The sequence below is a fragment of the Legionella adelaidensis genome (genome assembly GCF_900637865.1).
In the GTDB taxonomy this organism is placed as follows: Bacteria; Pseudomonadota; Gammaproteobacteria; order Legionellales; family Legionellaceae; genus Legionella_A; species Legionella_A adelaidensis.
In genome coordinates, this window is sequence record NZ_LR134428.1 from 115,344 (window position 1) to 164,396 (window position 49,053).

Here is a 49,053-nt window from a genome sequence, read left to right on the forward strand (position 1 = left end):
ACCTTCCCCAGCAGCCCCCATGCCATATCCTTTAATAGTTTTAGCAAGAATAACCGTGGGGCTTCCTTTATGTTCTACTGCCTGAGCATAGGCCGCATATACTTTTTGAGCGTCGTGGCCCCCGCGATTCAAACGCCAAATTTCATCATCTGACAAATGTTCTACCATTTTCTTCAACTCGGGATATTGGCCAAAGAAATTTTCGCGCACATACGCGCCATCATTTGCCTTGTAACTTTGGTAATCCCCATCCACGCACTCTTCCATTCGCTTTTGCAAAATTCCATCTTTGTCCAGTGCAAAAAGAGGATCCCATCTACCGCCCCAAACCACTTTAATAACATTCCAGCCCGCACCGCGGAAAACCCCTTCCAATTCCTGGATAATTTTACTATTCCCACGAACCGGTCCATCTAAACGTTGTAAATTACAATTTATTACAAAGATTAAATTATCTAGTTTTTCACGGGCAGCAATGGATAAAGCACCGAGAGATTCTGGCTCGTCCGTTTCACCATCTCCCAAGAATGCCCAAACTTTTCGCCCTTCTGCCTTTATCAATCCACGATTTTCTAAATACTTTAAGAATCGCGCTTGATAAATAGCTTGCAAAGGACCCAGGCCCATAGAAACGGTGGGAAATTGCCAAAAATCACCCATTAGCCACGGGTGCGGGTAGGAAGACAATCCATTCACTTCAACTTCTTGCCTAAATTTATCCAATTGCTGTTCGCTAAGCCGTCCTTCCAGAAATGCTCTTGCATAAATACCAGGGGAAGAATGTCCTTGAATATACAGTAAATCTCCACCGGTTACTTTATCAGGCCCTTTAAAATAATGATTAAAGCCTACTTCATAAAGTGTTGAGGAAGAAGCATACGTCGCAATATGTCCCCCCAGTTCTGGAGCATATTTTCCTGCTCTTAATACCATTGCTACTGCGTTCCAACGTAACAACGCATTAATTCGTTTAACTACTCCCTCATCAGGAGGTATTTGTTTTTCTTCATGTGGTTTAATGGTATTGCGATAAGGAGTAACGGAAGAGCTTGATAATTTCACCCCGTCTTGTTCTGCTTTTTTAATTAACTCTTTAATGATGTAAGCGGCTCTTTCATTGCCTTCTTCATGTAATACTGCTTCTAAAGATTCCAACCACTCTTGGGTTTCGATTGGATCTAAATCTTTCATACTCTCATTAACCATTCATTTTCCTCTGTCTTCTGGGACTAACAACAGGTTGGGGGAACTTGTAAACGTTTATGAATAACCCCTTCGCATGATTGTTCACAAACACGACGATCTGCCTTGCAATTACAGGTTGGCTTGCGGCATTTTAGTGGATCACGGTAGGAATTCAACTGTCGAACTAAAAATCCGCCTTGTACAAGCTCTTCATGTACATACTGTTTGTAACTATTTGCCGTGGCTTTTGAGGAGCACGCTGAACAATTAGAACAACTATCGCGACAATTATTTATACAAGCATCAAATTTTTTTAAACAGACTAATTTACATGCAACCTGATAATGAACGACCTCGACTGAACGATGACAGCTGGCTAACAGTAAAAATAAAAAACACCACAATAGTCGATTTAAAAAATACATAATGTACTCGCTGTGTTAAGTCCGTTTATATTGACCTTTGGTCTAAAACAGTTAGTAAAGGTACTTCTCTAAGAATAGATTCCCGCCTACGTGGAACGACAGCTCGTTAAAAAAGTAACACCCTCAGGCCCTTCCAAACATTAATTCTTTGTATTAAGTTACAACCAAGCTACCAGGGTAAAAATTGCCAAAAAAACTAGCAATACAATCGCCGCATGCTCAACTAACGTTTCTGCCTCTGGCATATAAACTTGCTCTTGTTCGTCAAACCCAACTGCATGAAGGCCACAAACACTTAATATAGTCTCATTATTGTGAGGTGGTGTAAAAAATAAGCGAGTAAAATGTTGAAAACCCACCTGGAAATTACCCACGAGCAAATAGAGCAGGGCTGTAAACTTCGCCGGTACCCAATCTAAAATATGGGTTAACGTATCCGCTGGCCCTTTTACAGCTTCTTGTGTTCTACTCAAGCTAATCAGGCGATAAGCTAAGACCCCCAGGGGCCCTAAAACAATATACCAAAAAATAACTGCAAATAATTGTCCATTTACTTCAGCAAAATAATTGCCCAACTCTTTTTCGCTAGCATTATCTTTTAGGTTTTCTGGGTAGAAAGGATTTTTCGGTCCTAAACAATAATAAAAAATAACCACGTTCAGTAAAAGGTAAATGATACCGAATACCATACTGGATGTGAGGAAAAGCACAAAAGCGACACTAATCAATATAGGTAGAAGAATGAACGTCAAAAGGAGCCATCTATAGGGGGTTGTAATGGGTTCGGAAATACTTTTTTGAACTGACTTTGCATAAGATGTAAACCAGTTAAATCGATTATGAACGCTGGTATGCGCTAAAAATCTTTCACTTATCAAGCAAATTACAATTACCAAAAGTTTCATTTAAAAACTCCTAATCTTTTCTCATCTTTTCGGTTAAAGACATAGGGGTAGGATATTTCAATACCACTAAGTAAGAAGACACAATAAAAGTTAATATAGTTGTCGCCTGTATAAGATTGGATGTTACATCACTAATCATTTTAGTACTCAAAGCAATGCTGGCTACCAATAAAGAAAACTCACTCGCTTGACCCAAGCGAAACCCCACCTCTTTGGCGATAGATTTCTTTTCGCCTGCTTGCTTTAATAACAAGTAAAACCCTAGTGGTTTTAGTACAAGCATCAAGATAGCTAATAAAAATGACGGAATAACTGTTTGAGCAAATGAACCAAAATTAAACGTTGCTCCTACAGAAAAGAAAAACATTACTAAAAAGAAATCCCGTAAGGGTTTTAAACTTTCAGCAATAAATAAAGAAATAGGGCTGGCCGCCAAAGCTACGCCTGCAACAAAGGCGCCAATATCTTCTGACAAACCCACTTTTTGCGCAATGATGGACATTCCCAAACACCAGCCAATAGAAAGTAAAAATACATATTCTTGTGTTCTATCAAAGCGAGCCAACAATTTAACTAATACATATTTTTCAAATGCAAACGCAAACAGAATCAAGATTGGTAACGCCACACCCACCAGAATAAAATCATCCCAAGTGAGCCCACTTCCATCTTGTGCTCCGTTCAACATAATTAAAACAATGATTGCTATTAAATCTTGCATCAGTAAGACGCTGATCATTACCTCACCAGTATGTTGATGATGGAGGATAGTAGTAGGTAATAATTTAAGTCCGATAATGGTACTTGAAAACATCATGGCAGCACCCAGAACCATTGAGTCAGTTACTGGCAATCCAAACCATCGGCCAATCCCATAGGCAATCAAGGCAAAAATAATGGAACTAAAAATGGCAATCCAGGTAACCTTCTTTAACATATGAATAAGATTTTGCGGCTGCAAATGGAGGCCTAATAAAAACAAAAGGAAAACAATTCCCATATCCCCTACTTGTTGAACTGCCCCTAAGTCAGGAACCAAATGAAGGCCCCAGGGACCAAGAACAGCACCCAAAAGGATGTAAGCAACTAATAAAGATTGACGGGTGTACAGCACAACAGTGGATAAAACCGCAGCTCCCCCGAATATTAGAAAAATTGTGTAATAAACCGCCCCATCATGCATGGCTTAAGCCCCAAATAGATATTGCCCACTAACAACTTAAAATTGCTGTTTTTACAACCAAACGGACTGAAAAATGTACTAATTATTCCGCAACCTTTAAAGGCGCACCCAGTATACCCTAATACCATAGAAGAAATAATAATTACACTAATTTCTTCCCATGGAATAAAAATTTTATGTAGAGAGGTGAAGTTCCAACGAACAAATCTGCAAATGCCTGATGACGGTACCAACAGACGTTTAACAATGCAAAATTTAATTACTCAAAACAGCTATAATTAAAATAATTTCAGGGAAAGGAAATAGATGCTTAAAAAATTACAGCAAGCCTTAAATAACGTTTTATTAGGAAAAGAAGAAGTTGTTCGTTTGGCAATCAGTTGTTTATTGGCTGATGGACATTTACTTCTTGAAGATATTCCTGGTATGGGGAAAACTACGTTAAGTCAGGCACTAGCGCATTTTACCGGCATGAATTATCGCCGTATTCAATTTACCAGCGATTTGCTCCCAAGCGATTTAATAGGTGTTTCTGTGTTTGATACGCACCAGCAACGCTTTCAATTTCATGAAGGGCCTATATTTTCGCAATTAATCCTCGCAGACGAGATTAACCGAGCCCCTCCAAAAACTCAAAGTGCTTTACTGGAAGCTATGGAGGAGCGTCAAGTTACTACAGATAATGGCACGCGCTCATTACCTGATCCTTTTTTTGTTATTGCCACGCAAAACCCTGCTCATCAAACCGGTACTTATCTATTACCTGAATCGCAACTCGATAGATTTTTAATGCGTCTAGCCATCGGTTATCCGCCGGCTGAATATGAGAGAAAACTACTAATAGAGCAAGAACAAAGGGAGCGTATTCCTCTTTTACCACCGGTCATTAATACAGAGAAACTACTTCTCTGGCAAAAAGAAACCCTGCAAATCATTATCTCCGAGCCCATTCTTGATTATGTACAAGGCCTATTAAATGCTAGCCGCATACATGGCTGGTTTGAACATGGATTAAGTCCAAGAGCAGGTCGCTTTCTCATTAAAGCAGCCCAAGCGTATGCAAAGATAGGGGAGCGAGATTTCGTAAGACCCGATGACATTCAATCAGTGCTCCCTTCTGTAGTCGATCATCGCTTGATTATTACCCAATCCGAAGGCGAAATTTTACCTTCCAATATTTTGCTCAACCATGTGGAGATACCGGTGTGAGATTGATTTGGAAAAAAATAAGGCAAAAGATGGAAAAAATTGGAAGTAATAATCTACCACAACAAGTAACTAGTCATACTCTGGGTCTTAAAAATATTTATATTCTACCTTCTGCTTTTGGATGGGTGTTTGCTTTTGTAGTCTTAACCATTAGTACCGGCGCAATTAATTATCAACTTAATCCTGCATTTTTTCTTTTCTTTTTATTAATTGTATTTGGTTCTATCGCTTTATGGGAAACACATTATAATTTAAATGGCTTAACCATCCACTGTTTACCAATCCTGGATACTGAAGTAGGCCAACCCGCCAAAATTACTTTGTTACTCAAAAGTGACTTACCCAAACGGTTTGCAATCTATTTTAAATTTGAAGGTGAGGAAGAAGTAAAAATCGAAATTGCGTATCCCAATGGTATTGTTATTGTACCTATAGAAACAAAAAAAAGAGGCAAATTTCATTTACCCCCTTTGAAAATTTATAGCTATTATCCCATTGGCATTTTCAAAGTATGGACATATAGCCGTTTTTCAAATGAGTACTATGTTTATCCAAAACCTCTTAACCCAGGATTTTGGCCAAACCCTTTTATACCTACCCAACAAGCCTCAGCAGACACCGAACAAACAGGAGAAGACGAGCTATATGATTTAAAACTCGTGGGAAATCCCTGGACTCAACCGGGTCGGATTGCCTGGAAAATTTCAGCCCGAGGGCAAGGTTGGTTTTTAAAAACAATGAGTAGTCCTACAGGTGAGAACTGGATTTTTCGCTTACAAGATTTACCAAAAGATAATGGGGAACGTAATTTACAATATATTGCATTTTGGCTTCTGGAGGCGGAAGGACGTGGGCATATTTACGGATTAGAATTAAAAGGGGAACGCACTGAAATAACGCGGGGCGAACAACATTTGAAAAATTGCTTACGCAAATTGGCGAGCTACTAATGCAGGTTGAATATAAACAGCAGATTACCTTCCCAACGATGCGTCATGCTCTCATAGTGATGGCTTTTTGTACTTTACCGCATTTAACAACAGCGCCCTGGTGGTTTCTCATTTTAGCTATTGTAGCTATAAGTTATCGGCTGCTCGCCAGTTACTATCATTCACGTGTTTTACCTTTGTGGTTTCGTGCTTTTGTAATTGTATCTGTATTGATACTGTTGCGTATTCACTATGATTCATTTGTATCCCCTGGCTTTTTTATGGGTACGTTAGTCACTTTCTTTTGGTTAAAGTTAATTGAGGCTCATAGTATTCGGGATTTACGTGTCGTCATCTTAGTAAGCTTTTATGTGATTTTTACCTCTTTAATTTCTAACACCGAATTATGGGTTTTACCGTATATGATTTTAGCCACTATAGGAATAATGTCATTGCTTGTGCGTTTAGAAGTACAACAAGTAATTCACTGGAAACAAATGAGTATTCGCAGTTTTAAACTTCTCCTTATAGCGCTTCCTCTTACTGTTCTAATGTTTTTTGTTTTTCCTCGTATTAGCGAACCGCTATGGCGAATAAATGTTCCCTCTACTGGTACTACCGGTTTTGGGGAATCTATGCACCCGGGTTCAATAGTCACTCTCTTTAAAGATGATACAACAGCCATGCGTGTCACCTTTAAGGGAAAACCAAAAATAGAGGACTATTGGCACGGGTTAGTACTTAATAATTATGATGGCGTTAATTGGACTGCTGAAGCCGGCACAGAAAATTTTATTACTTTACCTCTTCTACCAAACAAAGAGTCTGGTGACTATGAAGTGATATTGGAAGCACATCAAAAAATATGGTTATTTTACAGTGGCTTTCCCTCCGCTGGATGGCCTAAGTTACATTTCACCCCTTCATTAGGGTTGATAAGGTACGACGGTAAACCGATTAATCAACGTTTTGCCTACGGCCTGTCAACTAGAAAACCGTTTTATAGACCATTAAATCCGGTGGCCAGGTTTCAGAATCTGCAATTACCGGCCAATGCAAATCCACTTCTACAGCAATGGTCTAAAGAAACTATGAATAACGCCAAGGGAGATATTAATTTATTTATTAAAAATATACAGGAATATATACAAAAGGAACCTTTCTGGTACCGCTTGGAATCTATGCCCATTGGCAATGACAACGCGCAACTGGACCGATTTTGGTTTACAACCCGTGAGGGCTATTGTGAGCATTATGCCGCCGCAGTAACTTTTATCTTCAGAGCTGCAGGTATACCTGCAAGAGTAGTCTTAGGCTACTTTGGGGGAGAATGGAACCCTTTTGCCAAGTACCTCAATATAAAACAGAAAGACGCCCATGCTTGGTTAGAATACTGGCAAAATGGAGAGGGTTGGAAAAGACTGGATCCTACTACTTTTATACTACCCTCCCGAATAGACGAAACAATTCGCAATATTAATGCCCATGATAAACAGCTTTATACTAATTGGTCTGAATATAGACTCCATCTTCCCTGGTTGGAACAGGCCCGTTTATCGATTGATTCTGTAAAATATTTTTGGGAACGGTGGCTACTTTTTTATAACCAGGAACGTCAAATAAAACTTTTCCAAAGCTTTGGATTAGGATCTTGGCGATTCGGGGAATTATTACGCACCTGGATTTTATTATTATTTATTATTCTCCTTTGCGGTGGTATTTGGTACCAATATAAACAAAAGAAAGCAATCGATCCGCTCATTCGGGAATATCGAAAGTTGCAAAGAGAATTACGTCGTTTACAAATTCCCACAACTCCTCCCTCCTCTCTTTTGCAACAATGGAGAAGAATAAGCCAAAAATACCCAAAAATGGCTACTATAGTGCATTCTTACATTAAGGAGTATGAATTCCTGCGATTACGAATACAGGTAAATAAAATGCAAAAGAAAAAAGAAACTATCTTGTTATTTAAAAAATTACGCTATCAATTAAAAAAAATTCGAAACACCCAAGTGGTTTTTGATTAAAATAAATGCTGCAATCTCCTACCTGATTTTTGTCCCCATCTTAATTTATTCTGCAACCGCGAAGGCAATGCAAATTCTACTCTTGCAACTTATTTTTTATACTCATACATCAAAACTACCTGTAAGCCAGCTTCTGTTAATGACAAATAATTATAATAAGGATCAGCCGTTGTACGTTCCAGCCATTCGTTGGCTATACAAATATCGGCTAACTTTTCTAAATGCTCAAACGTTACATTCGAACCATAAAGATTCTTAGCCCGGGTTAAAAAGTCTTCATCAATACTTAAAAAAACATTCTCTCTTTTTTCACCCAGCGCGAGCATACTAGCGTAGAAAATTTCCAATAGATTGATTTCGTTCATTCCGTTTTTTTCCATCTAAGTTAATTAATGGCATTGTTTTCTCTAAATCGCTGTAAAGCATAATTCGATCGCAAAACAGCGCCGTTGAGTGCCTGACTAACCCCTTTAATATCTGCAAAAATCGCCTCTAAAGCTTCACTATTAATCACACGAATTTGATTTTGAATACCCAAACTGGCATCTTTTGGATAATTTAACTCGTTTTGGGCCAAAAGTAATGAAGGTTTAGAATGAGTAAGGCAAGCTTGATAACTATTTTTTATCCCCAGAGGAATATACCCTGTTTGTTGATGCCATTTTATTTGCGTATCTGGTTTTGCAAGAAAAGCAATAAATTGCGCAATTCCTTGGTATTTTTTTGCAGAGAGTCCATTAGTTACCCACAAGGCTGCTCCGCCAATGACATTCGCATACCGTTCTTTAGAACTTTCCAAGTCCAATGGCAAAGGAGCCATCCCAATATTAAAAGGAACCATTTCGGTTAAACTATTATAGGCCCCGGAAGATTGGCTAAATAAAGGGCATCTCCCACTTGTAAAAAGGGAAGTGGCTTCATCTGTTCTTCCACTATATTCAAAATAATGGAGTTTCTGCCATTGTTTAAGTCTTTGAAAATGACGAACCATCATGGCATTGTTATATATAGCTTCATGGCTTTCTTTATCAAGCATTGGCATTCCATGAATGGCCGAAAAAGACTCCATCAAAACCCATGCAGGATAAGCAGATGTATATGCGCAAGGGTAACCTGCCTCGCGTAATTTTGCCGCTAATGTCTCTAATTCTTGCCATGTTTTAGGAAACGTTTTTTCGTTATAGCCTACTTTCTTTAATGCCTCCTTGTTATAAAAAACAACTGGAATAGAAATATTTAAAGGCATCGCCATTAATTTGCCATTATCACTATAAAATGCACGCACCACTGGAAAAAAGTCATTTAACGATAAAGGAAGGTTATGTTCTTTCATCAAGTCTTCCACCGGCTTGATTATTCCTTTAGGCGCCAACATGGTTGGCGTTCCTACTTCAAATATTTGAATAATATCAGGGGCCTTTCGGGCACGAAAAGCTGCAGCATAGCTAGTTAATGATTCTAAATATTCCCCTTTATAGAAAGGCTTAATCTTATATTTAGGTTGCGAGGCGTTAAAGCTGTTAACCAACGTTTGCATTTCTTGACCCAATTGACCAGCCATCGAATGCCAAAAAATAATTTCTGTTTTTTCTGTAGTAGAAACTGTTTCTTGTACATAAGCGTTTTTGGAATAAGAAAAAAAAATAATTATAAGGAGTAAAAAACGTTTCATGAAAGTAAATCAGGGTAATCACTAAAAATTGCGTCAACGCCCCATTTAAATAATTTATTGGCCTGGCGCCGACTATTAACGGTATAAGCACATAATTTATAACCTTGTTCTTTGATGGCCTGCACCCTTTTTTTATTCAACGCATTTTTATTAAAATGGACCGAAAAACAGTCAAGATCCTTTGCCAGTTTTAGCCAATTCTCATTCCATTCATCAAACAACAACCCTAAAGGAATTTCGGGAGATATGCTTCGACATAGCTTTAATGCCTCTAAATCAAAACTGGAGACTAAAGGAAAGGTTTTTTGTGCGGGCCAAAAACGATTTAAATGGCTAAGTATCGTAGTAGTAGTTTGCTCCGTTGTGCCAGGGTAAGGCTTTATTTCAATATTTGCATTCACTCCTTTATCTACTAACCAATGCAAGGTTTCCACAAAATCTGGTATTTTGGTACCTGTAAAACGTTTAGAATACCATCGACCGGCATCTAGGTTGCGTAAATACTCCCCTGTAACTAAACCAACTTCCCCCTTTCCATTGGTTGTTCTTTTTAATTTTTCGTCATGAAAAATAAAAGGCAAGCCATCTGCAGAAAGCATTACATCAAACTCAATACAACGGGCTCCCATTTCTACTGCTTTTTCAAAGGCCACTATAGTGTTTTCCGGGGCGTAAGCAGATGCTCCCCTGTGTGCAATAATTCGAGGCAATTCCATTTTAAGAGTTACCTGGAATTGCACGATTAGAAGCAGCTTGGGCAATTGCAGTTAATGTCATTTCATTGCTTACCGCTAAAGGGGGTGCAGCATCGGCTGCCAATGCCATAGTATTGACCATTTCACGCGCTTGGTAAGTTTTGGGTTGCGGCGTAACAGGCCCATTTCCATCGACAAAGATTAAATTATTTAGACTGTAGTTTTGGCTGGTATATACTTTATTCATTTTATTAATTTCTTCTTGTACTTGCTGGTATAATTTCTCGCGTAACTGAGCACGTACTTGCTGCATTTCTTCCAAGCTCGGCTTAAAATCGATGGAAGCGATCTCATAAGTGGCCCCCGGTTTGCTTACATTTTTTGCTTGCTGATAAATATCTGTTAGCGCACCTTGGTCAAGCCTTGCTTGTGCTTGCACATAGAGCTTCTCTAAACCAGAGGTATCTTGGGAGCGATCAAATTGCACCAAGTGCCAATCTCCTTTGGCAATACCGTTGAGTTTATCCATTATTTCGCCACGTGCTTTTACTAAATCTGCATTATTTAAAGTAGCATTGATGGTGATAGTTAAAAGCGCACTGCGCGTAGTGACCCATTGCTTCGCTGATATTTGGAAACCAATGGTATCGAGCGGTGCTTGTGGTGGAAAATCAATAGCGTATGCAGTTGAAACGGTTAAAAAAGCAAAAATCCCTGCTAACTTTTTCATTAATATTCTCCCACTTAAAATTTCCGCTTACTTACGTGCGTAACTCGGTTTTTGTTAAATTTTCTGTAAAGAAAGCACAAAGTATAAATCGAGAAGCTATATTAGTATATTAAATACTCTCGCCAACTGATTTAAAATGCTCTATAACATTACTTTTATTTTTTATTTTGGAGTGGGCTCATAATGTCTATTGATACCCTAAAAACACCTGATTTGGGAACGACGTTACAAGGTGATTTTTTAGATTATGCTTTGTCGCACAGTTTTGGGGACATTCATTGCCGTGTAGATGAAAAAACGGGCATGAAAGCAATTATCGCTATTCATAATACCAAGTTAGGCCCGGCACTTGGCGGATGCCGATTTATTTATTATCCAGATACCGCGGCTGCTTTATATGATGTTATGCGCTTGGCGCGTGGAATGAGTTATAAAGCAGCTTTAGCCAATTTACCTTTGGGGGGCGGCAAAGCAGTAATTATTCAACCAGCCCAACCTTATGATCGCGAAGGCTATTTACGTAGTTTTGGAAAGTTTGTTAATGATTTGGGTGGCCGTTATATCACCGCTTTAGATAGTGGCACCCAACTAGCGGATATGGATATCATTGGCGAACATACCCCTTATATAGCTAGCCTGTCACGCTACGATGGCGACCCATCTCCTTATACAGCAAAAGGGGTTTTAAGAGGTATTGAGGCTGCCGTTGCGTTTAAGTTAGGTAAAGATAGCTTAAAAGGGCTTCATATCGCTATTCAAGGATTAGGGCACGTAGGTTATCCGCTGGCGCGCTCCCTACATGAGCTGGGAGCTACTTTATCAGTAGCTGATGTTGACCCTACTCGCACAGACCTTGCCGCTAACGAATTCGGCGCAAATGTTTATTCTACCGAAGATATACATAAAGTCCCCTGTGATATTTTTTCTCCTTGTGCTCTAGGCGCTGTTATTAACGATCAGAGTATTAATCACCTGCAAACCACTATTATTGCAGGCGCTGCCAATAATCAGTTAGCCCATACCTATCATGGTCAACGTTTGCATGACAAGGGAATACTTTATGCAACTGATTATGTTATTAATGCAGGCGGGCTCATGTTTGCAGCAAGTAAATATTTGCATATCCATGAAGATGACTTAAATGATCAAATTACGGGAATTGGAAAAACGCTCTCGGAAATATTTGCACGTTCACAACGTGAAAATAAACCACCCAGTGAAATTGCCGACGCGATAGCTAAAGAAAAATTATCATGAGTATAAAACATTTAAATTTGAATCCAGAACTTTATGAATACATGTTAGATGTCTCCCTGCATGAACACCCTATATTGGCAGAACTACGAGAAGAGACGGCAAAATTACCTTTGGCAAATATGCAAATTTCTTCTTTTCAGGCGCAATTTATGCAGTTATTGCTACGTATTTTGCAAGCAAAGAGGGTTTTGGAGTTAGGAACTTTTACCGGATATAGCGCATTAGCAATGGCTTTAATGCTTCCGGAAGATGGGAAAGTGATTACTTGTGATATTAGTGAGCAGTGGACAAAGCTCGCTCCTTCTTATTGGAAAAAAGCGAAACAAGATAAAAAAATTGATTTGCGTTTAGCTCCCGCACTGGAAACGTTAGAAAAGCTAATTTCTCAAGGTGAAGAAAAAAGCTTTGATTTTATTTTTATCGATGCGGATAAAACAAATTATATTCCCTATTATGAATATGCCCTAAAGCTGATAAAACCCCACGGTTTAATTGCTATTGATAATGTATTCTGGGATGGGAAAGTAATTGATCCTGCTGAAACTGGTGGACAAACTCGAGAAATCCGCAAACTAAATGAGTTAATTAAAAATGACTCACGGGTATTTTCCAGCTTATTACCCATTGCCGATGGATTATTTCTAGTGCAGCCAATAAATTAGTTTCATCATAGTATTTTACAAGGAGTAGCTTATGAATAACGAAAATCCCTGTGGCTTGGATGGCTTTGCTTTTTTGGAGTTTTCTGCCCCTGACGCAGAAATGCTGCATAAACAGTTTAAACAGATGGGATTTCATCCGGCAAAAAAACATTCTACTCTGGATATTACTCTCTATACGCAAGATACCATTCAGTTCATTGTTAATGCTGAAGCACACTCACAAGCAGCTCAGCACGCACAAATCCATGGTCCAGGAGCTTGTGCGATGGGTTTTAAAGTCCATAATGCGCAGAAAGCCTTTGAGCACGCCATTGCCCATGGAGCAAAAGCATTTCACGAAGATGGCCCTCTTGATCATAAACTTCCCGCCATAGAAGCCATAGGGGGAAGCGTTATTTATTTTGTTGATGATACACACCAGGCTTTCGGCCATGACTGGAATCAATCGAAAGATGCTTCCTCGAAGTCTTCAGGATTAACCGCCATTGATCACCTTACCCACAATGTATATCGTGGCAACATGGATAAATGGGCCAAATTTTATGAGTCTATTTTTAATTTTAAAGAAATTCGTTTTTTTAATATTGTTGGCAAAATGACAGGTTTAATCAGCCGCGCTTTAGCAAGTCCGTGTGGAAAAATTAAAATTCCTCTCAATGAGTCTAAGGATGATCAATCACAAATTGAAGAATTTCTTCATGAATATAAAGGTGAAGGAATTCAGCATGTCGCTTTAAACACGGAAAATATTTATCAAACAGTTGATAGTTTAAGAGATAATGAGGTGAAATTTTTAGATGTTCCGGACACTTATTATGAAATGATTAATAATCGTATTCCCTGGCATCAAGAACCCGTAAATAAACTACAAGAACGACGCATTTTAATAGATGGGGAAAAAGATCCCGATAGTGGTCTTCTTTTACAAATTTTTACAGAAAATCTATTCGGTCCGGTATTCTTTGAAATTATTCAACGTAAAGGAAATCAAGGATTTGGTGAGGGTAATTTTCAAGCTTTATTTGAAGCAATTGAAAGAGATCAAGTTAAACGCGGCACTTTACAGGCAATGTAAGGATAATTATGAAATTAGCAACGTTAAAAAATCCCAATTCGCGCGACGGAAAACTTTGCGTAGTTAATCGCGCTTTAACACATGCAGTAGATGCCTCTCACATTGCCCCAAATTTACAGTGTGCTCTTGATAATTGGGGCGATGTAGAAGATGCCTTATTGCACATTTATCATCAGTTAAATGAAGGTATGGCACACAACAGTTTCCCTTTTAATAGTTTGCAAACGGCATCGCCCCTTCCCCGGGCCTACCAATGGGCAGATGGAAGCTCTTATGTAAACCATGTTGAACTGGTAAGAAAAGCTCGCGGTCAAGAATTGCCTGCTAATTTTTGGACCGATCCATTAATGTATCAAGGCGGCTCTGATGGATTTATAGGACCTAACGACCCCATCTTGGTAAGAGAGGAAAACTATGGAGTAGATTTCGAAGCAGAAGTTGCCATTATAACCAACGATGTACCTATGGGTATAACTCCAGAAGAGGCCGGCAAACATATTAAATTATTCATGTTGGTGAATGACGTATCTCTACGTAATCTAATTCCTGAGGAACTGGCTAAAGGATTCGGATTTTTCCAATCCAAACCTGCCAGTAGCTTTTCTCCCGTAGCGGTTACCCCTGATGAATTACTTCCCCATTGGGACGGAGAAAGAGTACATTTACCCTTATATAGCTATTTAAATGGCGAGTTATTTGGTAAACCTAATGCTGGTAAAGACATGACCTTCTCCTTTCCTGAGCTAATTGCCCATGCTGCAAAAACGAGAAATTTATGTTCAGGAACGATTATTGGTTCAGGGACTGTTTCTAATGAGGATCGCAGCAATGGATCATCGTGTATTGCTGAAAAAAGAATGTTAGAAATTTTAAAAGACGGGAAAGCAACGACTTCTTTTATGCTATTTGGCGACACCATTCGCATAGAAATGAAAAATGAAAAAGGGGAAAATATTTTTGGCTCAATTGATCAAGAGCTCAAACAAGCCTCTCTTCCTGTAGTACAAAAAACGGCCAAGGAACAACGTGAAACTTTATGATTATTTTCGCTCTTCAGCGAGTTATAGGGTAAGAATTGCATTAAATTGGAAGAATATCAGCTATGAGACACTCTCTATCCATTTAATCAACCATGGGGGCGAACAGCATGCTCCTGATTATATGCAATTAAACCCTCAAGGCTTGGTCCCTACTCTGGACGAAAACGGGCACATTTTAAGTCAATCATTAGCCATTATTGAGTACCTGGAAGAAATATCCCCTACTCCCCCTCTATTGCCGCAAAATCCTTTGGCTAAAGCCCAAGTGCGAAGCCTTTCTTTAATAATTGCCAGTGATATTCATCCTTTAAACAATCTTCGTGTTTTGAACTATTTACGTGAAAAATTTAATGCCAACGAGGAGCAGACAAGAGAGTGGTACCATCATTGGTTAAGATTGGGCTTTGATGCTTTGGAATCCCGCTTGCAAGCGTTACCACGTAAAAATCCCGTTTGTTATGGCAATGACATTAGTCTCGCAGACATTTGTCTAGTTCCTCAGGTTTATAATGCGAAAAGATTTGAATTTCCTTTAGAGAATTACCCGCTAATCAGAGAAATAAATGCCTACTGCGAAAGCTTACCAGCTTTTGTAGAAGCTTCTCCTGAGGCACAGGAAAAGCACGTAGAATTAATAAAGTAGTTGGCCAGCAGGCGCGGCCTAGGGGACTGACTCATTTGCCTCCTGACCCAAGCTAAAGCTCTTGCCTTAACCCCACTGCAATGTTCTCTTTATTTTTCGCACTACCAACAGCCGACCCCGGGTGGGTCTCTCTCATCGCCAAAGAGATAAGCAGGCTAACCAGAAAGCACACCGGCATAATAAAGAGCGCTTTTTGATAGCTTTCTACATTGTATACTGGTACCCCTGCAACTAAATGCCATTGGTCGCTACGGTGCAGAATAACTCCTACCAAAGGCTGAAATATCGCGCCCCCTAAAAGAACAGATAAATTATTAAAACCTGATGCAGTACCAACCAGATGCGTAGGATTATTATCTTTAACCACAGCAAAACTAACAGTTTGCCCACCAGCTCCCAAACCAAGAATGAAAAGAACCCCATACATCCAAGCGAGAGGTACATTAGGGACATATAGTAAGACAACGGTCGCCGTCAAGCCAAATACTGCACTAATGCCTAATGCTAAACGGCGGCTATAAAAGCGATCGCTAAACCACCCCAGTAGAGGACTACCAATTCCAATCCCTAGCCAAATCATACTACATAAGCCGGAGGCCATAACCACGCTCACCTGGTATTTTTCTTCTAAATAAGGCACGCCCCATAATGCCGCAAAAACAGCGATAGGCGTCCAAATACAAAAAGCATAGGCTCCTGTTGTCCAGGTGTAACGTTGACGACAAACCTCCATTAAACGATGCCATTCGTCACGAAATTTACGTGTAGGGATGGCTTGGGTAGGCTGATGTGGAAAATCGCGTATAATTAGCCATAAGAGCAAAGCCAACACGACGCCGACCGCAGCCAAAATAAAACTTGCATTACGCCAACCCACATGGTTAATTAAAGCCGCCAACGGCACTTCCCCAAACATTGCGCCAACCGAACTCATTAATTGGGCAATACCAGCAAGAATGGCGAAATGGTGGGGCGGAAACCAACGTGAAAGAAGAACTAATACCCCAATAAAAGAAAAAGCACTACCAATCCCAATTAAAAAGCGACCAATAGAGGCCGTAAAGATGCTATCCGTTGAAGCAAAAAAGAAAGAACCGAAGGCACAAAGTAACAAAGCGGCGGTCATAAGCTTCCTTGGCCCGTACCGATCGAATAATAAACCTGCCGGCAACTGCATTGGGGCATAAGCATAAAAATAAAAAGCCGATATCACCCCAAAACCTTCCGCAGTAACTTGAAACGTTTGCATCATGGGATCTGCCATTACACTAGGCGCGACCTGCAAAATAAATTCGTATAAATAAAAAGAAGCGGCCAGGAAAAAAATAATGTAAGCGCTTACCATACTATGCTGTTGTGGCGGAAGATGATACGTGTTCAAGTTGATACCAAGGTTTATCAAAAATACACATTACACAGAAGAGAATTTAGTTTGTCAATGAGAAATTCTTTCACTTACACAAGTTAAAATGGAATGCCGTTTATTTGAACAAATAAATCCCACTGTGTTAAAATTTAGAATTATAAAATATTTTAAAAATAATGGTAAAAATTTCTTCTTCCCCCTGGTGGAGATTTGCATCTCCTGCATCTTGCATTCGTCAAAAATTATTAGCGAATGAACTAACAGCAGCAGATCTGGAGAGTATTGCTCCCGAAGGCCCTTTTTGCGGAAGAAATGCAATTTTAACCCTGGCTTGTTTCCATGAATTAGAATTATTAGAAATACTGCTGGATAAAGGACTTGTTACTCAGTCTCAGTTGGCTCTCAGAGATCCTCGCCCCGAAAATGCAATAAATACTATTTGGTTACTAGCGAATCAAAATGCAATTGCCTTGTTAAAAAAGATAAAAAATGCAGGACTCCTCACTGCCGAGCAATTGAAAGCGGTATTTAAGGGAAAAAGTCGCTCTTGGAATGTATTATCCCTTTTAGGGCATTATAAACACTTTGATTTTATCAATGAATTATTAGACGAAAATTTCATTACCGCAGAATTGGTTGCTTTCGATTTAGTTTGGCTATTGGCTAAGTTTGCTCAAGAAGAGCTCTTAAGAAAATTTTTAGATAATGACTTTATTCCTAGAGAATACGTAGGGGCACATCCATCCAAGGGTGAAGATACTGGTAAAACGCTACTTTGGTTTTTATGCGAGCATGGGTTCATGGCCTTATTTAACCGTTTGATTTCTTCTGGATTGGTAACTAGCTCCAGTTTAGAGGTAAGGGTAAAGCAAGGTCCCGATGAAGGTGCCAATGTAGTTTTAGGATTAGCTAGGTACAGAGAAATTGAATCTTTGACACTACTTGAACAGAAAGGCCTTCTAACTTCCACACAATTAACTGCCTGCTATCAAAACGGTCCAGAAGCAGGTGCTAACGTTATTCTTTATTTATTCTATTCAGAACAATTTGACTTTATACAGACTTTATTAAAAAAAAGATTATTTACACAAGAAATCTTGGCCCAAGCAGCTGAAGGTGGCACCGATTGCAGCGTAAATATTGTTTGGCTTGGCATTTCTCTACATTTTTACGATGTTTTTTTAGAGTTAATTTTACAGGGTTTAATAAATTCTTCGCATTTATCTGTTTCTCCCACTCAGGGAGACCAGATCGGAGTTAATAGTCTTATGTTACTGGCCCAAAATGGTTGTTGGGATTTAATAGAAATTTTACATAAACAAAGACTGCTTACAACGGAGCATTTTAATGGACACTATGGAGCCGAAGATGTTGAACACAAAGGAATGAATGTCGTATTTCTTCTAATTCTCAATAAACAACTTACCTTACTGGAAGCGTTTCTTGGGGATGACCTTTTACTGCCTGAACACTTCGGCCAATTAGTAGAAAATGGGGAGTTTGCCGGAACAAATGCCGCATGGATGCTTGCTTTTTTTGGGGAGTTTGTACTACTCCATAGATTGATTAAAAAGAGGCTTATTCTCGCCGAGCATCTTCTAGCTAGCCCAACAGTTGAAACAACACGATTTTTTGACATATTAAGCAATCGACAAAAACTACTTTGTGGTTTTAAATTACGGTCCGCAAAAATTCCTAAACCCATGAATAATCCAATAAGGGAATTTGCAGGTAAAAACGTTTTGTGGCTAACCGAGAGCACTGGAGGAGCGGGTTTGGTTTCTTCTTTAATAGGACAATCTTTAATAACTCCTGCGCATTTATGGCCAGCCAGTGCAGACTTAACATTAACAGCCCCGCTGATGCTTTTTGCGAACAATCAACGTTTTACGCTCATCGACAAATTGTTAGAATCAGGCGTTCTAAATGCGGATTTATTAAACTACTCTTATACTTCGGGCCCCGACGCAGGAAAAAATCTGGTATGGTTAATTATTTTTCACAAACAATTTGATTTATTAAAAAAAGTTTTAACGCGCAACTTGTTACGATGCGATCAGCTCGCAGCTTGCAGTAATACAGGTGGTTACACAGGTAAAAACTGTGTTTGGTTATTAATTTTTTTCAAACAATTCGACCTGGTTTCCGATCTTTTAGCAGCCGATCTTCTGTCCGAGGAGTTATTACATGCGAAAGCACGTCAGGGACAATATACTGGCCGCTCTGCACTCGATCTATTAACTATTTTCCATCAAGACAATTTAATTTTGCAATGCAGAAACGTTGAGTTAATCGACGAAGAAACATATCAATCACTACTTCGCAAAAAAAGGACGAGCACAAATACTGCAATAGAAGCAGTGCAAAATAAGGAAACCTCCTCTTTCGGGTTTAGGATATTTGATGCAACAGGCCCCCATGAGGAAAAGGCTCCCGATACTGCTCATAAATCGCGGGTTTTATCTACCAAATATTAATAAAGAGGCTTTAAAGTAAAGCTTTATCAGAATTCATTTTTAATAAACAGCCCCTAACATGCCAATGGTTTCGGCGCCAGTAATAGAACGTAGATCTACAGCTTCCTGATTCAAAGTTTTGTCAGCGAGCCAGGCAAACATCATTGCTTCCAAGTAATCGGGATTGACTCCATAAGTGGCCGTAGTTTCTATTAACAATTCAGGAAAATTTTCTCGCATGCTCGCTACTAATTTTTGATTATGAGCCCCCCCTCCACACAGCAATAACTTATTAGTCGTTATTGGATAGGCCCTTATCGTTTGGATAATGCTGTCTACAGTTAATGCTAACAAGGTTGCTTGTACATCCCCTTCTTTATAAGTTGTTATATTAAATGCTTTCAACCATTCAAGGGAAAAGTATTCTTTACCAACGCTTTTAGGAGGATCCATATTGAAGTAAGGATCGGTTTTGAAAGCCTCTAACAGTTCAGGTAACACCACTCCCGAGGAAGCCCATTGGCCATCTTTATCAAATGGTTTGTTTCTGCATTGATTAATCCAGGCATCAAGCAAGCAATTTCCTGGGCCTATATCAAAGCCTTGTACCGTTTCATTATGTAAAAAAGTTATATTAGAAATTCCACCAATATTTACTACAGCAATTAATTCGCTTTTTTTAGCAAACAAAGCTTGATGGTATAAGGGGGCAAAAGGTGCTCCTTGTCCTTTACGAACCATATCACGGGTACGAAAGTCAGCTACCACCTTTAATTTAGTTAATTCTGCTATAGTATGTGGACAACCTAATTGAATAGTATAGGGAATTGCTGCACTCGTATCATGGGTAATTGTTTGCCCATGGCTCCCTATCGCTTTTATTACTGATTTATCTACATTTGAAGCTTGCATAAGATCTTCCACTGCCGCAGCAAACTCTATTCCTATTTTTCGATGAAGCTGAGCAATGAATGCGAGTGTGCCTTCCTGTTTATTGCATAACTGTTGCAATTGGACAAGCGTTGAAGGTGAATACGGACGTGTTATTCCTGCTATCAGCTGGTGCGTTTCTACATCAACCAAGGCAGCATCAATTCCATCCATGCTAGTTCCAGACATTAACCCAATATATAACTTCATTTTTTAAAATTCCATTAAGGAAAATAAAACCCTGTTTGGAGCTTACTCTGCAGGCAAGGTCTTAAAGCAACGATAAAAATTTTCGGTGGTTTGCGCAGCAACCGCTTCGTACGTTTCATTTCTTAATTCAGCAAGGCTTTGAGCAACATATTTGACTAAAGCAGGATGATTTTGTTTGCCACGGAAAGGTACCGGTGCCAAATAGGGACAATCTGTTTCAATCAGCATACGATCAGCTGGTACCTTCTTAGCTACTTCTTGTAGTTGCGTAGCATTCTTAAAAGTAACAATTCCTGAAAAAGAAATATAAAAATTAAGATCCAAAGCACGTTTTGCAACTTCCCAGTTTTCGGCAAAACAATGCATGACACCGCCCACATCATAAGCTTTTTCGCTTTCCATTAGGCTTAACGTATCTTCTGCCGCGTCTCGCGTATGAATAATAAGCGGTTTATTGGTATGCAAAGCAGCCTGGATATGCGCTGTAAATCGTATTTTTTGAATTTCTTTTGCAAAGCTTTCGGTGGTGCGATAGTAATCCAGGCCCGTTTCCCCGATAGCAATACATGAACGATGCTGAGCTAGAGCAATTAACGCCTCGACGGTGGGCTCTTCATTTATTTCAACATTGGGATGAATACCAACAGAAGTACTGATTTCATGGTATTGATCAGCCAGGCGATGTAAGCTAGGAAGTTCCCCCAGTTCAATGCAAACACAAAGAAAATGTTGGACTCCATTTTCTCTTGCTCTGTGTAAAACATTTTCCATAGAATTATCAAATTCATGCAAATCAAGCGTGTGCAAGTGACAATGGGAATCGATTAAATGGGTTTTTATAGATTTCATAGGTTATAAAGTATCAGTAAAACGATTGGAATTTAGACTTCCAGCTAAATAAGTCTCAATTTTATTACAAAGCAAGCGACTTTTCTCCCCTTCAAACTGTACACCTATGCCACTCGGTTTGTTCCCTTGGCAGCCTATGGGAGTTACCCAGACTACCCTCGCCTCAATAGTATAGGGCTCTGGTTCATCAAACAATTTAATTTCCAGACTCACCTTATCACCCAAAGAATATTCCACCTTCGTTCTAATAAATAAACCACACCCTTTAACAAAGGGCATGTATGCCATGTACAGCGCATCTTCTGTATCAAATGAACAGGTAATTACATTGTCACTCATTTGCCTCTCACGAAACCAATCATTATATTTTCCAGGGATAATAAAGAATTGCTATTTATATTATGGTGTATTTTTTTTAGAAGCGCATGGATTTGATCGAGCTGAGAATATAATAAAGGTACGTTAGTTAAAACACCTATCTCTGAGAAACTTTTTTCGTTTTTTAAGACCGAATTTTTGCATAGCATCCTTTTAAGGCATTCAGCGATAATTAAATAAAGCAACCATAATACATCCTCCAAGCCATACTCCACCCACGAAGACGCAAAGCTACATGGGGATTGCTGCCGTTTGAGTACCTTGATAAACCCATCTAAAAATAATGGAAATTTTTCTTTTAATTGCGCCCTTCCTCCCTCAAAAAACTGTTCAAGTAAATCGGGGTAATAAGGAGGGTGTGCAAATGATAGTGTAAATTGCTGACAGCGACTTAAAATGGTTGCGGGCAATCCCTTTACTTGTTCAGCTAATAGTATAAACAATGTATGAGCAGGAGGCTCTTCTAATACCTTTAACAGGGCATTTGCCGCCGCTGTATTCATCTTATCAGCGGGAGAAAAAATCACAAATCGATACTTAGCTTTTTTAGGGGTATAAAAAACATTTTCCTGTACGGCTCTGATTTGATCAATTTTAATATTCTTATCTTGCTCCGCCCGTACAAAAGAGACATCTGGGTGACATTCTTCTAAAATCATATTGCAGCTGGGGCAAACCCCACAAGGTTCGGGCTGTGAACACAGTAAATAGGTACTTAAATAGCTTGCGAAGCGTTCTAATTGGCTATAACGCGGCCCCACAATTAACAATGCCTGCGGGAGAACTTTTTTTTCTAAATAAGGGCGTAATTGTTTAACAATACTTTGGTGTTCCGTTAATAATTTAAGTGATGAAGGCATCATGAAGAAAATTTTCCAAGGTCAAACGAATTTGTTTTTGTACTTCCAGTAATCGCTGTTCGGCATTGATTATCACCACATTATCCATTTTTTTTATATGCTCATGGTAACTTTTGTAAACTTTCTTAAAAAATAGCAAAGATTCCTGCTCAATTCTGTCAGTTTTTCCTCTTTTTTTAGCTCTTTCCAAACCTTTTTCTGGACTCACGTCTAAAAAGAAAATTAAATCGGGTTTAAACTCATCCAAGCAAAATGAAGACAGGCGGGCAATCATTTCTTCGTCTAGCCCTCTGCCTCCTCCTTGATAGGCAAAAGTAGATAGCTCAAAGCGATCTCCTAAAACCCAAGCGCCGCGATTTAAAGCAGGTTTGATTACTTGTTCGATGAGTTGTACTCGAGATGCATAAAATAAAAGAAGTTCCGCGCGCGCATCTAAAGGTTCGTCAGGATTAATTTCTTTAATCAGTTGTCTTGATGTTTCACCAAGCCGTGTACCTCCAGGCTCTCTCGTAGTTATTAACTCGGATACATTAGCAGAAAGAAGCTTTTTCAAAAAATGAAGAGCAGTTGATTTTCCAGCACCTTCTAATCCTTCCACAACGATAAATTTTCCTCTATTTTGTTCCATTATTATTCCTTAAATAGTGATTTATCGCTCTTTTCTGGTCTTCATAACTCGTTGAGAACTGATGAGTACCATCGCCTTTAGCCACAAAATATAAATACTGAGTGCTCGCAGGATGGGCCGCAGCATCAATTGCATCTTTACCCACTATTGCAATAGGGGTAGGAGGTAATCCCCTATAGCGGTATGTGTTATAAGGCGAATCAATTTGCATATCGCCGTGTGATAGTTTGCCACTAAAATTAGGTCCTAAAGCATAAATAACTGTGGGGTCTACTTGTAGAGGCATATGTTTATTTAATCTATTCACAATAACACTTGCTATTAACCTTTTCTCTGCTGGCTCCCCCGTTTCTTTTTCAATGATAGAAGCAGCTATTAAGAGTTCGTAGGGGGATTTATAGGGTAGATTCGGTTCACGGTTTTGCCAGCTTTGCTCTAAATATTGCAATAATTTTTTATGAGCATCCTGAAGCATTGTTTTACTCGAGCTTCCAGCTTCATAAATATAGGTATCCGCCAAAAGCAGCCCCTCAGGGTTAGAGGAAGGACTTTCATTTGCTATCCAGTTATCATGAGTATATTTTAGAAAAGGGGCTTTTATTAAATTTTCATCTACTTGGGCATAAGTAGTGCCTTCAATGATACGAAAAGGTTGTTTTAAAACATCCCCGGCTACTACACGATCTAAAAACTCGTTGGGAGACTCCCCGGGGTTAATTTGATAGATTCCCGCTTTTAATTTGCTGGTATAGTTTTTGTAACGGATAAGCTGAAGCATAATTCGCGGCGAGCTAATTAAATCTTTTCTATAAAGCGAATACACAAATGCCAATGCCGTACTGTTTTTATCAATTTCCAAAATAACAGGCTTACCGCCTTGGGCAATCATGGGATTGTTAATAGCTTGAGAAATTTTTAAACCTAAGATGGTGAGGGTAGTCAGTATGAAAATAATAAGAGAAATTAATAAAGCTTTAATCCAGCGTCGCATGGAAATCTCTATATGATGGTATGGGCATTACACCCGTATTAATGTAGGTTGGCGCCGCAAGGCCCAACAAACGATCTGTCAAAAAGCAAGGAAGTGTTGGGCCTTCGGCACCAACCTACATATTTTTCATTCCACGTATTTATTTTTGGAATTCCACGTGGTTGTAGCCTGGATTAAGCGAAGCGAATCCAGGTTTCCGATCTATAAAGTATCTGCATATCGTTTAAACAACAAACTGCCATTGGTTCCGCCAAAACCTAATGAATTACTTAGCGCATATTCTATCTTCATCGCTTGTGGTTTGTATGGAACATAATTTAAATCACAACCTTCATCAGGGTTATCAAGGTTTATTGTTGGAGGAGCAATTTGATCGCGAATGGCAAGTATTGAGAATATTGCTTCTACTGCTCCAGCCGCTCCCAACAAGTGTCCAGTCATTGATTTTGTAGAGCTCACCGCCAATTTGTAAGCATGATCTTTGAACACGCGCTTAATTGCTTTCGTTTCGTTCATATCATTTAAATAAGTAGAAGTCCCATGTGCATTGATATAATTAACTTGTTCAGGATCAATACCTGCATCATGGATAGTTTCTTCAATCGCGCGTGAAGCTCCATCTGCATCCTCATCAGGAGAGGTAATGTGATAAGCGTCCGCTGACATTCCAAAACCTACCAACTCGGCATAAATTTTAGCGCCTCTTGCTTTTGCATGCTCATATTCTTCAAGAACCAGGATTCCAGCCCCTTCCCCCATAACAAATCCATCCCGGTCTTTGTCAAAAGGTCTGGACGCTTTCTCAGGTTCTTCATTGCGCTTTGACAAAGAACGTACAGCAGAAAAACCAGCAAGACATAAAGGTGTAGTAGTCATTTCTGCGCCACCACAGATCATTACGTCCGCATCGCCATAAGCAATCATGCGCCCGGCTAAACCAATATTATGTGTTCCAGTGGTACAGGCGGTAACCACAGAAATATTGGGGCCCTTTAAATTGTGTTTAATAGAAATTTGTCCTGCCACCATATTAATTATCCCGGCAGGAATAAAGAAAGGAGAAACCTTTCTTGGACCACCACCTAATAATTTTTCTTGATTATTGGTAATAGTTTGAATACCCCCGATACCAGCACCAACTGCTACTCCGGCTCGTAAGGCTAATTTTTCATCAATGGTAAGTTTAGCGTGGGCAATCGCTTCATCAGCGGCTACCATCCCATACTGGGTAAACAAATCCATTTTGCGAGCATCTTTAAGCGGTATGTAATCTTCAACATTGAAATTTTTTACCTTGGCCCAAATTTTGGTGGAGTAATCGCTAGTATCAAAATCTTCTACCAGACCTACGCCACTTTTTCCTGCTAACACATTACGCCAAGATTCTTCTACATTTAAACCGACTGGGGTCAACATCCCCATGCCGGTTACAACTACACGCCGCTTTTTCAATGAAAACTCCTCAACTAGGCTTCTTCTTTGTTAAGATTGGCCTCAATATAATCAATCGCTTCTTGAATTGTAGTAATTTTTTCAGCTTTTTCATCTGGAATCTCAGTTTCAAACTCTTCTTCCAGTGCCATCACTAGCTCTACAGTGTCCAGAGAATCAGCACCTAAATCATCAACAAACGAAGCGTCATTTTTTAATTCATCTTCTTTTACGCCCAGCTGTTCTACAACAATTTTGCGAACTCGCTCTTCTACTGTACTCATAACTTGTATGTCCTCTTTGTTAAAAAAATATTGTTGGGTAGTTTATTCTATTCTTGAGAATACGCAAGTTTCCGTGTCTCAAATTCACCTTAAAACTTCAATCAAACGCGTCGCACGCATCGATTTTTAGTTCATGTACATACCACCGTTAACATGCAGCGTTTCCCCAGTAATGTAGTTAGCATTATCAGAAGCTAAAAATACTACTGCTGCGGCTATATCTTCTACTTTACCGAGTTTTTTCAAAGGTATACGCTTTAACATTTCCTCTTTTACTATATCAGGTAATGCCGCTGTCATATCCGTATCAATAAACCCGGGGGCTACTACGTTTACCGTAATGCCACGACTACCAATTTCTTGGGCGAGAGATTTACTAAACCCTACAATCCCTGCTTTGGCTGCTGTATAGTTAGCTTGACCCGAATTGCCACTGGAGCCTACTACTGAACCAATAGTTATAATTCGTCCCCAGCGTGCCCGAAACATTGGCTTTAAACAGGCTTTACTCAATCTAAAAACGGAATTTAAATTGGTCTCAATTACTTTATACCATTCTTCGTCATCCATACGTAATAATAGATTATCGCAAGTAATACCCGCATTGTTAACGAGAATTGAAGGCAATTTATTTTGATCGGATAGTTGCGTCATCATATCTTCAATACCATCTTTTGAAGTTACATCTAGTGCATAGCCTTCACCCGAAAGATGCTCATTTTTAAAACTTTCAGAAATGGCAATTGCCCCTTCTTCTGTAGTAGCGGTGCCAATAACATAAGCGCCTTTTTTTGCTAAAGCATAAGCAATTGCTTTTCCAATCCCTCGACTTGCACCGGTCACTAAGGCAATTTTATCTTTCAATTCAGACATTTTTTCCTCTTAAAATAAACAATCAATTGCGCTAGACGCTTCAATCGTTCTATCAATTCGTTTAATTAAACCACTTAATACTTTACCTGGTCCACATTCGATAACTTTATCTATTCCTTTTTCCTTCATCAGCTGAATAGTTTCTACCCATCTTACGGGAGAATATAATTGCTCACGCAACAATGTTCTTATTTGTTCTGGCGACTGATAAATACTTAAATCAACATTACTGATGACCGGAACAGTGGGCACTTTAAATGCCACTTGCTCTAATACCTCCCCAAATAAATCAGCCGCTTTTTCTAATAGTCTACAATGACAGGGAACGCTGACAGGTATAAGCTTCGCAAGTTTAGCGCCTTGTGCTTGGGCAAGCTCTATAGCCTTTTGTATACTATCAGCATGACCTGCAATAACTACTTGACCTATTGCGTTATAATTTGCAGGAGATACTTGCTGATTTTCATTACTCGCTTCTTTACAAATCGCCTCGACTTCTTCATCTGATAAGCCAACAATAGCAGCCATAGCCCCCATACCAAGGGGAACGGTTTCTTGCATTAGTTGACCTCTTTTGGCAACCAACCAAACAGCATCACTTAAGTCCAAAGAACCCGCACAAACTAATGCCGCATATTCACCTAAACTATGGCCCGCCATCATAGAGGCATGTATGGGATGATGCTGATTTAATAAAGAAAAAACTGCTACGTCTGCTGTGAGCATAGCCACTTGTGTATGTTCGGTCTGGTTTAATTTACTTTCTGGTCCCTCTTGAACTAATTGCCAAACGTCATAGCCTACACGCTCAGAAGCTTGTGCAAAAGAATCAAGAAGCATGGGATATTTTTGGCTGAGCTCATAAAGCATGCCTACAGATTGCGAACCTTGTCCTGGAAATATAATAGCAGTACTAGTCATTAAATTTTCCTCAATATCGAATTACCATCGCACCCCAGGTCATTCCACCACCAAAGGATTCTAATAATAGTAAATCTCCTTTTTGAATTCGGTTTTCCCGGATGGAGTAATCTAATGCTAAAGGGATGGATGCAGCAGAGGTATTTCCCTGATTTTCAATAGTAACAATAACTTGTGACATAGGTAAGGCTAATTTTTTAGCAATGGCATTAATAATACGAATGTTCGCTTGATGGGGAACTAACCATTTTATATCCGATTTGGTAAGGTGGCTTGCAGCTAATACTTCATCCACAATATCACCCATGATATTTACAGCCAGCTTAAAAACTTCATTCCCACGCATACCAATTAGAGGACGGTCTTTGTCATCTTCAGGATTGTAAGTAGCATATTTTAAAAGCTTGTCTTCATCATATGCTGCATGTAACACACTACCTAAAATACCGGGCTCATCACTAGCACTGATAACTGCAGCCCCGGCACCATCACCAAACAATACGCAAGTCGAACGATCATTCCAATCTACAGCACGGGACATAGTCTCGCTACCTACTACCAAAACATGTTTGGCCGTGCCATTGCTAATATATTGTTTAGCCATATCTGTTGCATAAACAAAGCCACTGCAAGCAGCACTAATATCAAAAGCAGGGATCGGTTTTTTAATATGTAAAGCGCGTTGTACATGGCAAGCGACACTGGGAAAGAAATGATCAGGCGTGCAAGTAGCAGCAATAATTAAATCGAGCTCGTCAGCCTCAATCCCTGCAGCAGCGATAGCTTTTTTGGCAGCCTCGCTAGCCATAAAAGAAGTCGTTTCTTCCTTATTAGCGACCCTTCGGCTACTAATGCCTGTGCGTGAATATATCCACTCATGGCTAGTATCTAAAACTTTTTCCAGTTCCGTATTCGTCACTATTTTTTGTGGTAAATAACTACCCGTTCCTTTGATGGCAGCATATTTCATAACAACAAACCTTGGTTCATAAAATGCGTAATTTGTTCGCGGACTAAATCTACTACGTTATTTTTGACCTGGAGGATGGCCTGCTCAATGGCATTTTGAAAAGCCACTGCATTCGCCCCTCCATGGCTTTTTATCACGATTCCATTGAGCCCTAACATACTAGCACCATTATAGCGCCCCGGATCCATACGTTTTTTTAAATGGAATAATGCAGGTTTAGCGATAAGCCCTATAAGCTTGGTCAAAAAATTGCGATTAAAGGATTCTTTGACAAGGTATAACATTAATTTTGCCAAACCCTCGCTTGCCTTTAAAGCAGCATTGCCTACGAAACCATCACAAACTACCAAGTCCACTTCACCGGAGTAAAAGTCATCCCCTTCCACATAGCCTACATAATTCATTATGTCGCATTCGGCAAGCATGTGTGCGGTACGCTTGACTTGATCATTGCCCTTGATTTCTTCAACACCTATATTCAACAGACCAATTTTTGGTTTTGTTTTGCGTTCAATGGCTTGAATTAATGCAGATCCCATCACCGCAAACTGGAATAAATGCTCGGCACAAGAATCAACATTTGCGCCCAAATCTAAAACACGCGTTTTCCCTTTTCTTGTCGGTAATTCGGCAATAATGGCTGGCCTATCAATGCCCGGCAATGTCTTTAATACAAACCGCGCCGTAGCCATTAAAGCACCGGTATTGCCTGCACTGACACATGCTTGCGCCTGCCCTTCCTTAACCAGGTTAATAGCAAGACGCATAGAAGAATCTTTTTTATTACGCAAAGCATGGGAGGGCAACTCGTCCATAGCAACTACTTCAGACGCATGCACAATAGAATATTGGTTGCTTAAAGCGCCCTGTTTTTTCATCCGTTGACTAATCAGATGCTGATCGCCAACTAATATTAAATGTAACTCAGGATTCTTTTGCAACGCGCGCGCGCAAGCCGGAATTACAACATCTAAGCCGTAATCTCCGCCCATCGCGTCAACAGCAATGGTAATTTTGTCCAAGGAATTACTCTTGTTCGTAAACGTTTTCTGTGTCTAAAACTTTGCGCCCACGGTAATAACCATCTGGGGTAATGTGGTGTCTAAGATGTGTTTCACCAGTAGTTGCATCTACAGATAAAGTCGGTTTTGTTAATGCATCATGCGAACGACGCATGTCACGTCGTGAACGTGATTTTTTATTTTGCTGTACAGCCATTGTATTACTCCTAAACAATTTGTTTTATAGGGTCGGAATATTACCCGATTTTTAGTGCTTAATCCAAGTGTTGCTTACTAAACTTCACAATTTTGCTATTTTTTAAAGCAAAAAACGTAATTTAACCAATATATTTACTTACTTCTTTATCACAATCTTCTTCATTTACATGTCTTTCAGGCACAGAAAGATATAATTCATCCGTTACAATTTCTTCCAAGTCAATAATAAATGAACGTTCTACTATTGTTTCAAAACGCTCTAATAATTTCTCTGCCATACTGTCGCTTTCACATACGGCAATTTCCATTTCACTTTGATAGGGGTAAGAGAAGTTCTGTAAACAGCGTTGACAAAAGAGCTCTAACTCTCCATTAACCTTCATTCTTACCAGATAATAATTATCTTGCGCAGTTACTTCATATTCACAAACAACAGGATTGACTTTGCTAATATGAGCCGGCAAACGCGCAGTTAAGTCCAGGGTAACTTTTTGGATACCCGATTCTTTTTCCTTAGCTTTCAAAGAAATCTTCATACACTTTGAATAATGATTTTAAAATAGACTATTATAGCTTAAAATATTCATTTTTTATACACATTGAATGCAAACATGGTCCGTAAAGTAATTGTTGGGATGTCCGGGGGGGTTGATTCCTCTGTTGCCGCTTGGTTATTACGCGAACAAGGTTATGAAGTTGAAGGCCTGTTCATGAAAAACTGGGAGCAAGATGATAAAGACGGATATTGTGCAGCTGCTATTGACTTAGCCGATGCACAAACAGTGTGTGACCAACTGGGAATTAAATTACATACAGTGAATTTCTCGGAAGAATATTTTCAACGTGTATTTGATCATTTTCTTAATGAGTACGAAAAAGCAAGAACCCCTAATCCAGACGTTTTGTGTAATAAGGAAATTAAATTTAATGCATTTTTACAACATGCATTAAGTTTAGGAGCTGATTTCATTGCTACAGGACATTACGCTCGAGTTAAAGTAGATAAAGATATTGGTTATTTATATAAATCAAAAGATCGCGAAAAAGATCAAACTTACTTTTTACATGCGGTGAACCCGAAAGCACTGGCTAAAACTTTATTTCCTATAGGTGATTATTTTAAAAAAGAAGTCCGCGCTATGGCAGAGGAACTTAATTTAGTCACTAAAAATAAAAAAGATTCTACAGGAATTTGTTTTATAGGTGAAAAACGCTTTAAAACGTTCCTAAATGAGTTCATGCTCGCCAAACCTGGCGAAATCAAAGATACCTTTGGTAATGTTTTAGGGAAGCATGATGGCTTGATGTTTTACACGTTGGGACAGCGCCAAGGCTTGGGCATTGGAGGAATTCAAAAAGGCAATGATGAACCTTGGTATGTAGTAGATAAAGAGGTTGCAAGCAATACCTTGGTAGTAGCGCAAGGTTCACAACATCCGAGGCTTTTTTCACAGGGACTCATTTGTAGTAAAATCCATTGGCTTAGTGAAAAAGAACCGCTATTACCTCTTACCTGTTTTGCTAAAACAAGATATCGTCAGGAAGATCAAGCATGTGTAATTTCACCTTGTGATAATGAGCAACATTATGTCATGTTTTCTAACTTCCAACGTGCAATTACCCCGGGCCAATATGTCGTTTTTTATGATAAAAACCAATGTTTAGGCGGGGCAACGATCGAACAAATTATTCGATAATTGTGTACAATTAAATTATATTCCTTCGCCGCTGTGGCTCAGCGAGGGAAAACAGCATTATACCGAAGCTGTATGCTTGCTTCGCTAATCGCAATAGCGAGAATAACATAAGGTTAAGTTTTTCCGGATTTTGGAGTATCTATGAGTAATGAAACAATCAACTTTACCCAAAGCGCTGCTGATAAAGTGGCCGCTTTAATCGCTGAAGAAGAAAATCCGCATTTAAATCTGAGGGTTTATATAACGGGGGGCGGGTGCTCCGGCTTTCAATATGGTTTTACCTTCGATGATAGCATTCAAGAAGATGATATGATTGTTGAACAACAATGTTCCAATAGCGACAACTCTGTAAAATTGCTAATTGACTCCATGAGTTATCAGTATTTAAAAAATGCCGAAATTGATTACGTACAAGGTATCCAGGGGGAGCAATTTGTCATCCGTAACCCTAATGCTAAAACCACTTGCGGCTGCGGGTCTTCCTTTAGTATTGAAGACGACGAGTAGATGGATAAATCTCGCTGCAACTAACACTTTAAATAGCGTTTAGCCGTTCCTGGATTAGCATTGCGAATCCAGGTTTCAAATCCATGCCAAGTCATGAAACTTCATGCTAATACGATCTAATTGTTACTTTTGAGCCTATATTAAGAAACTCTTGACTTAGCCATCTGGCATCAGAAGGTTTTACTCGCACGCATCCATGGCTGGCATTGTAATTAGGCACATCCGGGGAGCCATGAATAGCATAGTATTTACTAAAAAACATACAATAAGGCATCGGTGCCCCCCCTTCTCCAACCGGGTAGCGAGAAGATTTACAACCCGGACCGCCTTTACTTATGATTCGATATGTTCCACTAGGCGTACGACAAGATCGTTTAATATCTTTGCAATATCCTTTACCTCCTGATCCTCTGCCACTACGTACCACCTTTCCATTTTTTAAAGCTTGCCACGTTAATGTCTTGGGATTATATACAAATGAATTAGCCGCTAATTGAATAGGCTGGGCTGTAATTTCTGCTTCTAATGAGTCCGCAAGGGAAATGGCAGGCAAAAAACATAAGAGACTAAAAATAAAGCTATTTTTCCTTATAAAAGATTTACGTTCTTCCATGATAGATCCCTAATTTTATACTTTATATAAATATAGTACAAAATTTGGCCAATAATCCATGGGAAACACGATTGCTTTTTCCAGGTCACGAGAGATATTAATAATGCAATAAATATAGTCGCTGTCGCGAAATGATTGAGTCGAGTGAAACAAATATTGCAGACAAATTCCAATTGAATTAATTTTGAACATAATGCAATAATTATAGTATAATGTTGGTAATGATAATTTTAGAGAAAAAAAATGCCAACTCCTGCACACTCCAATTATAGTGAAACGATAGGTGATTGTCAGGATCTTATCGGTGTTATTGCTGAATATGGAACAAGTGGCGCTTATGGTGCAACTTCACGGTTTCATAGAGAAGCAGATACCACTCGAATACGAAAAATTACTAATCAATTACTCTTAGCAGTAGCTTATGGCATGGAAAGCAAGGAAGCCAATATCCCTGTTAAACCCAGTGATGTAGGCAATCTATTTAAGTCGCACCTTTACGCAAAAGAGTTATTGCAAAAATCTCCTAAATTTTTATTAGAACGCGGGGATGTCACCGACTGGGCAGGACGCACGTTTAAAAACATCACTGCTTTCGAATATGCCTTATGGGCAAAAGATTTTAAAATGATAGAGATGATGCTTCATTGCATACCAGAAACCGAAGCGGGCGATGCAATTCGAGCAGCGCTTTTAGAACAATATAAACAAGTAACTACTCCTGTTGATGCAGGCGGCGGTTTAACGTATACCCATGTCTATGACAAGCCTAACCTGGATGCATTAGGCATCCCCGATGGTACGACAACAAGTATTACCGACACGCGCACCGAAAATCATTTTGATATAACTCCACTTTGCGCTGCTTATCAGGACTATGATACTAATTTTAATACGCGTACCTTGCTACAGCGAGATGCCTACTGGGCCAAGTTAATTGGTAAGCAACAGCGCTTACTACCTATACATATATTGCAGCGCTATTGTGACTCTAATACGCCATTTTATCCATTGCCTCAATTTAATCGTGAATTTAAACGTTCTACAAATTTTTATGGTTGTGTTACTAAGTCGTCAGTATCTTCTATTTTCGGTTCGAAGCTTTCTTCGGATTTTGCATTAGGCCGGGGGTGGGGGCGGGGCGTTGGCATGGGGCGTGCGCTAGGCGTCTGGCGGTCCGATTTGGCGGCTATCCGCCAGCTTGATGAAGTCAGTACAAACGAAATTGAAAAAATTACGAGCCTATTATCGCAACCGCGGCATGTTGCCGGGCCTCGTCTTTAAGTTTGTATTTATAAATCAGGCTGTGTGCCAGGACTGAACACATCTCGTCTCTACACACAGCCAAATACCATTTTAATAACTCAAGATAGTGCCATTTTTCGCTTGTCCTCACCCACCAAGTAGCCCAATTTGAAAGATAATTTCTGATCCTTTGCAGAGAGACTCCACCTGCGACCATCTGCTTAACATTCTCACGTGCTTTGCGCAAAGTCCTTGGATGTGGAACTATGCACGCTTGCCCATCTGATGCGTAAGATACTGCCGACTTGTCTCCCCCCCAGTGAGGGCAAACAATGAGCAATAGTATTTTGGAAAGTATCCTTTTCATCGAGATGGTGTACGTTGGTGTTATTTGAGGGTGGGTAAAAGCCGAATAAAATCGGATGCAACTACAAAAGTGCAGGTTATGCAGCAGTATTGGGATTAAACCTAAGACAGACTAGCCGATATATATCAGGAGAGGTATATCCAGAGAAAGATAAAATATGAATAATGAAGTAAATTAAATATAATAAGGACTTACGATAACGTTGAGGTTAAGGCAAAAAATGATTTTAATGAGGGATTAACTAAATGACCAAATTAAAATCATTTTTTAACAAAGAGATAGACGTTTTGCGTAAGTCCTTTTACATTTCCCAGTAGTTAACCCCTGATTTCTTAACTATATAATCAACGAATTCCTGATGTTTAACTAATTCTTCCTCTTGCGCGAGTATGACGGGGGAGGTACTTGAAAGGGAGATGGTTACGGAAATCTTGTCCTCTTTCTTCATAGAAACCTCTTCGGCAAATAAACTACCTTGCCCGCCTGTCATTGCTAGATACACTTTCGCTAAGATTTCGGCGTCTAATAAAGCACCGTGAAGCTCACGATTGGAGTTGTCTACTTCATAACGTTTGCAAAGTGCATCCAAGCTGTTGCGTTGTCCTGGGTGTTTTTCTCGCGCATAGACTAACGTATCAAAAATTTTACAATGTTGTTCGATTTTTTTTGGCCACTTGGCAAAGGTAAGTTCTGCATTTAAGAAGCCCACGTCAAAAGGCGCGTTATGGATTATTAATTCTGACTCTTGAATAAACTGAACGAATTCATGGGCAATATCACCAAATAGAGGCTTATCTTGTAGGAATTGCGTACTGATTCCATGCACCTTAAACGCAGCTTCCTCTACTTCTCTTTGCGGGTTTAAATACATGTGAAAATGGTTACCCGTGAGTTTACGATCGATTAACTCTACACAGCCTATTTCTATAATTTTATGCCCTAACTCAGGTCCGATACCGGTCGTTTCTGTATCTAATACTATTTGTCGCATTTCTCAACCCGCCCGCATTAATTCTTCGATAGCCTGATTAGCTAACAAATCTACCCGATCATTTTCCGGATGACCGGAATGTCCTTTCACCCAGTGCCAGGTAATCTGATGCACTTGGGCTAAAGCATCCAGCTCTTGCCAAAGATCTGCATTTTTGACTAGTTCTCTTTTTGCTGTACGCCAACCTTTCGCCTTCCACGTAGCTAGCCATTCTGTCATTCCTTGGCGTAAGTATTGAGAATCGGTATAAAGATCGATCTGGCAAGGTCTTTTGAGCGCATTAAGTGCTTTAATGGCGGCAGTCAGCTCCATGCGATTATTTGTGGTATATTCTTCCGCGCCACTCAACGTTTTTTCTACATCATTATAACGCAATAAAGCCCCCCATCCCCCTGGGCCCGGATTTCCTTTACAAGCTCCATCAGTATAAATTGTAATAGCCATTATTTACTCTTCTTTAAACGCATTGAATGCGAATTCGCCATTTAATATTTGTTGCTTAATAATTGCAATATCTGGGGCAAAATATCGATCAGAATCGAAGGGTTCTACATACGTTCTTATTTTGTTATAAACTTTTTGTAGTTTTGGTGAAGTTTTTAGGGGTTTTCTAAATTCCAATCCTTGGGCTGCCGCTAATAATTCAATCGCCAATATAGTAGCTGTATTATCCGTCATTTGTTGTAATCGCAAGGCCGCCGAGGTGGCCATAGAAACATGATCTTCTTGATTAGCCGAGGTAGGAAGGCTGTCTACTGAATGAGGATGAGAAAGTGCTTTATTATCACTGGCACAAGCTGCTGCAGTAACATGTGCAATCATAAATCCCGAGTTTAATCCACTGTCTTTAACTAAAAAAGCAGGTAGACCACTAAAATTTTTATCAATAAGTAATGCAATTCTCCTTTCCGCATTAGCGCCCATTTCCGCTATTGCTAATGCCAAATTATCAGCTGCCATAGCAATCATTTCTCCATGGAAATTACCACCAGACAAAATATCTCCTTGCTCAGCAAAAATTAAGGGGTTATCCGAAATAGCATTCGTCTCTACTTGCAATGTTTGCCCAACAAATTCCATTTGGTGCAAAACAGCGCCCATAATTTGCGGTTGGCAACGTAAAGAATAGGGATCTTGTACCCGATTGCAATCCCGATGTGATTCACGGATTTCACTATCTTTTAATAATTCTCGATACAAAGTCGCTACGTCTACTTGTGCTTGATGCCCTCGCGCGAGTTGTATACGTTGATCAAAAGGAATGTCACTGCCACATGCCGCATCAACTGATAAACTACCTGCCAAGATAGCTGTCTCGAAAAGATACTCGCTAATAAAGAATGCGTGCAGGCATAATGCCGCTGAAACTTGTAACCCATTGATTAAAGCTAAACCTTCTTTGGGAGCAAGGTCTAAAGCAGCAATACCTGCAATTTTTAATCCTTCTACAGCACTTATAATTTTTCCTTGATAGCGCACTTCTCCCTCGCCTATTAAAGGTAAAGAAAGATGCGCCAAAGGAGCCAAATCGCCTGAAGCACCTACAGAGCCCTTAGCTGGAATGCAAGGATAAACTTTCGCATTAAACAATGCACATAGATGTTGAATTAATTCTATTCTTACGCCGGACAAACCTTGAGCGAGACTATTAATTTTTAATAACAAAATTAAAGCCACTATTTCATCATGTAACAACTCACCGGTGCCACAAGCATGCGACAGGAGTAAATTTTTTTGTAACCGTTGCAATTTTTTTGAGGAAATCGTCTGATTTGCTAGCAAACCAAACCCGGTATTAATCCCATAAACCGTCTTTTCCTCGGCAAGAACCGTTTCAACAATTTGCAAAGCCGCGTTTATTTTTGGGAAAGCAACCGCGGCCACTTCACATTGCTTATTATTCTTTAAAATGTCCTGAATAGTTTTTATGTCCAGACCACCTGGAGTCAAAATAAAGCGTTGCACTTGTCTCTCCCTAAATCATAGGCAACCAAAGATTATTTTCTTTTGCACATTGTTTAGCTTGATCATAGCCCGCATCTGCGTGACGCATGACACCACTAGCTGGGTCATTGAATAAAACGCGCTTTAATCGAATAGCTGCCTTTTCACTCCCGTCGGCGACTATAACCATACCTGCATGTTGGGAAAATCCTAAGCCAACCCCGCCCCCGTGGTGGATACTGACCCAAGTAGCACCGCTAGCACAATTTAACAGAGCATTTAATAAGGGCCAATCTGAAACAGCGTCTGTGCCATCCAACATTCCTTCGGTTTCTCTATTGGGGCTGGCCACGGATCCTGAGTCTAAGTGATCCCTTCCAATCACTATCGGTGCTTTTACTTCTCCATTTTTAACCATTTCATTAAAAGCAAGAGCTAATCGATATCTATCTTTTAAACCCACCCAACAAATTCTTGCCGGTAAACCTTGGAATGCAATTCTATCACGCGCCATAGAAAGCCATTGATGTAAATGAGTATCTTCAGGAAGCAATTCTTTCACCTTCGCATCCGTGGCATAGATATCTTCAGGATCTCCTGATAATGCTACCCAACGAAAAGGGCCAATGCCTTCGCAAAATAAAGGACGAATATACGCTTGAACGAAGCCGGGAAAATCAAATGCTTGCTTTACCCCTTCTTCAAATGCCATTTGGCGAATATTATTACCATAGTCAAAAACAGGAATACCCTGCTCATGGAAAGAAAGCATTGCTTTCACTTGCAAAGCCATAGACTCTTTGGCTGCAGCAATTACTTTATCAGGATCAGTTTGACGAAGCGTTTTAGCTTTCTCCAAGGACCATCCCCTAGGTAAATAACCATTTAATGGATCATGTGCACTTGTCTGGTCTGTTACTAAAGAAGGTTTGGCACCTCTTTCCACTAGTTCTGGATAAATATCTGCAGCATTGGCTAAAAGCCCAACGGAAACGGGGGTATTATTTCTGCAGGCACTTTCAATCCAATCCAAAGCTTCTTCCAGATTATCGGTATATTTATCTAAATAACGGGTTTGCAATCTCTTCTCTATGCGTTGCGCGTCACATTCAACCGCTAATATACTAGCACCAGCCATAGTAGCAGCTAGCGGTTGCGCACCTCCCATCCCCCCAAGACCTGCAGTTAGCACCCATTTTCCCTGTAAATTACCGTGATAATGTTTTTTAGCTGCGGCAATAAATGTTTCATAAGTGCCCTGAACAATACCTTGCGAACCAATATATATCCAGCTTCCTGCAGTCATTTGGCCATACATCATCAGACCTTTTTTATCTAAGGTATTGAAATGGTCCCAGGTAGCCCAATGAGGAACAAGATTGGAATTGGCTATGAGAACTCGAGGGGCGTCTTCATGTGTTTTAAAAACACCGACAGGCTTTCCCGATTGAATAAGTAACGTTTCATCCACTTCCATTTTTTGAAGAACTTCAATAATTTTATCAAAACATTCCCAATCACGGGCAGCCTTCCCTATCCCACCATAAACAATTAAACTTTCTGGCGCTTCAGCAACTTCTTTATCCAGGTTATTGCAAAGCATGCGCAGGGGCGCTTCGGTAAGCCAACTTTTTGCAGTAAGTTCCGATCCGTGTCTAGCCTTTACATTGCGCGAGCTATCAATCCTTGTCATCCTTTTCTCCCATAACAGACATAACCATATACTAAAAAAAATCCCTTTAAAAGGCGAGTTGTTATAATAATAAACACTATGATAGACTGGTATTTTACTAAGTCAGTAGAGTTATTTGTGTCAATTGGGGAAATTAACCATCCGCCGTCTTTGCGTATATTTTTTGCTACTGAGATGTGGGAACGTTACGGTTTTTATGTAGTTCAAACGCTTCTTGCACTTTATCTTCTCAATCACTTTAAATGGGCCGATTCCCGAATTTATCCTGTAGTTGGTTCTTTCACCGCTATTACATATATTTCCCCAGTCATTGGGGGGTGGATTGCAGATCATTTGCTGGGACAAAAGCGTACTATATTAATTGGCGCTATTGTATTATTTTTTAGTTATTTACTTTTAGGCTTTATCCACACTGATCAAGCACTGATGCTTATGTTAGGTGGTATAGCTGTTGGCACAGGCCTTTTAAAACCCAATATTTCTTCTTTATTAGGAAATGAATACCCACAAACCTCTGCAAACAGGGAAAGCGGATTTACCATCTTTTATATGGGAATAACCAGCGGGATTATTCTTGGCACGTTATTACCAAGCTACATTCAACAATTATTTGGCTGGTCAGTGACATTTTTAAGCGCTGCTTTTGGTATGGTTATTGCCAGTATTGTTTTTGTCTTTGGTATTTATAGGTACCGCATTGCTGATTATCATCCCTATGCGCATCAAAAAGAAAAAGTTCTTTATGCTGTGGCTCTTATTTCCCTTTTATGGTTAATTTCCTTTTACATATTACGTGACCCTCTTTTAGCTAATGGGGTTTTCGCAATTGTGGTTATTCTATCCATTGGTTTTATCATCTCTAATATTAAACAAGACGATCATGAGCAAGCCATACAAACGATTATTATAGGTCTTTTGTGTTTAATTTCTGCTATGTTTTGGTCTTTTTATTTCCAGATGTTTTTATCTTTAACGCTTTTTTTAAAACGCGTTGTGCAACCAAGCCTTTTTGGAATCCCTTTTCCCCCTCCTTATTATGTGGCCGTGCAAAGTGTAGGAATGATTATTTTTGGTTATTTCCTGGCACGATCCAGGAAAAATCTTTCTCTGCCGCAACGGGCCATCAGCATCGGAAATAAGTTTCTGATTGCAATGATTTTTATTTCGGCTGCGTATTTATTAATTACGATAGCCAGTAATACGAGCAGTGATAATTCTTTGTTATCCCCTCTGTATTTCATTCCTGCTTATTTATTCATTTCTATTGCTGAACTGCTATTGTCCCCGGTCGGACTCGCCGCAGTCACAATGCTAGCCAGTCATAAAAAAGTTAGCACGATGATGGGGATCTTCTTTGTGTCCCTGGGTATAGGCGGATTTTTGTCAGGAAAATTAGCTAATCTTACTTCAATCCCGCAAAATCAGCTCGAAACAATTTCTGTCGAGGCGTTAAAAAGTCTTTATGGGAATTCTTTTAAAATATTATTTCTCATTCTGGTTGGCTTATCCTTTGTAAGTCTTGTATTAAATTTAATTATTAAAAGACTTATTTATAAAACTTTTAATAAAGTTTCAGTATGAATTGCGAGCTAATACAAATACTGCTTTTTTCTGGCGTTTTTTTTATCGCTTTGGTTTTAATCTCTCCCTGTAAAAAGATTTTTCAAATCGCAGAGATAGAAGGCTCTCGGCTTTCCTATTTGGACGGGTTGAGGGGCATTGCTGCTTTGTTGGTGGTTGCTTGCCATATAAACCAACACTTGCTTAGTTTTTTTAAAATTACACAACCGCCGATTATTGCTAATAATTTTGGTATTGTGGGAGTAGAATTATTTTTTGCTTTAACGGCATTCCTGTTTACAACACGGGCTTTAAAAGGCAATTTTAATCCGGCTGTTTTTTATTTATCCCGTGTTAAACGTATAGCGCCTTTATATATATTCGTTGCCTCAGTTAGCCTGGCTATTATTTTTTTACTCCCCCAAGTTTCCATTGCCAGCTGGCAAAACGCTGTGGTTGATGTCATTTCTATGGTGAGCTTTGGATTTATCGGTGCAGATTCTTTAATCATTGAAGGGTTTAATGCTTTTGCTTTTATTGGAATTGCATGGTCTTTAAGCTACGAATGGAAATTTTATTTAATTTTACCGCCTCTCTATTATCTTTTTTCGCACTCAAGAAAAGCAAGTATCGCAGTCATTGTTCTCCTGCTTGCTATAGCTTTTAAGGATTTTTATCAAAACCCCCACCATACTTGCATCTGGTCATATTTTTTAGTCGGAGTTTTTGCAGCACTTTTGTTTCCGTTCATTAAAAATTTTAAAAATACTTTCAAACCTTTTCTTGCAATCATTATTTTATTATCAATAATCAGTGCCGCTTTCTTTCCTGCTTTCTCATTACCACAATTAGTATTAATACAAATTAGTTTTCTAGCTATCCTGCTATGCCAACCCAAAATTCTGGGCAGTAAACCTTTGGTCAATTTAGGGCAAATTAGTTATAGCATATACTTAATGCAATATTTAGTAATGATGCCTATTATAAAAACTGCTAAAAATTTAGATATTTTCTCAGCAACAGCAGAAATGAAATTTATCTTCGCATTTTTAATAGTGGTATGTTTAATCCCCGCTTCTTGTTTCACGTATCAATTTATTGAGCAACGGTGGATAAAAAAGGAAAAAGAATTACCCGCAAGTACAATGGTTGCAGAAGGGACGTAGGTTGGGCCGAGAGGCCCAACACAGAAAACGAAAAGAGTTGTTGGGCCGTTGGCACCAACCTACATTAGAATCTATCCCTAGCCTTGATGCAGCAAAGCATAGTCAAGGGACGCATCCGGTCAATGCCTCTTCTTGTAAGGTCTTATACAATGCCTCATCCATCCCTATCACAGGTTTCCAGTTTAAAAGCGTACAAGTCTTTTCAATATCAAGTTGCAAAGAGCCGCCTAAACGTTGCCATAAAGCTTCTTTACCTAACAGTGAGCTTATACCCTTTAAAAGCATTCTCGGTATATAAATGAGCCACGGGGATTTGTTAAGTGCCTGGCCTATTTTTTGTAATAACTCTACGGAGGAAATATCAAATCCATCACTCACTAAAAATACTTGATTTGCAGCATTAGGATGGTCTATACAGCAATTAATTAAATCCAAGAGGTTATAAATGGATACCAAACTTCTTTTATTATGATTTAATGCAGCTAAAGGCAGAGGTAACCCTTTTTGTATGGTTTGGATTAATCGCCTGAAGTTCCCTTTCACATGAGGACCATAAATTAATGGAGGTCGGATAATAACCACTTCTAACCCCGTTTCTTTTGCTATGGAAAATAATCCTTGCTCTGCCTCCAGTTTCGAAACCGCGTAAGGATCTTGAGGGCTAGGTTTATCATCAGCAAAAAATTTATCATTGTGCGTTATTTCCCCGTTTACTTTTATAGAGCTTATAAAAATAAACCGTTTGACTCCATGCGTGGCGGCTTGACGCGCTAAATTTAAAGTTCCTTCTACATTAATTTTCCTAAATTCTTGTAGGGGGTCAGTAGCCGTTTCACGCATAATATGGACTCGTGCAGCTGTATGAATAACCACGTCACAACCCTTTAATGCCGGCGTCCAGTCTGTTTGTTTAGAAACATTGCCGATGGGAATTTGCAACTCTTTCGGCAAAGCAGAATTAACACTCCTTACACTCGCTTGTACTTTATAATTTGAATGCTGAAGTAACTTTTGTACCAATTGCTTTCCAACAAATCCTGTTGCCCCAGTAATTAATATATTTTTTTTATTAGGTTCCATATTTATCCTGGCTAATCCAATACTTGCTGAATAAAATCCAATTTTAACAATAAGGTTTTAATTTCTGGAACACTTAACTGTTGCGTGTTGTGCGAAGTATAGTCGTCAAACTCGGCAATTTCGCATTCACCTTCAACGAAATACTTTTTATAATTTAAATCACGGTTGTCAGCACGAATTCGGTAGTACCTGCCCATATCTTGAGCTTTAGCCATTTCTTCTCTGGACACCAAAGATTCATACAGCTTCTCCCCGTGTCGAGTACCTATTATTTTAACTTCATTATTAGCATTAAATATTTCTAAAATAGCTCGAGCTAAATCTGCAATCGTTGAAGCGGGAGATTTTTGCACAAAAATATCCCCTTGCTCGGCATGTTGAAATGCATGTAGCACTAAATCCACAGAATCTTCCAATGACATTAAAAAACGCGTCATTTTAGGGTCGGTAATAGTAATTGATTTATTGGCTTTTATTTGTTCGATAAAAAGGGGAATTACTGAGCCCCGAGAAGCCATAACATTGCCATAACGGGTAGCACAAATGACTGGACCATTTTTGTCAATCGTTCTTGATTTAGCCACAACAATCTTTTCTGCCATAGCTTTAGAAATACCCATCGCATTAATAGGATAGACCGCTTTGTCCGTACTGAGAACGACTACGCGTTTCACATGGGCCTGAATAGCCGCATTTAAAACATTCTCGGTCCCTAATACATTCGTACGTATTGCTTCCATAGGATAAAATTCACAGGAAGGCACTTGTTTTAATGCAGCCGCATGGAATACATAATCGACTCCCTGCATAGCATCCCTAATTGCGGCGGGATCACGTACATCACCTATATAAAATTTCACCTTGTCATTATTTAACTCATTACGCATGTCTTCCTGTTTTTTTTCATCACGACTAAAGATGCGTATTTCCCGAATATTGGAAGATAAAAAGCGATTTAGAACAGTATGTCCAAAAGAGCCTGTGCCGCCAGTAATTAAAAGGACTTTATCAGTAAACATTATTTAACTCCAAACAGATGGCGCGATGCATGCATAGAAGAAATTAACTCAGGCCATTGGGGAGGGATATAACCTGTAGCGCTGTTAAAACGCTCTGCATTTAAGGAGCGATTAATTTCTAGTGCCGTATCTTCAATGATATTGATCTTTTTATTATAAACTTCCGCTATTAAAGAAAGTAAAGAATACTTATCAATAGCGTTTGACGCTACATGGTAAAGCCCTGAAAGATCTTCTTGTGGTAAAACATAATCCCGTATGATTCTTGCCAGCTCCATCGTTGGAAAGCCAGAAAAAATCGCTTTAGAAAAACCTTTTATATTCTCTTTTTGCGACAAAAACCAGTCAACAAGCGCATAGTTACTATTAAGCTCATGCCCAATAATCGAAGTACGAATGGTCAAAGCGCTCCCTTTACTTACCTCTCCTATGTATTTGGACTTGCCATATAAATCTTCTGCATCAGAAAGATCTGATTCTCGATAATTACCTTTTTTTCCTGAAAAAACACAATCCGTACTTATATGTATTAATCGTGCTTGTATTAAAGAAGCAATGTTTGCCAAACGATGAGGTAACATGGCATTAATAGGTAATACTACCAAGGGATCTTTAGCTACTGCTAATTGTTTAATGAGTCCAATACAATTAATAATTACATTAGGTCTAATTGTTTCACAGACTTTGAGTAAATTGTCAATGTCGAGTACTTCGACATCATTTACTATTCTGGCATGGTATTCCTCAGGAAAGTGGTTTAGAGCACTTTTTTTACGCAACGTACCCCAAACTTCCAAATTTTTTGCTTGATTTAGGCTGTGGAACACCGCACTTCCCAACATGCCAGTGATACCGAGTATTAATACCTTCATTCAATAGACTCCTGAAGAATTCGATTATTGAAGATTTCGACCAGCCGTTGGGCCTGTTTCGTCATTTCAAAATGTTTTAAAAAATAAGCGCGACCCGAATCGCCCATACGCTCTCTTTCTTGGGCGGGCATGTGGTAAATCCGCTCAATATTTTTTGCCAGTGCAATAGCATCTTCAGCAGGACTTACTAAACCTGATTGAGAAACCTCCACAATTCGAGCGCCTTCGCCATTTAAGGCAGCGAGAATGGGTTTGGCTGCAGCCAAATAAGCTTGGATTTTGCTAGGTATTGTGTAAGTAAAAATTTCTTCATTTTTAAGTGTTACTAATAATGCGGACGCACGTTTAAAAATAAGAGGCATAGCGGAGAGAGAAAAGCGTCCGGGAAGTAATATATTAGTCAAATTATTTTGTTCAATTTCCTCTTTTATCCAAGCAGTTCTGCTGCCACTACCAATTAGAATAATTTTACAATCTTCCAAATGCGTTAATTTTTTCCCAGCCTGGATAATGGTTTCTACAGATTGGGCATTTCCAAGATTTCCTGCGAAAACAAAACATTTATTTTGTTCCAGAATTGCGAGGAGTTTTTGGGGTAACTCCTTTTTTTCCTCTGCGACCGCTGGTTCTAAAAAAGGATTAGGGTAATAAAACACTTTGTTAACCGACGTATATTTAGAAATCGGCTTAATAAATGCATTGGATTGAACCAATAAAGTATCTGATTTACTGTAAATCCACTGTACTAGCTTCTCTAAAGGTTTTAATAATAATTTACTTTTTACAAATCCAGTCGCCGAAATACTTTCGGGCCATAAATCTTGCACCCATACTGCGAGATGGCTTTTAGTCCGCCATTTTAAGAAAATTGCCGGAATTACTGAAGTAATTGGAGAGGGTACGAAAACCAAAGTAACATCAAATTTTTTATTTTTTACCAACCGTGGAAAATAAAAGAGACCACTGAGAATAAAAGAAAAATAATTTAATATTAGATTTTTGACACCTTTTTTTCTCGGGATAATCGGAACACGGTGAATCATTACCCCTTCATACATCTCATTTTGAATACCGTAAGCTTTATATCCCGGAAAAATATCCCCATCGGGATAGTTTGGTTTTCCGGTTATCACCTCAATGAAATGACCTTGATCCTTTAAACATTTAACCAAGTCACTGATTATGAAAGTTTCGGGCCAATAATATTGAGAAATTACAAGGATATTCACTACTGCCTCTGGTTAACTATTTATTCGTAGAATAGCGTGATACAAATTTATTATTTTTTGTCCCACAGAATCCCAGGTATAATTTTTCAGAATTAATTGCTTTAAATTATTTCCCATTTCTTCACGGTTAGTATTTGAGAGCATATGTGCCAAACCTTGTTTGACGCCCTCTTTATTAGCCGGCACCACCAGCCCGCCTTGAATTTTTTCTAAAGAATTAAAACCACATTGATCAGTAATCACTGCCGGTTTGCCGAATACGCCTGACTCTAGAAGAACAATTGACATAGCCTCTTTCCGGGAAGGTATGACTAAAAAAGAACTATTTTCATACAGTGCGCTTTTCTCATTTCCCGAAACACTGCCATAAAAATGAATTTTATCCTCTAGTTCTAAATCGGATACTTTTTTCTTTAAAGAGCTCAGCATTCCCCCGTCAGGTCCTGCAAAAATCAAGTGATGCGAAGTTTCTTTAGCTAACTCAGAAAAAGCATCCAAAAGAATATCCGGGCCTTTTATACTATTTAGACGACCCATAAATAAAATGTAAGGAAAAGAGAAACTGGTTGCTTCTCCTTCATTTTTTAATTGGGCTAAATGGACCCCATTGGGGATTAAGGTAATTTTTTCTTTTGAAACTCCATACGATTGGTACTGATCCAACTCATTTTCAGCAATTGCAATATGCCCATTGGCATTTTTTATAATTTTATTACCAATAATTAAATTAAATAAGCTTTTGATTATTTTTGAACGCCCCATAATTTGAAGAGCACCCGCAGGACAAACCACATAGGGTTTCTTGTAAGACTTGGCAAATAAATAAACGAAAGCATTTAATAATGTCCAATGATTCATTAAATGAATAATATCTGCATTTTTAACAAGGTTTCTAATTGTGCGTAGACTTTTCCGCGGAATGTAAAATCGATTAGACCAATATGAAAGCATAGTAACTTTCACATTTTTTAAAGCATCCATTTTTTCAATAGATAATTCTGAAGACAAAGTAAGAATCGTACAATCAAATCCTTTCTCTGCCAAAAAATTGCTCATTTGAAATGTTCTCTCGGCGGTGCCTCCACCGGTGAGAGAATCAATCGATAGATTTACATTTAATATTTTCATATTTATACCAATTAAGGAAGTTTTTCAGCCCTTCCTTAAAGTGAACTGGTTTCTTAAACCCTTCTTGTTTTAGGTTAAGATTAATAAAGCTAGCTCTTGGGTGAATATTACCCTTGCTTATTATCTTATAAATTGCAGTATAAAAAAATAAAGGTAAGAATAAATGTGGTATTTTTGATTCTTGAATATTAAGTTCAGCCTTTATTAGGGATTCGACATTTTTAAATTCATTAGAATAGTCTTCATCATCAGAAATTACATAGGTGTTAAATTGTAAATCTTTTTTTGTCATTAAAAAATAGAGAGCCTCGATAACATTCTCTATATAGACCAGATTCATTTTTCGTTGAGATAATAAACAGGATTTTAAATAATTTTTAAATTTAGTTTTATGCGAAAGATCATGAATTAATTTCAGCAAATTTTTTCCTCCAGGGCCAAAAACCTGTGTGGGTCTTAGAATAATAATTTCCAACTCCCCACTAAATTTTTTCATTAGCAATTCTTCAATCGCCATTTTGGTACACGCATATTCGGTAATGGGCAAACAAGCAGTCTTTTCATCAATCACTACCTCTTTAACCCCCCCATAAACCGAGGAAGAACTACAATGAACCAGGCGTTTTACCCCTGCTGCGGCACAGACCTTGGCAAGATTTTCTATAGCCTGAAGGTTTTGCTTGCAGTCTGCATCCCATAAATAAACCAAATTAACAACGACATCACAATCTTTAACAAATCCTTCTAAACAGGCACTGTCTAACAAATCCCCTCTAAAACTCGTTACGTTTTCAGGTAAAACCTGCAATGGTTTTCTAGATAAAACGTTAATCTCATGCTCATTAGCCCTATATGATGATAATAAATGGGTGCCAATAAAGCTACTTGCTCCAGTTATTGCAATTTTCACGCATTGCCTCTTTTTAATCGGTTAATAGTTTTTTTATATTTTTTAAGTAGCGCATGTAGGCTTCTATTTAGTACGGCATTGAGGATTATGCGATAAGTTTTTGCGGCATAGAGGGCTTTTGGATTTAAAATAAACGCTTTAGAAAAATATTTAAGCCCTACCTTGTACCTGCTTGAACGCCAATGGGTACGACCGGAAATTAAATAGGCTTGACTTAAAATTTGATCTTTAATTTCTAATAGTTTTTCATCTTTAGTCGTTGCTAATTGACTGCTTAATAGACGTACATATTCATCCGCGCGATCAAAATTTATTTTCCTATAACTGGCTGACTCTTCATGAATTCGATGACAACCTAAGATATGAGGGATACGCTTGAATTTGCCTAGTTGGCATAAACGTAAATGAAACTCATAGTCGCCAATTTGTACAAAATTTTTATCCCAACCCCCTATTGTTTCGAAACCTTCTCGACGAAAAAAAGACCCCACGGCAACAGGAGTAGTCGACTCTAAAAACAATTGATAAAAATCAAATTCCTTTGTAATAAGAGTGCGTATAGGTTGAGAGTCCGCATTTATTAAAATATTATCTCCATACGTTAAAATTACCTCGGGATTTTCCAACAAGTATTGTACAGAGAGGCTTATTGCATTCGGCTCTAAAGTATCATCAGCACTCAAATAACCAATAAACTGCCCTTTAGACATCTGCCAGCCTTTATTTACCGTTTGTGCTTGCCCCATATTTCGGTGAGTTTCAAAATAGAACTGCCCTTTATATTGCTCAAGATACCTGGCGGTATTATCGGTAGACCCATCATCCAATACAATGAGCTCCACATTGGGATAATCTTGGGCTAAAACACTTTCAATAGCGGCTTGTAAATAGGGCATACCATTGTATGAAGGTATGACTACACTAACTAGGGGATATTTACTATTCTCCATTTTCTTTCACTACCTTTAAAATAATAGAGCCCTATACCTGTCATCATTAATGCATATAAAAAATACGTTAATGCAAAG

48 protein-coding genes (1 of these 48 cut by a window edge) are annotated in these 49,053 nt (G+C 39.0%); 14 read left to right on the top strand and 34 right to left on the bottom strand.

The features are described 5' to 3' along the window. From aceE to EL206_RS06410, 3 genes are all read right to left on the bottom strand, one after another. On the bottom strand, nucleotides 1-1,206 hold the 5' portion of the coding sequence (gene aceE, locus EL206_RS06400; RefSeq protein WP_058461841.1) for a pyruvate dehydrogenase (acetyl-transferring), homodimeric type. Its footprint begins 1,458 nt before the window's first position; 1,206 of the gene's 2,664 nt are visible here — the first part of the coding sequence; its start codon is at nucleotides 1,204-1,206; its stop codon lies beyond the left edge, outside the window. Between the two features lie 562 nt (nucleotides 1,207-1,768). Then, complete coding sequence (ampE, locus tag EL206_RS06405) at nucleotides 1,769-2,515, bottom strand: regulatory signaling modulator protein AmpE (protein WP_058461842.1); 747 nt, start codon at nucleotides 2,513-2,515, stop codon at nucleotides 1,769-1,771. A gap of 10 nt (nucleotides 2,516-2,525) precedes the next feature. Beyond that, nucleotides 2,526-3,698: a cation:proton antiporter gene (locus tag EL206_RS06410; RefSeq protein ID WP_058461843.1), complete on the bottom strand. Its 1,173-nt coding sequence runs from the start codon at nucleotides 3,696-3,698 to the stop codon at nucleotides 2,526-2,528. A 306-nt stretch (nucleotides 3,699-4,004) separates the two neighbouring features. Here EL206_RS06410 and EL206_RS06415 point away from each other — a divergent pair, with 306 nt between their 5' ends. Genes EL206_RS06415 through EL206_RS06425 form a run of 3 tightly spaced genes read left to right on the top strand, consistent with a single transcriptional unit; the run spans nucleotide 4,005 to nucleotide 7,866 of the window. Continuing rightward, nucleotides 4,005-4,907 carry an AAA family ATPase gene (locus EL206_RS06415; protein WP_058461845.1) on the top strand — a complete coding sequence of 301 codons (903 nt, stop codon included), beginning with the start codon at nucleotides 4,005-4,007 and terminating at the stop codon, nucleotides 4,905-4,907. Nucleotides 4,908-4,936: 29 nt separating this feature from the next. After that, a complete protein-coding gene (locus EL206_RS06420) occupies nucleotides 4,937-5,857 on the top strand; it encodes a hypothetical protein (RefSeq protein WP_058461846.1) in 921 nt (306 codons plus the stop codon). Beyond that, entirely contained in the window at nucleotides 5,857-7,866 is a 2,010-nt protein-coding gene (locus EL206_RS06425) for a transglutaminase TgpA family protein (protein WP_058461847.1), read from the top strand. Before EL206_RS06420 ends, EL206_RS06425 begins: the two co-directional genes overlap by 1 nt. Before the next feature lie 89 nt (nucleotides 7,867-7,955). Here the strand turns inward: EL206_RS06425 and EL206_RS06430 are convergent, their stop codons facing one another. The 4 genes from EL206_RS06430 to EL206_RS06445 are packed head-to-tail and all read right to left on the bottom strand — an operon-like array spanning nucleotide 7,956 to nucleotide 10,963. Beyond that, on the bottom strand, nucleotides 7,956-8,231 hold the full coding sequence (locus tag EL206_RS06430; protein ID WP_058461848.1) for a hypothetical protein: 276 nt from the start codon (nucleotides 8,229-8,231) through the stop codon (nucleotides 7,956-7,958). A gap of 20 nt (nucleotides 8,232-8,251) precedes the next feature. Continuing rightward, a complete protein-coding gene (locus tag EL206_RS06435; RefSeq protein ID WP_058461849.1) occupies nucleotides 8,252-9,538 on the bottom strand; it encodes an extracellular solute-binding protein in 1,287 nt (428 codons plus the stop codon). Further along, complete coding sequence (gene ugpQ, locus EL206_RS06440) at nucleotides 9,535-10,254, bottom strand: glycerophosphodiester phosphodiesterase (RefSeq protein ID WP_058461850.1); 720 nt, start codon at nucleotides 10,252-10,254, stop codon at nucleotides 9,535-9,537. Before ugpQ ends, EL206_RS06435 begins: the two co-directional genes overlap by 4 nt. 1 nt (nucleotide 10,255) lies before the next feature. Then, complete coding sequence (locus EL206_RS06445; RefSeq protein ID WP_058461851.1) at nucleotides 10,256-10,963, bottom strand: hypothetical protein; 708 nt, start codon at nucleotides 10,961-10,963, stop codon at nucleotides 10,256-10,258. 180 nt (nucleotides 10,964-11,143) lie between these two features. Between EL206_RS06445 and EL206_RS06450 the strand changes: the two genes are divergently transcribed. From EL206_RS06450 to maiA, 5 genes are read left to right on the top strand one after another with little or no spacing between them, the layout of a single operon-like run. Continuing rightward, nucleotides 11,144-12,220, top strand: coding sequence for a Leu/Phe/Val dehydrogenase (locus EL206_RS06450; RefSeq protein WP_058461852.1), 1,077 nt, complete (start codon nucleotides 11,144-11,146; stop codon nucleotides 12,218-12,220). A gap of 2 nt (nucleotides 12,221-12,222) precedes the next feature. Then, nucleotides 12,223-12,882, top strand: a complete 660-nt coding sequence (locus EL206_RS06455) for a class I SAM-dependent methyltransferase (protein WP_058462372.1) — start codon at nucleotides 12,223-12,225, stop codon at nucleotides 12,880-12,882. A 31-nt stretch (nucleotides 12,883-12,913) separates the two neighbouring features. After that, nucleotides 12,914-13,957: a 4-hydroxyphenylpyruvate dioxygenase gene (gene hppD, locus EL206_RS06460; protein WP_058461853.1), complete on the top strand. Its 1,044-nt coding sequence runs from the start codon at nucleotides 12,914-12,916 to the stop codon at nucleotides 13,955-13,957. 8 nt (nucleotides 13,958-13,965) lie between these two features. Continuing rightward, nucleotides 13,966-14,997, top strand: a complete 1,032-nt coding sequence (locus EL206_RS06465; protein WP_058461854.1) for a fumarylacetoacetate hydrolase family protein — start codon at nucleotides 13,966-13,968, stop codon at nucleotides 14,995-14,997. Next, nucleotides 14,984-15,640, top strand: coding sequence for a maleylacetoacetate isomerase (maiA, locus tag EL206_RS06470; protein ID WP_058461855.1), 657 nt, complete (start codon nucleotides 14,984-14,986; stop codon nucleotides 15,638-15,640). The genes EL206_RS06465 and maiA overlap by 14 nt, the downstream gene beginning before the upstream one ends. 52 nt (nucleotides 15,641-15,692) lie before the next feature. Here maiA and EL206_RS06475 read toward each other — a convergent pair whose 3' ends face one another. After that, on the bottom strand, nucleotides 15,693-16,985 hold the full coding sequence (locus EL206_RS06475) for an MFS transporter (protein ID WP_058461856.1): 1,293 nt from the start codon (nucleotides 16,983-16,985) through the stop codon (nucleotides 15,693-15,695). A gap of 197 nt (nucleotides 16,986-17,182) precedes the next feature. On the opposite strand from EL206_RS06475, the gene EL206_RS06480 reads away from it, so the two are divergent. Continuing rightward, entirely contained in the window at nucleotides 17,183-19,483 is a 2,301-nt protein-coding gene (locus tag EL206_RS06480; protein WP_058461857.1) for a hypothetical protein, read from the top strand. A gap of 39 nt (nucleotides 19,484-19,522) precedes the next feature. Here the strand turns inward: EL206_RS06480 and EL206_RS06485 are convergent, their stop codons facing one another. The 14 genes from EL206_RS06485 to EL206_RS06550 all read right to left on the bottom strand — a co-directional run bounded on the left by EL206_RS06485 (nucleotide 19,523) and on the right by EL206_RS06550 (nucleotide 30,543). Beyond that, entirely contained in the window at nucleotides 19,523-20,602 is a 1,080-nt protein-coding gene (locus EL206_RS06485) for an anhydro-N-acetylmuramic acid kinase (RefSeq protein WP_058461858.1), read from the bottom strand. A 42-nt stretch (nucleotides 20,603-20,644) separates the two neighbouring features. Next, nucleotides 20,645-21,451 carry a TatD family hydrolase gene (locus EL206_RS06490; RefSeq protein ID WP_058461859.1) on the bottom strand — a complete coding sequence of 269 codons (807 nt, stop codon included), beginning with the start codon at nucleotides 21,449-21,451 and terminating at the stop codon, nucleotides 20,645-20,647. A gap of 3 nt (nucleotides 21,452-21,454) precedes the next feature. Continuing rightward, nucleotides 21,455-21,790, bottom strand: a complete 336-nt coding sequence (locus EL206_RS06495; protein WP_058461860.1) for a PilZ domain-containing protein — start codon at nucleotides 21,788-21,790, stop codon at nucleotides 21,455-21,457. Further along, the gene (locus EL206_RS06500; RefSeq protein ID WP_058461861.1) at nucleotides 21,787-22,692 is read right to left on the bottom strand and encodes a hypothetical protein; all 906 of its coding nucleotides are present in this window, start codon (nucleotides 22,690-22,692) and stop codon (nucleotides 21,787-21,789) included. Before EL206_RS06500 ends, EL206_RS06495 begins: the two co-directional genes overlap by 4 nt. Further along, nucleotides 22,673-23,317, bottom strand: coding sequence for a dTMP kinase (gene tmk, locus EL206_RS06505; protein WP_058461862.1), 645 nt, complete (start codon nucleotides 23,315-23,317; stop codon nucleotides 22,673-22,675). Before tmk ends, EL206_RS06500 begins: the two co-directional genes overlap by 20 nt. After that, a complete protein-coding gene (mltG, locus tag EL206_RS06510) occupies nucleotides 23,304-24,314 on the bottom strand; it encodes an endolytic transglycosylase MltG (RefSeq protein ID WP_407637801.1) in 1,011 nt (336 codons plus the stop codon). Before mltG ends, tmk begins: the two co-directional genes overlap by 14 nt. A 195-nt stretch (nucleotides 24,315-24,509) precedes the next feature. Continuing rightward, the gene (fabF, locus tag EL206_RS06515; RefSeq protein WP_058461864.1) at nucleotides 24,510-25,760 is read right to left on the bottom strand and encodes a beta-ketoacyl-ACP synthase II; all 1,251 of its coding nucleotides are present in this window, start codon (nucleotides 25,758-25,760) and stop codon (nucleotides 24,510-24,512) included. A gap of 14 nt (nucleotides 25,761-25,774) precedes the next feature. Then, on the bottom strand, nucleotides 25,775-26,023 hold the full coding sequence (gene acpP / locus EL206_RS06520; protein ID WP_025385412.1) for an acyl carrier protein: 249 nt from the start codon (nucleotides 26,021-26,023) through the stop codon (nucleotides 25,775-25,777). Between the two features lie 126 nt (nucleotides 26,024-26,149). Next, entirely contained in the window at nucleotides 26,150-26,896 is a 747-nt protein-coding gene (gene fabG, locus EL206_RS06525) for a 3-oxoacyl-ACP reductase FabG (RefSeq protein WP_058461865.1), read from the bottom strand. A gap of 9 nt (nucleotides 26,897-26,905) precedes the next feature. Beyond that, nucleotides 26,906-27,817, bottom strand: coding sequence for an ACP S-malonyltransferase (gene fabD, locus EL206_RS06530; protein ID WP_058461866.1), 912 nt, complete (start codon nucleotides 27,815-27,817; stop codon nucleotides 26,906-26,908). A gap of 10 nt (nucleotides 27,818-27,827) precedes the next feature. Next, nucleotides 27,828-28,787: a beta-ketoacyl-ACP synthase III gene (locus EL206_RS06535; protein WP_058461867.1), complete on the bottom strand. Its 960-nt coding sequence runs from the start codon at nucleotides 28,785-28,787 to the stop codon at nucleotides 27,828-27,830. Next, entirely contained in the window at nucleotides 28,784-29,809 is a 1,026-nt protein-coding gene (gene plsX, locus EL206_RS06540) for a phosphate acyltransferase PlsX (RefSeq protein WP_084758826.1), read from the bottom strand. Before plsX ends, EL206_RS06535 begins: the two co-directional genes overlap by 4 nt. Before the next feature lie 4 nt (nucleotides 29,810-29,813). Next, nucleotides 29,814-30,005 (bottom strand): 50S ribosomal protein L32, encoded by a 192-nt coding sequence (gene rpmF / locus EL206_RS06545; protein WP_058461868.1) that lies wholly within the window; start codon nucleotides 30,003-30,005, stop codon nucleotides 29,814-29,816. Between the two features lie 121 nt (nucleotides 30,006-30,126). Then, entirely contained in the window at nucleotides 30,127-30,543 is a 417-nt protein-coding gene (locus EL206_RS06550) for a YceD family protein (RefSeq protein ID WP_058461869.1), read from the bottom strand. Between the two features lie 75 nt (nucleotides 30,544-30,618). On the opposite strand from EL206_RS06550, the gene mnmA reads away from it, so the two are divergent. Together mnmA and erpA are read left to right on the top strand one after the other, a co-directional pair. Continuing rightward, nucleotides 30,619-31,704, top strand: a complete 1,086-nt coding sequence (gene mnmA / locus EL206_RS06555; protein WP_058461870.1) for a tRNA 2-thiouridine(34) synthase MnmA — start codon at nucleotides 30,619-30,621, stop codon at nucleotides 31,702-31,704. 141 nt (nucleotides 31,705-31,845) lie between these two features. Next, nucleotides 31,846-32,211: an iron-sulfur cluster insertion protein ErpA gene (gene erpA / locus EL206_RS06560; protein WP_058461871.1), complete on the top strand. Its 366-nt coding sequence runs from the start codon at nucleotides 31,846-31,848 to the stop codon at nucleotides 32,209-32,211. 106 nt (nucleotides 32,212-32,317) lie between these two features. Here the strand turns inward: erpA and EL206_RS06565 are convergent, their stop codons facing one another. Further along, nucleotides 32,318-32,824 carry a L,D-transpeptidase gene (locus tag EL206_RS06565; RefSeq protein ID WP_084758827.1) on the bottom strand — a complete coding sequence of 169 codons (507 nt, stop codon included), beginning with the start codon at nucleotides 32,822-32,824 and terminating at the stop codon, nucleotides 32,318-32,320. A gap of 243 nt (nucleotides 32,825-33,067) precedes the next feature. Between EL206_RS06565 and EL206_RS06570 the strand changes: the two genes are divergently transcribed. Then, a complete protein-coding gene (locus tag EL206_RS06570; RefSeq protein ID WP_141117167.1) occupies nucleotides 33,068-34,105 on the top strand; it encodes a hypothetical protein in 1,038 nt (345 codons plus the stop codon). Nucleotides 34,106-34,734: 629 nt separating this feature from the next. Here the strand turns inward: EL206_RS06570 and dnaQ are convergent. Genes dnaQ through hutU form a run of 4 tightly spaced genes read right to left on the bottom strand, consistent with a single transcriptional unit; the run spans nucleotide 34,735 to nucleotide 39,061 of the window. After that, complete coding sequence (gene dnaQ, locus EL206_RS06580; protein ID WP_058461736.1) at nucleotides 34,735-35,424, bottom strand: DNA polymerase III subunit epsilon; 690 nt, start codon at nucleotides 35,422-35,424, stop codon at nucleotides 34,735-34,737. A 3-nt stretch (nucleotides 35,425-35,427) separates the two neighbouring features. Continuing rightward, nucleotides 35,428-35,868 carry a ribonuclease HI gene (rnhA, locus tag EL206_RS06585; protein ID WP_058461737.1) on the bottom strand — a complete coding sequence of 147 codons (441 nt, stop codon included), beginning with the start codon at nucleotides 35,866-35,868 and terminating at the stop codon, nucleotides 35,428-35,430. A 3-nt stretch (nucleotides 35,869-35,871) separates the two neighbouring features. After that, nucleotides 35,872-37,389 carry a histidine ammonia-lyase gene (gene hutH / locus EL206_RS06590; RefSeq protein ID WP_058461738.1) on the bottom strand — a complete coding sequence of 506 codons (1,518 nt, stop codon included), beginning with the start codon at nucleotides 37,387-37,389 and terminating at the stop codon, nucleotides 35,872-35,874. A gap of 10 nt (nucleotides 37,390-37,399) precedes the next feature. Continuing rightward, complete coding sequence (gene hutU / locus EL206_RS06595; protein WP_058461739.1) at nucleotides 37,400-39,061, bottom strand: urocanate hydratase; 1,662 nt, start codon at nucleotides 39,059-39,061, stop codon at nucleotides 37,400-37,402. 117 nt (nucleotides 39,062-39,178) lie between these two features. On the opposite strand from hutU, the gene EL206_RS06600 reads away from it, so the two are divergent. Continuing rightward, nucleotides 39,179-40,642 (top strand): peptide MFS transporter, encoded by a 1,464-nt coding sequence (locus EL206_RS06600; RefSeq protein ID WP_269473127.1) that lies wholly within the window; start codon nucleotides 39,179-39,181, stop codon nucleotides 40,640-40,642. After that, complete coding sequence (locus EL206_RS06605) at nucleotides 40,639-41,787, top strand: acyltransferase family protein (protein ID WP_058461740.1); 1,149 nt, start codon at nucleotides 40,639-40,641, stop codon at nucleotides 41,785-41,787. Before EL206_RS06600 ends, EL206_RS06605 begins: the two co-directional genes overlap by 4 nt. Nucleotides 41,788-41,889: 102 nt before the next feature. Here EL206_RS06605 and EL206_RS06610 read toward each other — a convergent pair whose 3' ends face one another. The 7 genes from EL206_RS06610 to EL206_RS06640 are packed head-to-tail and all read right to left on the bottom strand — an operon-like array spanning nucleotide 41,890 to nucleotide 48,975. Beyond that, nucleotides 41,890-42,867 (bottom strand): UDP-glucose 4-epimerase family protein, encoded by a 978-nt coding sequence (locus EL206_RS06610; protein WP_058461741.1) that lies wholly within the window; start codon nucleotides 42,865-42,867, stop codon nucleotides 41,890-41,892. A gap of 11 nt (nucleotides 42,868-42,878) precedes the next feature. After that, the gene (locus tag EL206_RS06615; protein WP_058461742.1) at nucleotides 42,879-43,886 is read right to left on the bottom strand and encodes an SDR family NAD(P)-dependent oxidoreductase; all 1,008 of its coding nucleotides are present in this window, start codon (nucleotides 43,884-43,886) and stop codon (nucleotides 42,879-42,881) included. Beyond that, entirely contained in the window at nucleotides 43,886-44,758 is an 873-nt protein-coding gene (locus tag EL206_RS06620; protein ID WP_058461743.1) for a dTDP-4-dehydrorhamnose reductase family protein, read from the bottom strand. The genes EL206_RS06615 and EL206_RS06620 overlap by 1 nt, the downstream gene beginning before the upstream one ends. Further along, nucleotides 44,755-45,987 carry a glycosyltransferase family 4 protein gene (locus EL206_RS06625; RefSeq protein ID WP_058461744.1) on the bottom strand — a complete coding sequence of 411 codons (1,233 nt, stop codon included), beginning with the start codon at nucleotides 45,985-45,987 and terminating at the stop codon, nucleotides 44,755-44,757. Before EL206_RS06625 ends, EL206_RS06620 begins: the two co-directional genes overlap by 4 nt. 12 nt (nucleotides 45,988-45,999) lie before the next feature. Then, nucleotides 46,000-47,115: a glycosyltransferase gene (locus EL206_RS06630; RefSeq protein WP_058461745.1), complete on the bottom strand. Its 1,116-nt coding sequence runs from the start codon at nucleotides 47,113-47,115 to the stop codon at nucleotides 46,000-46,002. Next, nucleotides 47,084-48,025, bottom strand: a complete 942-nt coding sequence (locus EL206_RS06635; protein WP_058461746.1) for an NAD-dependent epimerase/dehydratase family protein — start codon at nucleotides 48,023-48,025, stop codon at nucleotides 47,084-47,086. Before EL206_RS06635 ends, EL206_RS06630 begins: the two co-directional genes overlap by 32 nt. Beyond that, nucleotides 48,022-48,975 carry a glycosyltransferase gene (locus tag EL206_RS06640; RefSeq protein ID WP_058461747.1) on the bottom strand — a complete coding sequence of 318 codons (954 nt, stop codon included), beginning with the start codon at nucleotides 48,973-48,975 and terminating at the stop codon, nucleotides 48,022-48,024. The genes EL206_RS06635 and EL206_RS06640 overlap by 4 nt, the downstream gene beginning before the upstream one ends. Nucleotides 48,976-49,053: the final 78 nt, after the last annotated feature.

What these genes read in the sequence shown, in the direction of transcription:
- ampE (WP_058461842.1), bottom strand. Translation starts at nt 2,515, where the DNA reads ATGAAACTTTTGGTAATTGTAATTTGCTTGATAAGTGAAAGATTTTTA.
- EL206_RS06410 (WP_058461843.1), bottom strand. Translation starts at nt 3,698, where the DNA reads ATGCATGATGGGGCGGTTTATTACACAATTTTTCTAATATTCGGGGGA.
- EL206_RS06415 (WP_058461845.1), top strand. Translation starts at nt 4,005, where the DNA reads ATGCTTAAAAAATTACAGCAAGCCTTAAATAACGTTTTATTAGGAAAA.
- EL206_RS06420 (WP_058461846.1), top strand. Translation starts at nt 4,937, where the DNA reads ATGGAAAAAATTGGAAGTAATAATCTACCACAACAAGTAACTAGTCAT.
- EL206_RS06425 (WP_058461847.1), top strand. Translation starts at nt 5,857, where the DNA reads ATGCAGGTTGAATATAAACAGCAGATTACCTTCCCAACGATGCGTCAT.
- EL206_RS06430 (WP_058461848.1), bottom strand. Translation starts at nt 8,231, where the DNA reads ATGAACGAAATCAATCTATTGGAAATTTTCTACGCTAGTATGCTCGCG.
- EL206_RS06435 (WP_058461849.1), bottom strand. Translation starts at nt 9,538, where the DNA reads ATGAAACGTTTTTTACTCCTTATAATTATTTTTTTTTCTTATTCCAAA.
- ugpQ (WP_058461850.1), bottom strand. Translation starts at nt 10,254, where the DNA reads ATGGAATTGCCTCGAATTATTGCACACAGGGGAGCATCTGCTTACGCC.
- EL206_RS06445 (WP_058461851.1), bottom strand. Translation starts at nt 10,963, where the DNA reads ATGAAAAAGTTAGCAGGGATTTTTGCTTTTTTAACCGTTTCAACTGCA.
- hppD (WP_058461853.1), top strand. Translation starts at nt 12,914, where the DNA reads ATGAATAACGAAAATCCCTGTGGCTTGGATGGCTTTGCTTTTTTGGAG.
- EL206_RS06465 (WP_058461854.1), top strand. Translation starts at nt 13,966, where the DNA reads ATGAAATTAGCAACGTTAAAAAATCCCAATTCGCGCGACGGAAAACTT.
- EL206_RS06475 (WP_058461856.1), bottom strand. Translation starts at nt 16,985, where the DNA reads ATGGTAAGCGCTTACATTATTTTTTTCCTGGCCGCTTCTTTTTATTTA.
- EL206_RS06480 (WP_058461857.1), top strand. Translation starts at nt 17,183, where the DNA reads ATGGTAAAAATTTCTTCTTCCCCCTGGTGGAGATTTGCATCTCCTGCA.
- EL206_RS06485 (WP_058461858.1), bottom strand. Translation starts at nt 20,602, where the DNA reads ATGAAGTTATATATTGGGTTAATGTCTGGAACTAGCATGGATGGAATT.
- EL206_RS06490 (WP_058461859.1), bottom strand. Translation starts at nt 21,451, where the DNA reads ATGAAATCTATAAAAACCCATTTAATCGATTCCCATTGTCACTTGCAC.
- EL206_RS06495 (WP_058461860.1), bottom strand. Translation starts at nt 21,790, where the DNA reads ATGAGTGACAATGTAATTACCTGTTCATTTGATACAGAAGATGCGCTG.
- EL206_RS06500 (WP_058461861.1), bottom strand. Translation starts at nt 22,692, where the DNA reads ATGATGCCTTCATCACTTAAATTATTAACGGAACACCAAAGTATTGTT.
- tmk (WP_058461862.1), bottom strand. Translation starts at nt 23,317, where the DNA reads ATGGAACAAAATAGAGGAAAATTTATCGTTGTGGAAGGATTAGAAGGT.
- acpP (WP_025385412.1), bottom strand. Translation starts at nt 26,023, where the DNA reads ATGAGTACAGTAGAAGAGCGAGTTCGCAAAATTGTTGTAGAACAGCTG.
- fabG (WP_058461865.1), bottom strand. Translation starts at nt 26,896, where the DNA reads ATGTCTGAATTGAAAGATAAAATTGCCTTAGTGACCGGTGCAAGTCGA.
- fabD (WP_058461866.1), bottom strand. Translation starts at nt 27,817, where the DNA reads ATGACTAGTACTGCTATTATATTTCCAGGACAAGGTTCGCAATCTGTA.
- EL206_RS06535 (WP_058461867.1), bottom strand. Translation starts at nt 28,787, where the DNA reads ATGAAATATGCTGCCATCAAAGGAACGGGTAGTTATTTACCACAAAAA.
- rpmF (WP_058461868.1), bottom strand. Translation starts at nt 30,005, where the DNA reads ATGGCTGTACAGCAAAATAAAAAATCACGTTCACGACGTGACATGCGT.
- EL206_RS06550 (WP_058461869.1), bottom strand. Translation starts at nt 30,543, where the DNA reads ATGAAGATTTCTTTGAAAGCTAAGGAAAAAGAATCGGGTATCCAAAAA.
- mnmA (WP_058461870.1), top strand. Translation starts at nt 30,619, where the DNA reads ATGGTCCGTAAAGTAATTGTTGGGATGTCCGGGGGGGTTGATTCCTCT.
- erpA (WP_058461871.1), top strand. Translation starts at nt 31,846, where the DNA reads ATGAGTAATGAAACAATCAACTTTACCCAAAGCGCTGCTGATAAAGTG.
- EL206_RS06565 (WP_084758827.1), bottom strand. Translation starts at nt 32,824, where the DNA reads ATGGAAGAACGTAAATCTTTTATAAGGAAAAATAGCTTTATTTTTAGT.
- EL206_RS06570 (WP_141117167.1), top strand. Translation starts at nt 33,068, where the DNA reads ATGCCAACTCCTGCACACTCCAATTATAGTGAAACGATAGGTGATTGT.
- dnaQ (WP_058461736.1), bottom strand. Translation starts at nt 35,424, where the DNA reads ATGCGACAAATAGTATTAGATACAGAAACGACCGGTATCGGACCTGAG.
- rnhA (WP_058461737.1), bottom strand. Translation starts at nt 35,868, where the DNA reads ATGGCTATTACAATTTATACTGATGGAGCTTGTAAAGGAAATCCGGGC.
- hutU (WP_058461739.1), bottom strand. Translation starts at nt 39,061, where the DNA reads ATGACAAGGATTGATAGCTCGCGCAATGTAAAGGCTAGACACGGATCG.
- EL206_RS06605 (WP_058461740.1), top strand. Translation starts at nt 40,639, where the DNA reads ATGAATTGCGAGCTAATACAAATACTGCTTTTTTCTGGCGTTTTTTTT.
- EL206_RS06610 (WP_058461741.1), bottom strand. Translation starts at nt 42,867, where the DNA reads ATGGAACCTAATAAAAAAAATATATTAATTACTGGGGCAACAGGATTT.
- EL206_RS06615 (WP_058461742.1), bottom strand. Translation starts at nt 43,886, where the DNA reads ATGTTTACTGATAAAGTCCTTTTAATTACTGGCGGCACAGGCTCTTTT.
- EL206_RS06620 (WP_058461743.1), bottom strand. Translation starts at nt 44,758, where the DNA reads ATGAAGGTATTAATACTCGGTATCACTGGCATGTTGGGAAGTGCGGTG.
- EL206_RS06630 (WP_058461745.1), bottom strand. Translation starts at nt 47,115, where the DNA reads ATGAAAATATTAAATGTAAATCTATCGATTGATTCTCTCACCGGTGGA.
- EL206_RS06640 (WP_058461747.1), bottom strand. Translation starts at nt 48,975, where the DNA reads ATGGAGAATAGTAAATATCCCCTAGTTAGTGTAGTCATACCTTCATAC.